Genomic DNA, 56,621 nt, shown 5'->3' on the forward strand with positions numbered 1-56,621 from the left:
GTGTCGTATCGGGATTGTTAAAGGGAATGCCAAAGGTGCGACTCGACGCCACTGGCGACTGTCCGCTCTGCACACGCCACTCAATGAACCTACGCACGCTCTCATTGACGAGCCCCGGTGGTCCACGGTGCTCGAGCGCTGCTACCTTGACTTCAGGGAAATCTACAATTCGTACTTGCATGGTGATCGTCCTGGAAAAGTGAGGGATTGCAAATACCGCATTCCAGACTTGCCAGTTAGGTTCCTTCCTGAACGCACTCGGCGTGGTACCGAACGCCCGCCTGAACGCCCTGCAAAATGCCTCGGGGCTTTCAAAACCGGCATCGAAGGCGGCGCCCAGCACCGAGTGATCAGCGAGGGCGACCAAGCGATGTGCTGCACGCCGTAGTCGCATCAGTTGCACATAACGTGAAACCGGCACGCCTACGAACGCACTGAATTGTCGATGGAAGTGAAACGTCGAAAAGTTCGCCACCTGGCTTAACGTCCTTACCGACAGGTCGCCTTCGAGATTGGCATCAATGTAGGCGAGTACGGCGTTGAAACGTTTTGTGTAAGCAAAATGGGTCGGCATGTCAGACACTGGAAAAGACTCCTGGAAGTACGGCCGTCAATAGAGTCGACTATAGCGGCGTGAGCACGCCTAGCCGCATTTGCTCAAGACACGCTTTGGGTTTGCCGATGCGTCCCTCTTCCAAGGCGATTTAAAGGGCGGGCAGTTCAATAATGCAACGGATCGAGCGGACGTACCGACGCAGTGATGCCGTACGCCGAGGCTCAGTTAAAGCTGCCCAGGTAGGTCATGCTTGCCGTGTTCTGCGGCAAGAGTTCTACGAAATCCGAGTCCATGTAGAACTCAAGTTCCTCCGCCAGCCGCCAGGTTGGATTGCGCTGTTCGCCTGTTGTAGATACGAGACTGCCTGTTGATAGCGCGCCTCACCGCGAGGGTCTATTTGAAACGTGTCGGCCATGCACAATTGAGGCAGCAGACACGACTACTTCCTGCCCCTGACGCTGTAGAGAATACTACGAACAAATCGCTGTCTGGATGCCCACATTGGCTGTTATGTTTCGAACCTCACGAGCAAAGGGACGTGTCATGGAACCGCCAGCAACCAACGCTGCACTGCTGATCATCGATATGCAGCAAGGCATGAACCAGCCGAAGCTGGGGCGTCGCAATAACCTCGACGCCGAAGTGCAGATACAGCGTTTGTTGAGCGCGTGGCGGCAATCCAACCGTCCCGTCGTCCACATCCGGCACATTTCCCGCTCACCCGACTCGGTATTCTGGCCGGGCCAGCCGGGCTGTGAGTTCCAGCCCGCGCTGCAACCGCTGGCGCATGAGCATGTGGTGGAGAAGAACGTTCCGGATGCCTTCACGGCTACGGGGCTGGAGCGCTGGCTGCATGCACGCTCGATCCGGCAGTTGGTGATCGTCGGCGTGATCACCAACAATTCCGTCGAAGCCACGGCGCGCTCCGGCGGCAACCTGGGTTTTGCTGTGAGCGTGGTGGCGGATGCTTGTTATACGTTTGATCAGACTGATTTATCCGGACGGCTGTGGCCGGCGGAGGATGTGCATGCGTTGTCGCTGAGTAACCTGGCGATGGACTATGCCAAGGTTGTGGACGCCTCCGTAATCCTGGGCGGGCTATGAATAGGGATAACGCTACCGGCAAGCGAGTGGTGGTGATAGGCGCGGGTATCGTTGGCGCCTCGTTGGCTTATCATTTGGCGAGCAAAGGCGCCAATGTCACCCTCGTTGAAGCGCAAGACATTGCGTCGGGCGTGACGGCGACTTCATTCGCCTGGCTCAACACTTCACGCGCGGCACCTGACCCGATCGCCCTCCTGCGCGGCGCAGCCATCGGCGATTACCACCGTTTGGAAAAGGAACTGCCCGAGCTGAAGATCCAATGGACAGGTGCGCTGTGTTACGGCGCAGGCACCGATGAAGCGCTGCATAGTTCGAGTCATGCGTCCACGGCAACGCAGGTGACAGGTTCGCAGATACTCGAACTCGAGCCGCAGTTGAAAAATCCCCCTGCCCAGGCTTTGTTCAAAGCCGAGGAAGGCGCGTTGGACGCAGTACAAGCAACCCACGCGCTGGTGGCAGCAGCCAAGGACCGTGGCGCGACGGTGCTGACGCAGACTCGGGTAGTCGCCTTCAGAACCGTCAGCGACCAAGTGACCGGTGTTGAAACCCCATTGGGAACCTTGGACGCCGACGTGGTCGTGCTTGCCGCGGGAACCGGCATAAAGGCACTGACTGGCATGTTGGGCACACCCCTTCCGGTGGAAGCCTCGCCGTCTATTTTTATTCGCTATGTGGCGCAACCTGGCGCCGTACGTACCCTGATTGCCAACGCCGACATGGAGGTGCGGCAAACTGCCGATGGCACGCTATTGGCGGCGGAAGACTATCGGGACGACGCGGCGCAGAACCACCCGTCAGTGATCGCACGGCAAACGGCCAGAGTCATCGAAAACCAACTCAGCGGGCTCGGTTCGCTGGCGCCACAACTAGCCTGCGTGGGGCTTCGTCCTGTCCCATTGGATGGCATCCCGATCATCGGCTACCTGCCAAGCGTCGGCGGTGTCTACGTGTGTGCCATGCACCCCGGTGTGGTGCTGGCGGCCGTAGTGGGTCGGCTGGCCAGTGAGGAGATCATCGACGGCAGGCCTTGCACTGCACTTGATCCTTGCCGTCCCGAGCGTTTTTTTCACACCCAGTAGGCGCAGGTCTGGGGACTCACGCGTCCTGAAGCATTTCAAGCCGCGACTCCGGGCATAGCGTTTCTTGTGTTGAGCGCAACTCATCGGCAGACCACCAGTGGTGGTCTGCCATTACCTGAGCCTTATGTGCAGTCGATTCGGCTTTTACAGTGCCTCGTTTGGCGCTGAGCCATCCAATAATCGCGCAATCGCTTTACGCAGCGCTCCATGCTGGTCCTCGGCATAGGGCACCGCGTTTTTCCAGTCATAAAACCAAGCCGGCATCCTGCGCTTGTTATCCGGCTCCGTGGCGTAGCGCGGGAAAATATGGCAGTGCAGCTCAGGCTCCGAGTTACCCAGAATCTCGTAATTCATGCGCAATGCCCCGGTAGCTTTCAGCACTGCGTCGCCGAGGCGGGCCATGTCCAGCAGGTAGGTGGTGCGGGCCTCGATATCCAGCTCGTTCAGGCTGGCAACCACCGGATCAGGCAATAAAAGGCAGTAACCGGGTAGAAACTGCACGTCGCCCATCACCGCCCAGCCCGAGGCCATACGGCAGATGACCTTGTCGTTGGCGCCGTTGCGGGCCTGTGCTACGCGTTCCGTGATGAGCGGCATATCGAGTCCTTTATGAGGGTGAAAGCAGGCGGCATATTAACCGTGAAACGTAGCGCGATGACCGTCATGGGGTTCAGCCTGGAAACGCCACCTTCAGAGCGATGCAAGTCGAAGGTGGGAGCTTTGAGCGCGCAGAAGAAACCTGTAGTGAGCGGGCTTGCCCCGCGCTGGGCTGCGAAGCGGCCCCAAAAAAGCCGCCGAGTTTCTTCAAGTAAAGCGCGATGCCAGGACTTAGGGTCGCTTCGCGGCCCAGCGCGGGGCAAGCCCGCTCACTACAAGGAGATTTTTCAGCCTTTGAAAGTTGTGTAGGTACCCTTGGCCGTCACAGGTCAGACCGTCTGGCTTGTGCGACCATTACCGCCGGATAAAACCGTAAGCCCAGTTATGAACAGGATGCACCGCCCCATGCCCTCGCACTATTCAATCAAGATCACACCGGCATGCCTGCTACCCGATTTCCATAGCATCGCCGAACATCTGTGGGGAGCCGGCTGTAACATCGACTCTGACGGTGATTGCAGTACCCCCGAGGATCGACACTGGACAGAGTTGACGCTAATACTGCGCAGTTACCCAAACGAGCGGATTGATATTGACCCGGTCTCGACTGCCCCTCTGACGCTGGATATCCGCTCCTCAAACGCAGACCTCTGTCAGCGCGCCGCCGATTTCATCCTGTCTGTTTCTGGAGGCTTTGTGACTCACCTCGGTAGGGCAACGATCGCCAAGGCAAACCTTTTTCGAATAGCCTGCCTTCACACCGCCGCCAGCAATATCGACGTGTTTGACACGGCCGCGAAGGCGTTGGGTATCGAGCCTGGCGTGATCCACCATGAGGTGCGTGCAGATCTGCTGGCTGACGCGGAACTCGCGGGTCGCCTGACCGAGGACATTGCCGAGTCAACTGCACTCGCACTGATTGCCCTCGCCCGGCATGCTGATGCTGTGGTGCTCACCTGCTCGACCTTGGGTCCATCCATTGACAGAACCGCACCCGATATTCAGGTGCCGATTTTGAGAGCAGATGAAGCCTTGGCCGGTACGGCGCTTCGCCACGGCGGCAAGATCGTCGTGCTTTGCGCTATCGAGACAACCCTCGAACCCACCACGCGGCTATTTCACAAGGCCGCTCAGCAATCAAACGCAGTGGTTGATGTACAGCTGGTTCCGGGTGCATGGCTTCTATTCAAGGCGGGGGACATTGACGCTTACCTCAAGACCGTCGCCAACGCCGCCGAACGCGCCTACGAAGCTGGTGCGTCGGTGGTTGCGTTGGCCCAGGCGTCCATGAGCGCAGCGGCCGACATTGTCAGGTCCGGCCCGCAGCCTCTCACCAGTGCAACAGCCGGGCTGACAGCAGCCGTGCAAGCCATCGCGTCTAGCGAGGCTGCGCGACCATTGCTCGCCACGCCTGAACGCTAGCCCGCTCATTCACCTTGGCGTGCCAAGCGAGCAACGCTTCACATTCGGCCGGCACTGGCAGGTCAACCAGCGCGGCAAAGATCATGCCGCCCAGTACGGCAATGTCCGCCATGGAAAACTCATCGCCCGCGACATAGGGCTGGGATTTGAGAATGCCATCGAAGTAGCGCATCCCTCGTACAGCCTTGTCGCGCATGCGCAGGCCCCACTCTGCATTTTGATAAAGTTCAACCTCCGGCCCAAGCCCTGGCGTCGCATGATGGAAGTACACGCTGACCGCATCCATCAGCTCGATTTCTGCGCGTTTGGTCATCATGTGGATCAGGCCTTGCTCGACCGGCGTCCTGCCGGACAATGTCGGCGTGCCATCCAGTACATCCAGGTACTGAGTAATTGCAGTGCATTCAGCGATGAGCGTGCCATCGTCAAGCTGCAACACCGGTAACGTCCCGGAGTAGTTGAGGGCAAGAAACGCGGGCTGCTTGTGTTCCCCTTTCCAAAGGTTGACCGACACGAACTCTACCCTGGGCAGCAGGCCTTTCTCGGCTAATGCAATTCGCACGCGCGCCGGATAGGGACCGTTGTACCAGTCATAAATTTTCATCATTGGAGGGTGGGACACAGCGGAATGTTGCTGTTGCGTGGTCATGAGTCAGTCGCCTACCTGTCAAGTGGTAGGTAAAGATTGAACGCCACAATTCGAGCTGTCAATAGCTACCTGCCAGTTGGCAGGTAAAAATGTTTAAGCGTAGAATGCGTCCACTCCCCCTACAGCCCGAGGACCTAAACGTGAGCGAAAACGCCCGAGAAGCCATCCTGGAAGCTGCCAAAATCGCCGCCCAGCATTTCGGCTACAGCGGCATCAATTTCCGCAGCATCGGCGAAACGGTGGGGATCAAGAACGCAAGTATCTATTACCACTTCCCCAGTAAGGCCGACCTCGGCGCAGCCGTTGCCAAGCGTTACTGGCAAGACACTGCCAGCGCCCTTGAGGCCATTCGAGCGGAAAACCCCGATCCGCTGCAATGCATGCGGATCTACCCGAGCATCTTTCGAAAATCGCTCGAAGACGGCAACCGGTTGTGCTTGTCCAGCTTCATGGCGGCCGAGTACCAGGACTTGCCCGAAGACGTGAAGAAAGAGGTGCTCGCGTTTGCCGATACCAACGTGGCGTGGCTCGCAGCAGTTCTCACGGACATCGGCAACGGCAGTGCCGCTGACAACGAGCGGCGCGCCCGCGCCATCTACACCGCCATCGCGGGCGCGCAGTTGATTGCTCGTACGCGCATCGATATCGGCCTGTACGACGAACTCGTCCAGAGCTATCAGGACGCAGGGCTTATTCCGGCATGATGGGCTGGGGGCTCACCTGCGACAGGTAGGCCACCAGTTTCTCCAGATGCTCTGACGCAACGATCGCACCAATGTACCCATCAGGGCGTACCAGCAGCCAATCACCGATCGCCAAGTCGTAGGCACGCTGGAAATGCCCTTGGTCGTCGATCACGTCGCCCTCTGATCCGAATACATGGACATGCACACCGGGCCGCGCCTGTACCAGCCCACGTCTTACGCCATAGCCCAGCAACGTCCACTGCACGCCCCGAAAAAGATCGAACAGCCGCAAGGGCTGGCCAGCCGCGCCACGTATCGGCGCATCCGGCGCCCGGTCGCCCGCTGAAACGCCGCAGCGTTCGGGGTGTTCCAACGCCAGCGAGGACTGCGGGTAGCCGATATCCAACTGGTGCACTTCCCTGCCCCGGCGCAGGTCGCCCTTCTTCATCTCTGCGAGCAATTGGGTCGACAGCCCAAGTACGGATGCAGCAATCGGTCGGCGCTCCTCCTCGTAGGTGTCGAGCAACCCTTCAGCCGCGCCCTGCACCACCGCCGCCAGCTTCCAGCCGAGGTTGTAGGCGTCCTGCACACTGGTATTGAGGCCCTGGCCACCGGTAGGCGGATGGATGTGGGCGGCGTCACCCACCAGCAACACCCGACCTGTGCGGTATCGGTCGGCCAAGCGCGCATTCATGGTGTAGGCCGATGCCCAGGACACGGAATGCACGTGGATATCGTCGCGCCCGGTGCGTTCGGCAATGATGGCCGTAAGCCCTTCGGCGCTGAAGTCGATGTCGACATCGACGGGGATCGGCCCCTGGATCTGGAACAGGTCGGTGCCGGCCAATGGGCATATGGCAATCTGGCGCTGCTGATCACCGTCGCCAAAGCGGTGCCATGCATCACGCGTAAGGCCGGTCAGCACCACATCCGCTACCAGGGCGCGTACGCCAAGGGTCTTGCCGGGGAAGCCAATCTCCAGCGCATGCCGCACAAAGCTGCGACCGCCATCCGCCCCCACCAGCCAACGCGCACGAACGCTGTCGCCGCCCGACTTGCTCACAAGCTGTGCGGTAACGCCCTCGGCATCCTGCTCAAACCCGACCAACTCACACCCAAACTCAGGCTGGTGGCCCAACTCCAGCAAGCGCTCGCGCATCACACGCTCGGTCAAAAACTGCGGCACCATCAACGGCTGTTGATAGGGCTCGGCCGGTGTCGGGGCTTTATGCGCCACTAAATCAGCTTCGCTGTAGCTGCCATCGTCGCGGTAGCGCCGGTCAGTCGGATAGACTCCCCCCACGGCCACCAGGCGATTGAGAATCCCCAGGTCTTCGAAGACTTCCAGGGACCTTGGCTGGATACCCTTACCGCGCGAGCCATGGAACGCTTGGCTGCTTTTTTCGATCAGGCGGAAGGTGATGCCCCTTCTTGCCAGGTCAATCGCCAGGGTCAGGCCGGCGGCACCGGCACCGCAAATCAGTACATCGACAGCGAATTGCGCTTTCATATGGAACACCTATATGTGCAATACGCACATATTAAGAGAGGCCAACACCGTGTCAATTAAAAACGTGCAAAACGCACATATATCCGCCCAACTGCGCGACCTGCATGGTTCACTCGTGGAAATCATGGGCGTGATGAACCGCCCGCAACGCGACGAAGCCATGGTGCGCGAGGCCGGGATTTCCCTGGACCGCGCACTGTTTCCGCTGCTGGTGCTGGTGGAGCGGCTGGGCCCGATTGGCGTGGTCGAACTGGCCGACCGCGTAGGCCGTGACTACACCACCGTGAGCCGGCAGGTGGCGAAACTGGAAAGCCTCGGCCTGATCCTGCGCCAAGAGAGCACGCTTGATCGACGCGTGCGCGAGTCGGTGATCACTGAGAAAGGCAAGGTCATGACCGACCGCGTGGACGAAGCGCGCGAGAAGATCGGCGTGTCGATCTTCTCCACGTGGGACGAAGGCGACTTCGACAACTTGGTGCGGCTGATGCGCAAGTTTGCCGAGGACATCAAGGATGATTCGGTGCGTGCAACGAAGGATATCTCCTGAGGCCACACATTGCTTTGATCGGGTTCAGTCAAGGAATGCTGTCTTCAAAACAGAGCAGGACGATGTGGGAGTTGTCGAGCCCTGGCGAGGCTGCGATGCAGACGCTGCGGTTCAGCAGGTACACCGAGGTGACCCCATCGCAGCCTCGCGGGAGCTCGACAGCTCCCACCGTTGCTCAACCTACCCCCACCTCCACCACCCCACCGTTGAGCCGCACCGGCCACACGCGCAGGCGCTGGTTTGGCTCTTCCAGGCATTGCCCATCCTGCAGGCGGTAATGCTGCTTGTAGATCGGCGCGGCCACCACCAAGTCGCCCTTGATACTGCCGATCAAACCACGACCGATCACATTCGCGCCCGATTCCGGGTCGTGGTTGTCAATGGCATACAGCGTCTGGTCTTGCGCACCCGGCAGGTAGAACAACGCCACTTGCGCGCCGTCCAGCCACACCACCACGCCGGAGTTGGTCACCAGGTCTTGTTCGTTGCACACAGTTTTCCAGATGGACTGGCTCATCAGGCAATCTCCTCAATGACGGGAATCAGGTTGAGTTCAGCGGCCATAATCGGCCGGCGCTGGCCGCGTTCCTGAACAAAGTGAATGTCCGGGTCCGGGCGTTTGTCGTTGACGAAGGTGCGGAAGCGCTTGAGTTTCTCCGGGTCCGCGAGCGCGTTGGCCCACTCGCATTCGTAGTGGTCGACCACCAGTTGCATCTGCGCTTCGAGCTCAGCGCCCAGGCCCAGGCTGTCTTCAAGGATCACATCCTTGAGGAAATCCAGGCCGCCTTCAAGGCTTTCGCGCCATACCGAGGTGCGCTGCAATTTGTCGGCGGTGCGGATGTAGAACATCAGGAAACGGTCGATGTAGCGGATCAGCGTGGCATCGTCCAAGTCAGTGGCGAACAGCTCTGCATGGCGTGGACGCATACCACCGTTGCCCGCGATGTAGAGGTTCCAGCCCTTCTCGGTGGCGATCACGCCGACGTCCTTGCTCTGTGCTTCGGCGCATTCTCGCGTGCAGCCGGATACCGCGAACTTAAGCTTGTGAGGCGAGCGCAGGCCTTTGTAGCGATCCTCGATCAGCAGCGCCATTTTCACGCTGTCCTGCACGCCGTAGCGGCACCAGGTGCTGCCCACGCAGGACTTCACCGTACGCGTGGACTTGCCATAGGCATGCCCGGTTTCAAAGCCGGCGGCAATCAGTTCACCCCAAATGTCCGGCAGTTCGTGCAGCTGCGCGCCAAACAGGTCGATGCGCTGGCCGCCGGTGATCTTGGTGTAGAGGTCGTATTTCTTCGCCACTTCGCCGATCACAATGAGTTTTTCTGCAGTGATCTCACCCCCCGGGATGCGTGGTACCACCGAGTAGGTGCCGTTCTTCTGCATGTTGGCCATGAATGTATCGTTGGTGTCCTGCAACGGCACCAGGGACGCGTCCATGATTGGCTGGTTCCAGCACGACGCCAGGATCGAGCCGACTGCCGGCTTGCACACATCGCAACCGGTGTGGCCACGGCCGTGTTTGGCGAGCAGTTCGTCAAACGTGATGATGCCTTCCACACGCACCAAGGCGTACAGCTCCTGGCGGGTGTAGGCGAAGTGTTCGCACAGGCTTTTGTCGACGCTGACGCCACGGGCGATCAGCTCATGCTCGAACACCTGCTTGAGCAACCCGGCGCAGCCGCCGCAACCGGTGCAGGCCTTGGTCTGGGCTTTAAGCAGGCCGAGGTCGCTGCAGCCGCCGTCGATGGCTGAGCAGATCGAACCTTTGGTCACGTTGTGGCAGGAGCACACGGTGGCCGATTCCGGCAATGCGCCAGGACCGAGAGTCGGTGCGCCACTGGACGAGGGCAGGATCAGGCTGGCTGGCTCGGACGGCAACGTGATGCTGTTCTGCATGTATTGCAGCAGGGTGTCGTAGTAGCTGTTATCGCCCACCAGTACAGCACCAATCACATGCTTGCCCGAAGCATCCACCACCAGGCGCTGGTAACTGGCGCTGGCTTCGTCGATAAACTGGTAGCTGCGTGCGCCGGGCGTGTGGGCATGGGCATCGCCGATGGAACCCACGTCCACACCGAGCAACTTGAGTTTGGTCGACATGTCGGCGCCCACAAACGGCTCGGCGGTTTGCTCGCAGAGCAGCGCAGCAACGCCTCGGGCCATCTGATAGCCCGGCGCGACGAGGCCGAACAGGCTGCCGTTCCAGGACGCGCACTCGCCAATCGCGTAGATATTCGGGTCGATGCTCAGGCATTCATCGTTGATCACCACACCGCCGCGCGGGCCGATTTCCAGGCCGGCCTGGCGCGCCAGCGCGTCCTGGGCGCGGATGCCAGCGGAGAACACGATCAGGTCGGTTTCCAGGAATTCGTCGTTGGCAAAGTTCATGCGGTAGCGATACTCCGCGCCCGCGCTGATCGACTGGGTAGCACGGGACAGGTGCACACCGACGCCCAGCCGCTCGATCTGCGCCTTGAGCGCGAGTCCGCCAAAATCGTCGAGTTGCACCGGCATCAAGCGCGGCGCGAACTCCACTACGTGCGCTTCAAGCCCCAGGCTTTTCAGCGCGTTGGCGGCTTCCAGACCGAGCAGGCCGCCACCCACCACCACACCGCGTCGCGCATTGGCGGCGGCCTTGCGAATCCCATCCAGATCCTCAAGCGTGCGATACACCAGCCGCGAATCGCCTTCAGCGCCTTCGATGGGCGGCACAAATGGATAGGAACCGGTGGCCAACACCAGCTTGTCATAGGCCACGCAGCCGTCGGCGGTGATCACCTCGCAGCGGGCGCGGTCGATCTCCAGCACTGGCACGCCCAGGTGCAAGGTCACGCCTGGGGTCTGGTACAACGAAGCTTCGGACAGTGCCAGCGACTCGGCATCGCGGCCGGTGAAATATTCGGACAGATGCACCCGGTCATAGGCGCGCATCGGCTCCTCGCTGAACACATGCAAACGGTAGTGATCCAGCGCGCCGCGTTCGATCAGTTGCGCCACACAATGGTGACCGACCATGCCATTGCCGACGACGATCAGGGTTTTGAGACTGTTCATATAAATCACCCGACAAAGCTCATCACGGTTTAAAAAAGCAAAAAAAAACGCCTGAAACCTTGCGGTTCCAGGCGTCTTTGCCTGTTCTTATGCGGGTTCGGATCGGGCGACTGCGCCGGATTTACCGCTATTGCCCAAGGGTGTCGATCGTCGTTGACCGAGGTGGGTTGAGGGGGAGCTTGCAGGGTCTGTGCCAAATAGTCGGACAGCCTAATGCACTGGCCCCTGGCATCAGCTAACTGCGCCGAACACCTCGCTCAGCGCCTCTCACTGGTGCGCCACGCTTCATAAATGTGCACTCCGACCGCTTTTGTAGTGAGCGGGCTTGCCCCGCGCTGGGTGGTAAAGCCGCCCCCAGTAGAGACACCGCCGATATCCAGCTAGAACTAGGTCGCCTGGTTTGGGGCGGCTGCGCCACCCAGCGCGGGGCAAGCCCGCTCACTACAGCCAGATGAAAAACCTGGCGCGTGACTTGCTAGGAACACTTCAACCAGGCAATCAACGCTGATTGCCCTCTCACGACAAAGGCGCCGTGTAATCCCCGTTTTCAACGGAGGGTTACAAGGCGCCTTTTTTGTTTACGGGGTTACGGATGGCAAACCAAAACGTGCGCAGCGTGTGCCCTTATTGTGGCGTGGGCTGCGGCATCGTCATGCAGGTCGAGCACAACAAAGTGGTCAAGGTGATCGGCGACAAGGCCCACCCCACCAACTTCGGCCGCCTGTGCACCAAGGGCACCACCTGCGGCCAAGCCATCGCCGACTCCGGCCGCATGGAAAATGCCTACGTGCGCCAGGCACGCGATCACGACCCGGTGCGCATTGCCATGGATAAGGCCATCAGCGAAACCGCTGCCCGCTTGCGCCACACCCTCGATACCCACGGGCCGGATGCGCTGGCCTTCTACGTGTCGGGCCAGATGTCGCTGGAATCCCAATACCTGATCAACAAATTGGCCAAGGGCTTCGTGCGTACCCCCAACATCGAATCCAACTCGCGCCTGTGCATGGCCAGCGCGGGCAGCGGCTACAAACTGTCGCTTGGCTCCGACGGGCCACCGGGTTCCTATGAGGACTTCGACCGTGCCGAGCTGTTCTTCGTGATCGGCGCGAACATGGCCGACTGTCACCCGATTCTGTTCCTGCGCATGATGGACCGGGTCAAGGCCGGCGCGAAGCTGATCGTGGTCGACCCCCGACGCAGTGCCACGGCGGACAAGGCCCACCTGTTCCTGCCGATAGCGCCCGGCACCGACCTCGCCTTGCTCAATGGCCTGTTGCACCTGCTGGTCAAGAACGGCCACACCGACCCTGCCTTTATCGCGGCCTTCACCGAGGGCTGGGAGGCGATGCCCGCGTTTCTGGAGGATTACTCGCCAGACCGGGTCGCAGCCATAACCGGCCTTGCCGAAGCCGATATCCGCCAAGCCGCCGACTGGATCGGCCAGGCTGCCGAGTGGATGAGTTGCTGGACCATGGGCCTCAACCAGAGCACCCACGGCACCTGGAACACCAATGCCCTGTGCAACCTGCACCTGGCCACGGGTGCCATCTGCCGCCCGGGCAGCGGACCGTTTTCCCTGACCGGGCAACCCAACGCCATGGGCGGGCGCGAAATGGGCTACATGGGCCCCGGCCTGCCAGGGCAACGTTCGGTGCTGGTCGAGGCCGACCGCGCCTTTATCGAGGACCTGTGGCAAATCCCCCACGACAGCCTGCCACGCCAGGCCGGCGGCGGCACCGTGGCGATGTTCGAGCAGATGGCGGCTGGACAGATCAAAGCCTGCTGGATTATCTGCACCAACCCGGTGGCCAGCGTGCCTAACCGGCAAACCGTCATCAAAGGCCTGCAAACCGCCGAGCTGGTGATCACCCAGGACGCTTTCCTCGACACCGAGACCAACCGCTACGCCGACATCCTTTTGCCTGGCGCGCTGTGGGCCGAGGCCGAAGGGGTGATGATCAACTCCGAGCGCAACCTGACCCTGATGCAAAAAGCCGTCGCCCCCCCCGGCGAGGCCCTGCCCGACTGGCAGATCATCGCCAGGGTCGCGTGTGAGATGGGCTTCGCCGAGGCCTTCACCTATGCGTCCGCCGCCGACGTCTTTGAAGAGATCAAACGCGCCTGGAACCCCAAGACCGGCTATGACATTCGTGGCGCGAGCTACCCGCGCCTGCGTGACAAGCCGCTGCAATGGCCCTGCGCATCAGACGATGCGGCAGACCGTAACCCGATCCGCTACGTGAAGGGCGGCACGCTCACTTTCGCCACTGAAAACGGCAAAGCCCAGTTCCTCGCCCGTCCCCATATGCCGCCAGCGGAAATGCCAGATGACGCGTTTCCCTTCGTGCTGAACACCGGCCGCGTGCAGCACCAATGGCACACGCTGACCAAGACCGGCAAGGTCGCCACGTTGAACAAACTCAACCCCGGGCCCTTCGTGGAACTACATCCCGAAGACGCCGCCCGCCTGGGTATCAAGGACAAGGACCGGGTTGAAATACGCTCACAACGTGGCCGCGCCGTACTGCCTGCCGTGGTCACCGACCGTGTGCGGCCGGGCAACTGCTTTGCGCCGTTTCATTGGAACGATGTGTTTGGCGAAAACTTGGCGATCAACGCCGTGACCCATGACGCCGTGGACCCGATTTCGCTTCAGCCGGCGTTCAAGTTCTGCGCCGTCGCCCTGGCCCGGGTCGAACTGATCGATCACCAGTTTCTGGACCTCCACGCTCCCGAACCAGAGGACAGCACCTTGTCGCGCCTTAACGCCTTCGCCGACATCGTCGGCATCCGTCATCTATTGCCGCCGCCATTGAGCGACAGTGAGCGCACCTATCTCGCCGGGTTCCTCAGTGGCCTGCAATCCGCCGCGCGCCAGGCTGGCGGTGTACCGACGATGCCGGCGAATGCGCCATTGGCAAGGGAATCCAGGCTGTGGCTGGACGGCCTGCTTGGCGGTTTGTTCAGTCGTGCAGACGCCATCGCAGCGCCCTCCCCGGCAGTCACCCTGCTGTGGGCGTCGCAAACCGGCAACGCCGAAGCCTTGGCCGAGCGTTTTGCCAAACGCCTGCGGGACGCTGGAATCACGGTGGAACTGAGCGCGATGGCGGACTTCCCCGCGAGCAAACTGGCGAGCACTCACACCCTCGCGCTGATCAGCAGCACTTTTGGCGACGGCGACCCACCGGACAACGGCGAAGGTTTCTGGCACAGCCTCAGCACCGCTGAAATGCGCCTGGAATCCCTGCGCTTTGCGGTGCTGGCCCTGGGCGACCCCAATTACGACCAGTTCTGCAACCACGGCAAGCGACTCGACCAGCGCTTGCTGGAATTGGGCGCCACCCGCCTGCTGGAGCGTGTCGACTGCGACACCGAATTCGAGGAGCGCGCCGATGCCTGGCTGGTGCGGTTCCAACACACCCTCAATCCGGCAAAGCCCGTAGCGCCGGCCACGCCAGCCGGTAAAACCAAGCTGTATGGGTCACGGCTGCTGCTCAACCGGCACCTGAACCCCCACAGTGCCCACAAGGAAACCCGCCAGTTAGCCTTGGACCTGGCTGACTCCGGGCTCACCTATGAAGCCGGTGATGCCCTCGGGGTACGGCCGCGCAACTGCCCTGAACTGGTCAGCGAACTGCTCGACCTCACCCGCCTGAGTGCGAGCACTTGCGTGAACATCGACACCTTCGGTGATGTGCCGCTGCAACAGGCGCTCACCCAGCACTTCGAAATCGCCCGGCCGAGCAGCGACACCTTGGCCTTCATCGCCGAGCGCAGCGCCAACCCAGGCCTCAAACACTTGCTCAACCCCGAGCATAAGGCCGAACTGAATGACTGGCTGTGGGGCCGGCAACTGGCGGACGTGCTGCAGGCATACCCGATCGATTGCTCCGCGGACGAACTGCTGGGCACCCTCAAGCGCCTGCAGCCACGCTTGTATTCGATTGCCTCGAGTGCCAAGGCTTACCCACAGGAAGTGCACCTCACGGTGGCCGCCGTGCGCTATGGAAAGCGTAAAGGCGTGTCCTCGACCTTCCTCGCCGACCGCGCGGGCGACGCTGAAGTGCCGTTGTTCGTGCAGCCGTCCAAACACTTTCGCACACCCAGCGATGGCGACGTGCCGATGATCATGATCGGGCCAGGCACCGGCGTCGCGCCGTTCCGCGCGTTTTTGCAGGAACGCCGCGCCTTGGGGCATCAGGGCCGTAATTGGCTGTTTTTTGGCGAACAGCACGCGGCCAGCGATTTCTACTACCAGGACGAACTGCAAGGCATGCAACGCGACGGCTTGCTCACTCACTTGAGCCTGGCGTTCTCCCGCGACCAGCCGCAGAAGGTCTACGTGCAGGACCGCATCCGCGAACAGGGCGCCGAGCTCTGGCGATGGCTGCAGGACGGCGCCAAGCTGTACATCTGCGGCGAGGCCAGCCATATGGCCAAAGACGTCGACCAGGCGCTGCGTCAGGTCGCGCAAACCCACGGAGGACTTGGCGTGGAAGCCGCCGTGGATTACTGGCGGCAGTTGAGTGAACAGAAGCGTTATCTGCGTGATGTGTATTGATTGGATACAGAACAATAAGCAATTTGTATTGTGTACAAAAAACCCTAAAGTTTTATCGCAGCCGGGCCGAAACATCAGTGATAGCAAATCGCCGCGCTTCTTTGATGGAGACGACGATTTGGCCGCCCTCTACGCTGATGGTCGTCTCGATGAAAATAAAAAATAAGCTGGTACTGGCATTCGTCTCTGTTGCGTTTATACCGGTAAGCCTGGTGGCTGTGATCTCGGTCATGAACACGCGGACCCAGGCGGTGGATCAGTTTATCGATGGCAGCACCCGGGAGATCCGTCAGATTGATGGCAATATCCGCCAGTTCTTCGACGGCACCCTGCAGAACGTCGATCAAATGGCCACCGATCCTGTATACACATCAGTTAACACGCTGAAAAACTACCAGCCCGCCGACGCGGCCAGCCAGCCCATGCCGGCCGAGGCGCAAGCCGTCATCGACCGATTCGCGCGCTTTGGCGCCACGCACCCAGCGGCGGCGATCCTGTCCATCGGCCTGGAAGATGGCACCTATGCCAAATGGCCGGATGACCCGCAACTGTCCAAGTACGACCCGCGCACGCGCCCCTGGTACAAAGCGGCCATGGCCAGCCCCGGCAAGACCGTCCGTACGCCCGCCTACTATTACGACAAAGACGATGTGGCATTGGTCGGCACCGCGCGGGCGCTGTTGGATAACGGCAAAGCCAAGGGCGTGTTTGTAGTCAGCGTCTCATTGAAAAACCTCACCGAGCTGGTCAAGAGCATCAAGCTGGGTGAAAGCGGCTACGTGATGCTGATCGAAGACGGCGTGGTGCTGGTTGACCCGCGCGACGCCGCCCACAGTTTCAAACCGCTCAAAGACCTGGGCGCCGCCTATGCGCAACTCGCCAACACACCGCAAGGCTCCACCGAAGTGGTCATCGACGGCGTGCGCTACATGGCCAACGTGTGGACCTCCTCCAGCCTTGGCTGGCGCTACATCGGGTTGATCGAGAAGCGTGAAGTCATGGCTGAAGCCACGCGCATGACCTACCTCACCGCGATCATCGTCGGCGTGCTGGTACTGATCTTCGGATTGATTGCCGCAGCGTTTTCCAAGGTCATCGTCAAGCCCATCGGCCAGGTCAGCACGGGCTTGCAGTCCATCGCCGAGGGTGAAGGTGACTTGCGCCACGAACTGCAGGTGCAGGGCAAGGATGAAACCGCCGAACTGGCCGGTTGGTTCAACAAGTTTCTCGCGGCGATTCGCCAACTGATCCAGCATATCGGCGCCGCTTCCGCCAATCTGCAGAACGCCTCCAAGGTCAACAGCGAAGTCGCGCACAACATGAACGAAGCTGCGGGCCGGCAACGTGAGGCGGTTGAATTGGTGTCCACCGCGTTCAACGAAATGGTCGCCACCGCCAACGAAGTCGCGCGCTCATGCAGCGGCGCAGCGGAGTCCGCCGAAAACGGGCACCGTCGCGTGGCAGAGGGCAAGCAGCAGATCGAGGTCACGACCGATAACGTCAACCGCTTGGGCCGCCGTCTCACCGAGTCGTCCCAAGCCATGGTTGAACTGGAGGCCGGCAGCCGCAGCATCAACCAGATCCTCGGCACCATTCGCGCGATTGCCGAACAAACCAACCTCTTGGCGCTCAACGCTGCCATCGAAGCCGCCCGCGCCGGTGATCAAGGCCGAGGTTTTGCCGTGGTGGCCGATGAAGTGCGCGCACTGGCCAAGCGCACGTCAGACTCCACCGGCGAAATCGAGCAACTGCTCGGCACCCTGGAAAACAAGACCCAGGAGGTCACGCAAAAGATGGGCAGTTGCCTGGACCTGTCGCGGGCCAGCGTGTCGTCCATCGAAAGCGCACGGGACAGCTTCGAAGGCATTCAACTGTCAGTGAACGAAATCCGCGACCAGAACCTGCAGATCTCCGCCGCCGCCGAGGAACAACACAGCGTGGCCGAAGAGATCAACCGGCATATCCAGCAGATCTACGACGAGGCCCGACTGGTAGAAAGCCTGGCCAACTCGGCGCAGGACGATTCGGGGCGGTTGTCCAACCTTTCGGATGAGTTGAATGGGTTGGTGGGACGGTTCAAGTCGTAGGATCCGTGGGCCTCGGTTGTACCTGCGAACGCAGCTTTCAGCGGTGACCAAGATAACCGGTGGGAGCTGCTGTTTTAGTTGGATTTCGGTCTTGGCTACGGGCTTGATTTCAGCGGCGATAAAGCTCAAATGTGGGAGCTGCTGTGGTGGTTGGATTTCACCTATACCGGCGAACGCCAGTAGAACTACGCTTGCTGTGAAACCATCCAGCTCAGAAAGGCCTGGAGTCGGGCTGAGAATTTTTCGCCGGCGGCACTCGGGTTTCGGGCTTCAAACAGGAAGAACGCCACCTGAATCATCATTGTCGGATGCCCCTGGACGAACAGCGCAACGTGCTCTTCGAGTGTCTGCGGCCACGTAGCCGCATCCCGCGAACGGAATACATGGGTCGCCCTGATCAGCTTGCGTGACGCCTCACGCTGCCAGCGAAGCCGTTCCAGCTCGGAGTCGGCGCCTGCGATGCGCGTGAGGTAGGCGGTCAATGCCGTTTCGAAGTCACCGTTCATGGCCAAGGCAATGTCCACCGAAGGCCGAAACCGCTCAATGTGCAGCGCAAGGTCCTCACCCCACACGCATCGGCAATGGTGCTTGAGCCAGAAGCCCCAGCTGTTCCGGTTTTCCGCCGCCACTACTTCCCCACGGCTGCCAATATCGAAATCCACCTTGGTGACTTGAGAATGCCGCCGCTCCAGGTCGCACCGGATCACTTCCAACCCCGCCAGAACCTGTGAAGTCGGCGACTCGCGCAGCACCAGCGTGAGATCAAGATCGGAAACACCCGGGATGGCATCACCGCGCGCCACACTGCCATAGAGGTAGATACCCTCCACTCCCAGTGCTTTCTGCGACAGAGCGGTGCAGGCCTCCTCCAGCAATGGCTGAAACTCACTCTGCACGGACGTTTCGGGGACAGTAAGGATGAAACCTTCCGCGTCGACCCCTTTAAAATGCGCTGCACTCACGAGCGATGCACCTCAATCACCAACCCCTCCTCCTCACTTGGCACACAGAAGTGGCGTGTGATCAGGTCAAACTCGGCATCCGTCGCCGCAAAATCGTGCTCACCGTGCGCATTACGCGCATGCAGTCGGGCGCGGCAGGTGTCGTCGTCCAGTTCCAGATAGTGCAAGCAGTGTGGCACCCCGGCGGCCTGCGCCAGTCCCAGCAGCCACTGGCGGTTAGCCAAGGTGTTGGCCGGAAAATCCAGCACCACGTTGACGCCCGACTCCAGCAAACCTACCACCAGCGGCCCCAACACCCCGCGGATGCGTTGGGCGCAGCGCAGGTAATCCGCCACCGACAAAATTTCACCGGGGTACAACTGAGCGAGCCACTGATCCTCGCTTAACCGCATCGCCGCGTGTTCAGCGCTGAGGGTGCTGGCGAGCGTTGACTTGCCCGACGCTATCTTGCCGCATAGCAGATGCAGAGTTGGCATGAGTAAAGGTTTCCTTTTTTAAACTGAACGTCGCTTGAAATGCTCATAAAACGCCCAAGCTGCCACATTCTTGTCCTTGGACTCCAACATGATGTCGAAGCGATCGAAAAACTGCAGCGCATAGTCGTTGGTCCAGCGGTTCCACATTTGTGCGCTGTGGGCATACAGGTCGCGCTTGGAAACCACCTTCAACAGCGCGTCCATTTCCAGCTTGTGCTCGGCGTCGAAACCGAGCTCCTGCAAGACTTCCTGGGGCTGGGAGTAATGCAGGGTAGGCCGCACGCCACGCCAGCTTTCAATCACGCGGGTGACCCTCTCTGAGTGGGGGTCGATGTACTCGTTTTCATTGATCCAGCAATGGTGGATATCCAGCACCACCGGCGCCAGGTCGGCGACTTGCAGGCAATGATCGAGGCCGTAGGTTTTTTCGTCGTTCTCGAAGGTGATGCAGTTGCGCGCCACTTCCGACAGCCGCGCCCACACCGCACGGGTGCCTTCCACGCCCAGGCGACCGGCGATATGCACGTTGCACTTGAGGTCCTGGAAGCGCCGGCCGTAGCCCATCATGCGGATCATGTCGGCGTGGTATTCAAATTCGGCCAGGCTGTTTTCCACCACGCCGGGGTTTTCCGAACCGAGTACACAGTACTGGCCTGGGTGGAACGACAAGCGGATATCCGAAGCACGCGCCAGTTCGCCGATGGTGGCGAAGCCTTCCACGCATTGACGCTCGATGGCCGGATCCTTGTAAACCGCAGCGACCTTCGGGTGGCTGTAGAACGGCAGCAGATCGCTGCTCAAGCGCAGCATGCGCAAGGTCGGCGGCAGTTCGGCGACATAGGCCAGCAAGCGCAATTGGGCGGCCAGGTTGTGGGTCACCACTTCAACCAGCTTGTCGCGGGCCACGTTAGGCGCTACCCCGTCCATCCAGCGCAGGGTGGTGGTACGCGGGTTGAACGGGCCTTCGATCAGCTTGAGGGCGCTGGCCGACAGCAGGCGTTCGGGATGCTTGTACTGGCATGCGAAGCCGATGCGAGGATGGGGCATGGAAAGGCCTGATGGTAAGCAAGTGTGGGGATTATAGGTGCTTAGGTGGGTAACCCTGCCAGGGGTTCAGTCAGGAAATTAAGTTGAATCCTGGTTTTTGACCGGGGTCATTTATAAAGACGACCACACACTGGAGGTGCTTATGAACCTTGCAATGACCCTCTTCAGCCTGTTTGCCGGCTGGATCGCGATTGTGATTTCGATGATGTGGGGCGTGTTGCGGGTACTGCGCTGGCACCATGCTTAGCACGCCGGACAAACACTACTTCATAGTCAATGGCCAACTGTGGCGCTGCACTGACCCGACGTTGGACGAAGACACCCGTCAGCGCCTGGTGCACGAGCTGATGGACGCTCGCCGTGCGGTCAAAGCGGCCAAGGCGCACGACGACCCGCAAGCGCTGAAGCTGGCCCGTCAGCACGTGCAGCGCGCCAAAGTCGCACTGGGCGAACGCGGTCCGGTGTGGTGGAGCGACGGCAGTCCGGACTTCAATCGCCATCAGGTCGTCAACACACCCTATGCCGAGTGGTACGAAAAACATCTCGACACCAATCCCCAGTGAACTTTCTGATAAACGAAAAGCTCCTCTCCTATGCGAAGTCACCGCGCCCTGACTCCAGGAGCGCTGAACGATAAGGAGCCGCTACCCCCATGACTACCCTCCCCGCCTACTACGCGACAAGACCTGGCCCGCTGCACTCAATAATGCTCGCCGGCAGCGTGCCGCTGTTTCTGGGTGCACTGCTCAGCGATATTGCCTACGGCCAGACCTACCAGATTCAGTGGGCCAACTTCGCGTCCTGGCTGATTGCCAGCGCGTTGGTGTTCAGTGGATTTGCGCTGTTGTTTTCGCTGGTCAATCTATTGCGCGCCGAGCGTAAATCCGGGCGACCCGCAGTGTATTTCCTGGTGTTGTTAGCCGCCTGGGTATTGGGCCTGGTCAATGCCTTTCAGCATGCCAAGGATGCATACGCCATGATGCCCACGGGCTTGGTGCTGTCGGCGATTGTCACGCTGCTGGCATTCGTCGCAACGTGGATCGGCCTGACTAACCTGCGCTCGGGAGCTGCCCAATGAAAACGTCCAGCACGCTGACCCTATTAAGCGCTGCGCTGTTGCTGACCGCATGCGGTGGCGAAGGCGACAAGACCCAGGCCCGCGGCCCGGACCCCAAGTTGCCGGAACAGCAAAGCAGCCTGCTACCCAGCATGAAGATTGCCGAGCCCGTGCCGTGGGGCGAGCAGAAACCCAAGGTGCCGGACGGCTACAGCATCTCCGCTATCGCCACTGACCTGGCCATTCCACGCCAGACCCTGGTGCTGCCCAACGGCGACATCCTGGTCGCCGAAGGCCGTGGCGGCAGCGCGGCCAAGCTCAAGCCCAAGGATGTGATCGCCAGCCTGATCAAGGCCGAAGGCAACACCAAGGTCAAGGGCGGCAACCGCCTGACCCTGCTGCGCGACGCCGACGGTGACGGCACCTACGAACTCAAGACCGTGTTCGCCGATAACCTGAACGCGCCCTACGGCTTGGCCTTCGCCGACGGCAAGCTGTATGTGGCCAACCAGGATGCGCTGGTGCGCTTCGACTACACCGACGGCCAGACCAAAGCCAGCGGCGCGCCCATCAAAGTCACCGACCTGCCGGCGCAGATCAACCACCACTGGACCAAATCCCTGGCCGTGAGTGCTGACGGTCGCCAGCTCTACGTGGGTATCGGCTCCAACAGCAACGTTACCGAACGCGGCATGGAAGTGGAGATCGACCGCGCGATGGTCTGGCAGATCGATGCCGCAACCGGCGCGCACAAACCTTACGCGACAGGCCTGCGCAACCCGACGGCGCTGACTATTCAGCCGGACACCGGCCAACTGTGGACGGTGGTTAACGAACGCGACGAACTCGGCCCGGACCTGGTCCCGGACTACCTCACCTCAGTGCGTGAAGGCGCGTTCTACGGCTGGCCCTACAGCTACTGGGGCCAGAACGTCGACCCACGCGCACAGCCACAGAACCCGGCCAAAGTGGCCGCCGCGATCAAGCCGGATTACAGCCTCGGCTCCCATGTGGCGGCACTGGGCGTGGACTTTTCCATCGCGCAAATGGGTGAGAAGTTTGCCGACGGCGTATTTGTTGGCGAACACGGCAGTTGGAACCGTGACAACCCGGTGGGCTACAAGGTGATCTTCGTGCCCTTCAGCAACGGCAAGCCCTCTGGCGAACCCATCGACTTTGCCACCGGTTTCCGCGGTGACGACGGCAAAACCCGCGGCCGGCCGGTGGGTGTGACGGTGGACCCGAAAGGCGCGCTGATCATTGCCGATGATTTGGCCAATACCGTGTGGCGAGTAACACGCAACCCCTAGCCGTACACGACAGGGGCGGACAGCGCCCCTGTCATCCTTAATCCTGCAACTGCGCCTCGAGCCAGGCGAGCAGCGCCGCCACTCCATCCCGCCTCCCAGCCGCTTGATGCCGATAAACCGAAATAGCGTCGGGCAAGTGCACGCTCTCGGCGCACGGCCTCACCAGCGCGCCACTTTCAATCAAGCGGCTCGCGGTGCGACGCCAGCCCATGGCAATCCCGTACCCCTCAACAGCGGCCTGCAACATCAGTGGGTAGCTGTCGAACGTGGCACTTCGCGCGTCCCCGGCCAGCCTATGGCCAAACACCTGCAGCCACTCCTCCCACTCCATCAGATGCGGCGGCGGTGCGCTGTGGTGCAAGAACGTATGACGCTGCAATGCATTTAGTGACAGCGGTTGCTCTACGGCCAGGTAGAGCGGACTGCACACCGGAAAGACTTCGTCCGAGGCTGTAAATATCAGCGGATGAGCCCCGCTGGCGCGCCGCGTGCTTTGCAGCGCAACGTCAAAGGGGTCGTTGAATTCAATCAAGGGTCGGGTGGTAGTCACCACCTGGATTTCGATCTGCGGGTATTGCTGGTGAAACGTCGATAAGCGCGGCATCAGCCAGTAAAACGCTTCACACAACTGGCAGAGCAGCACCACACGATTGCTGGGGTGCGCCGCGCGCAGGCGGGCGGCGCCGTCACCGATGCTGCGCAGCGCCTCGCTGATCACCCGCCCCAGCTCGCGGCCCTCTGGCGTGAGGAACACGGCACGATTGCGCCGCTGAAACAGCTTGATCCCGAGGTTATCCTCGAGCCCACGGATCTGCCGGCTGATCGCGGCCTGGGTGATGTGCAGCTCATCGGCTGCCTTGGAGAAACTCTCCAGGCGTGCCGCCGCTTCGAAGGGCAGCAAGCTGGCAAGGGGCGGTAAGGTTTTGCCGAGCGCATTCATAATCTTGGGTTATGCATCCAGGGCCGAGAACTCGTTTGTAGCACGGCCGCGCGGCTGGGCACCATGTGTATCCATTACTTGATGGATAACTCGGATGAATTCTGCACCTGCTTCAATACTGGTCGGACTGTTCCTAGCGGTGATTGCAACCCTCGGCTGGGCGCTGAACTTCATCACCCCCTACGTGACCGGCGCCTACAGCCTCTACGACCTGATGCTCGTGCGATTCCTGTTCGTCGGCGGGCTGGGCGTCGGTTGGATACTCCTGAGTCGCGCTCATTTGCACCTGATCACGCCTGGCCAGCGATTGCTGGCAGGCGGGCTGGGCGCGTTGGGTTGCCTGGGTTATGGCGTGTGCATCGCCGCCGGCGTGCACTTTGCCGGGCCGGTGCTCACGCCGGCGGTCGTCGGGACGGTGCCGGTGCTGCTCGCGTTGCTGGGCAATGCGCGGCACAAGACCGTCGAATGGCGTCGACTGATCACCCCCTTGTCGTGCCTGATGACAGGGCTGGCACTGTCGAACGTCGGCAGCCTTCATCAACCGTCGTTGAGTGCCGGTTCGTGGTTGTCGGGGTTGTTTTGGTCGCTGGGTGCCGTGGCCTTATGGCTACTGTTCAGCGTGCTCAACCAACAGCACCTGATGCAGTTACCGGCTCAGGCGACCGGGCTTTGGACCGCGCTGATGCTGGCCGGGGCCGGCATCGCTGCGCTGTGCCTGTGGCCGTTCATGCAGGCCCTGGGGTTGCTGAGGCTGCCAGTCCTCGGCGCTGGGCTTGAACAGGCGGCGCCGTTGTATGCCTGGGGCTTGGTGATTGCCGTGATGTCCACCGTGGTCGGCGCCTGGGCCTGGAACGCCGCAACACGTCGCTTACCCATGGTCCTGAGCGGCCAGTTGATCGCCCTTGAATCACTGTTCGCCACCCTGCTCGGCCTGGGGTTCGCAGGCCGGGGCCCGACGCTCATGGAAGCTGCAGGCCTGGCGGCGGTGCTGATCGGCGTGGTGATGGCGGTGCGCATCATCCTGATAGCCAAGCGAGACACCGCCTTGCCCGTGCCAATTACAGGTCAGTGATTTCCTTGTGACGCGGCACCAGTGTCTTCATCACGCTCCAGGCCACCAGGTAGGCCAGTGCGCAAATGGCGAACATGATCATGTAGCCGGTGTGGATGTCGTTGATGGACTTGTAGTAATCGAACACCCAGCCGCCGATCTTGGTCATCACCACGCCGCCCAGGCCGCCGGCCATGCCGCCGATGCCGACCACCGAGGCTACGGTCTTCTGCGGGAACATATCAGACACGGTGGTGAAGATGTTGCACGACCACGCCTGGTGCGCCGACGCGCCCACGCCGATCAGTAATACCGGGACCCAGAAGCTGATGTAACCCAACGGCTGCGCCAGCAGTACCACGAGCGGGAACAGCGCAATCACCAGCATGGCTTTCATGCGGCCGTCATACGGCGCATCGCCGCGCGCCATGAAGTAGCTGGGGAACCAGCCGCCGCCGATACTGCCAACCATGGTCATGCTGTACAGCACCGCCAGCGGCAGCACGATGTCGGGGCCTTTCATACCATATTGCGCCGACAGATAGGTGGGCAGCCAGAACAGGAAGAACCACCACACGCCGTCAGTCATGAACTTGCCGAAAGCAAAGGCCCAGGTCTGGCGGTAAGTGAGCAACTTGAACCACGAGACTTTTTTCGCCACTGCGCCAGCGGGTTCAGGCGTGAAGGGCTGCACGGTCTGGTCGCTGCGGATGTAGGCCAGCTCTTCGGGCGACAGACGCTTTTGCTCGTCCGGCTTCTTATAGAGTGCGATCCACACCGCCACCCACACGAAACCCAACCCACCGATCACAATAAACGCCGCTTCCCAGCCCCATAAACCGGCAATCAACGGCACGCAGATAGGCGCCAGGATGGCACCGACGTTGGCCCCGGAATTGAAGATACCGGTGGCCAGCGAGCGTTCTTTCTTGGGGAAGTATTCGGCAGTCGCCTTGATCGCAATTGGGAAGTTGCCCGCCTCGCCAATCGCCAACACTGCACGGGACAGCATGAACCCTGCAATCGACACAGGAATCACTGCCAGCCCAATCGCGCCGCTGATCGCTGCGATGCCCTCGCCCATCGGCACCGAGAACGCATGCATGATGGCACCCGTGGACCAGATGCCAATCGCCACCACGTAGGCTGCCTTGGTGCCGATCTTGTCGACAAAGCGCCCGGCGAACAGCATGGAGATCGCGTAGACAAACTGGAAAACTGCAGCAATGTTGGCGTAGTCGGTGTTGCTCCAGCCAAATTGCGTCGACAACTGCGGCGCCAAGAGACTGAGCACCTGGCGGTCGAGGTAGTTGACGGTGGTCGCGAAGAACAGCATCGCGCAGATGGTCCAGCGATAGTTGCCTACAGCTTGGCCAACGCGATGGGCGTTGATGGGCTCGTTCAAGTTCATGGCATCACTTTTTATTTTTGTTAGGTAGGACATATGTAACGTCATATGTCGTCGTACAACTGCGACTTTTATATCGGGACACCTACACGGTGTCAATCTGAAAGATTGCCCTTTATCGAGGTATTGCGCGGCTATGTGAAAGGTCAGGCAAAAGCAGTTGTAGGATGACAAATGCGAAACACCCGGCTTGGCGACTTGCCCGGCACATCGTCAAGAACGCCGAAAGGCTGCATACCGATCTTTTCCAGAACGCGGATCGAGGCTGCGTGGTCCGGTCGTACCAGGCCGAACACTTCGGGCACGCCCAGGGTTTCAAATGCCAGCGCCAGCGCATCGCGGCCAAGCTCGGTCGCGTAGCCCTGCCCCCAGGCTTCCACTGCAAACCGGTAACCCAGGTTGATGCGCTGTTCGGCCAAGTAGTGGAGTGGCGCGATCCCACCGAAGCCGATGATGTGTTCCGGCGCCTCATTTCGCGCAATCGCCCACCAGCCATACCCCTGAGCGGCCCACTGCCCCAGCCAACGATCCAGCAGGCGTTGCGCATCGCCGAGGGTGACCATGGGGCCGGCGGGATTAAACAGGTTGGTCTGCGGGTCGCCGAAGATCGCGAACAATCGCTGCACGTCTGCGGGCTGCGGTGGACGGTAGATGAGGCGGGAAAAAGTCGCGGGCATTCAGATCGCTCCGTTGTGAATCGACGAAGTTCAATGCATCTGCAAAAAAAAGCAAATAACGGTGAATTATTTCATGTCCGCTTGTATCTGAACTGACAGAGCGGTGCCATCGCTGCGATGGCACCTCCCCTGTTCTGCTTTAGAGTGCCCCGCATGAAATTACGTAAGAAAAGCGTCAAACCGATCGGATTGAAAGACATCACCATTGTCGACGACACCAAGGTGCGCAAGGCAATCACCGCCGCCGCACTGGGTAACGCCATGGAATGGTTCGACTTTGGCGTCTACGGATTTGTCGCCTATGTGCTCGGCAAGGTGTTCTTCCCCGACGCCTCGCCCAGCGTACAAATGATCGCTGCACTCGGCACCTTCTCCGTGCCCTTCCTGATCCGTCCCCTGGGCGGCCTGTTCTTTGGTGCACTGGGCGATAAGTACGGACGGCAAAAAGTGCTCGCCGCGACCATCGTGATCATGTCCCTGAGCACCTTTGCCATTGGCCTCATCCCCGGTTATGCCTCGATTGGCATCTGGGCGCCGATCCTGCTGTTGCTGTGCAAAATGGCCCAGGGCTTCTCGGTGGGCGGTGAATACACCGGCGCGTCGATCTTCGTCGCCGAGTACGCCCCGGACCGCAAGCGCGGCTTCCTGGGCAGTTGGCTGGACTTTGGTTCCATCGCTGGTTTCGTCCTGGGCGCAGGCGTAGTGGTACTGATTTCCAGCGTCCTGGGCGAAGCCGAATTCGAAGCATGGGGCTGGCGCCTGCCGTTCTTCCTCGCCTTGCCCCTGGGCATCATCGGCCTGTATCTGCGCCATGCACTGGAAGAAACACCAGCATTCCAACAGCACATGGACAAACTCGAGCAAGGCGACCGCGAAGGCCTGACCCACGGCCCCAAAGTCTCGTTCAAGGAAGTCGCGACCAAGCACTGGCGCAGCCTGCTGACCTGCATCGGTATAGTCGCGGCGACCAACGTGACGTACTACATGTTGCTCACCTACATGCCGAGCTACCTGTCACATAACCTGCACTACAAAGAAAACAGCGGCGTGCTGATCATCATCGCGATCATGGTCGGCATGCTGTTCGTGCAGCCGTTCATTGGCTTTATCAGCGACAAGATCGGCCGCAAGCCTTTCATCATCGCTGGCAGCATCGGTTTGCTGTTCCTGTCCATCCCGGCGTTTATGCTGATCACCAGCGGCAAGATCGGGTTGATCTTCGCCGGCTTGCTGATCCTGGCCGTGATCCTCAACTTCTTCATCGGCGTGATGGCCTCGACACTGCCCGCGATGTTCCCCACCCACCTGCGCTACAGCGCCTTGGCCGCTGCGTTCAACGTTTCAGTACTGATCGCCGGCCTCACGCCAACCGCCGTGGCCTGGCTGGTAGAAAGCACCAACGACCTGTTCATGCCCGCCTACTACCTGATGGTGTTTGCCGTAGTCGGCCTGATCACCGGCCTGACCATGAAGGAAACCGCCAACAAGCCATTGCGCGGCGCAGCGCCGGCCGCTTCGGACATGGAAGAAGCCAAGGAGTTGCTGCAGGAACATCACGACAATATCGAGCAGAAAATCGAAGACATCGATGCAGAAATTGCCGCTCTGGAAGCCAAGCGCCAGAACCTGGTGCAGCAGCATCCGCGGATCAATTAAAGCCTGAACGTGCGAGGTGGCCCCGGCCACCACGCCAATCGAGGGTCACCGCCTCAAATTCTTGCTCAGCGCCGATGAGCGCACCGTGATCGCCGACCTGGAATGGGTTCCGCTAATTTGACGCCCGATCAGCCACCCCGACCTTGCCACGCAGCGCTGCAATATCGCGCTTGGGCGGCACGCCGAACAAGCGGCCGTATTCGCGGCTGAACTGCGACGGGCTTTCATAGCCCACCTTGAACGCCGCGCTGGACACGTCATGGTGCTCGTTCAACATCAAGCGCCGCGCCTCGTTCAGGCGCAACCACTTCTGGTACTGCAGCGGGCTCATCGCCGTCAACTGGCGAAAGTGATGATGAAAGGTCGCTGCGCTCATTTGCACGCGCGCGGCCAGCTCTTCCACGCGCAGCGCCGCGTCGTAGTTGAGCTTGAGCCAGTCGATCGCCCGGGCGATGCGATAGCCCTGCCCGTCGACTGAACATATCTGCCGCAGGCGGCCAGCCTGGTCGCTTTTCAAGAGCCGGTAATGGATCTCGCGCTGGATCAACGGCGCCAGCACCGGAATGGCTTCGGGCTCATCCAGCAACGCGACGAGTCGTGCGAACGACGCGAGCATGCCTTCAGTGACGGTGCCAATCCCCACCCCTTTCAGCACTGCCCGTTCACGGGTCGGTGGCAGCTCGCTCTGGGCAATCAGCTCAGCCAGGATGCGCAGGTCCAGCTTGAACGTCAGCCCCAGGCACGGTTGCTCGGGGCTGGCGGCGATCACTTCGGAGTTGGCCGGGATGTCCAATGAGGTCACCAGAAACCGCGAGGTGTCATACGGATACCCCTCCCCGCCGACCCACAACTGCTTTTCACCCTGGGCCACCAGCACGATGCACGGCTCGACCATGCACACCACCGGTTGCGCGGGTTGCTCCCGTCGATAAAAGCCCAGGCCGGGAATCGGCATGGAGTAGTCGCCGGGCGCGTGCACCCGCGAACCGATGGCCTGGATCAGTACATCCAACGCTGTTTGATTGATCGTCATAACACGCTCGTTCCTCTCTTGACTGGACTTTACCCCGGCCAGCCCGTGGGCGTCCCCGGCAAACCGCAAGACTCAGAGGATCAGGCAAGTAATCCAGTGAAACGCACTACAGAACCCCGCCCTGCCTAGGGAAAATGTGCGGACCGACCTTCTCAAGGATCATCCGATGAAAAGCCTCTTGCTCGCCCTGGGTTTGCTGGTGACTTCTTTTTCTTCACTGGGAGCCGATATGTCCAACGGAGCCAACAACTTCTACCAAAGCGAACAGGTGACCGTCGAAAAAGTCACCTTCAACAATCAATACGGCATGGCGATCGCAGGCAATCTGTTCGTGCCCAAGCACCTTGCTCCGGCCTCCAAAAATGCCGCCATCATCGTCGGCCACCCGATGGGTGCCGTCAAAGAACAAAGCGCAAACCTCTACGCCACCAAAATGGCTGAACAGGGTTTTGTCACCCTGTCGCTGGACCTGTCGTTCTGGGGCGCCAGTGCAGGCGAGCCGCGCAACGCCGTGTTGCCCGAACTCTACAGCGAAGCCTTCAGCGCCGCCGTGGATTACCTCGGCACCCGCCCAATCGTCGACCGCGAGCGCATTGGCGTGATCGGCGTCTGCGGCAGTGGCAGTTTCGCTATCGCTGCGGCGAAGATCGACCCACGCCTCAAGGCGATTGCTACCGTGAGCATGTACGACATGGGCGCCGCCAACCGCAATGGCCTCAAACATGGCGTGACCCTGGCGCAGCGCCAACAGGTCATGCTGCAAGCCGCCAACCAGCGCTACGTGGAGTTCCAGGGTGGCGAGACCGTCTACACCGGCGGCACGCCCCTTACCCTGACCGGCGATGCGATTGGCGATGAGTTCTACGATTTCTACCGCACACCGCGTGGTGAGTTCACCCCGACCGGTGCCTCGCCGCAAACCACTACGCGGCCGACTCTGAGCAGCAACGTGAAGTTCATGAACTTCTACCCGTTCAACGACATTGAGACGATTTCCCCACGCCCGCTGTTGCTGATCGCCGGCGCCAACGCCCATTCCCGTGAATTCAGCGAGGACGCCTATCAGCGTGCCGCCGAACCCAAAGAGCTGGTCATCATCCCTAACGCGGGCCATGTGGATTTGTACGACCGGGTCGACCTGATCCCGTTCGCCAAGCTCACCACCTTCTTCAAGAGCCATTTGAAGTGATGACCCACACCACAAAAAACTGGGGCGCCGTACTCGCTATGTCGCTGGCGGCATTTGCCCTGGTCGCGTCCGAATTCATGCCCGTGAGCCTGCTGACGCCGCTGGCGGCCGACCTGCACATCACCGAAGGCCAGGCCGGCCAGGGCATTTCGGTGTCCGGGTTGTTTGCCTTGCTCACGAGCCTGATGATCGCGGCCGTGGCGGCGCGGGTCGATCGCAAGCGCCTGCTGCTGTCCTTGACCCTGCTGATGATCATCTCTGGCACGGTGGTGGCGTTCGCGCCAAATTACCTGGTGTTCATGGTTGGCCGTGCCTTGATCGGCGTGGCCATCGGCGGTTTCTGGTCGCTGTCGGCGGCCACCGCCATGCGCCTGGTGCCACAGCCACAGGTGCCGCGCGCATTGGCCATCGTCAATGGCGGCAACGCGCTGGCCACCGTCATCGCCGCGCCGCTGGGCAGCTTTGTCGGCGGTTTGATCGGTTGGCGCGGGGCGTTTTTTTGCGTCGTCCCGGTTGCGGTGTTGGCGGCGGCTTGGTTGATGGTGAGCATGCCGTCGATCACATCAGACGTCAGCGCGAAGAAAAGCAGCCTGCTGCACGTGTTGAAACGCACGCCGGTGGCATTGGGCATGCTGGCGGTAAGCGCATTTTTCATGGGCCAATTCATGCTGTTCACCTACCTGCGACCGTTTCTGGAGACCGTCACCCAGGTCAGCGTTTCCCGGCTGTCGTTGATGCTGCTGGTGTTGGGGCTGGCAGGGTTTGCGGGGACGTTCCTGATTGAGCGGTTCCTGAAAAAAGGCCTTTTCCTGACAGTGGCGATCATCCCGTTATTGATGGCAGGGATTGCGCTGGCACTGGTCATGGTAGGCAGTTCCACCGTGCTGACCACCGTGTTACTCGGGCTTTGGGGCCTGGTCGCGACTGCCGCACCGGTGGGCTGGTGGACCTGGCTGTCGAGAACCCTGCCCGACGATGCCGAAGCAGGGGGCGGCTTGATGGTTGCGATCATTCAACTGGCGATCGCCTCAGGCGCTATCGTGGGAGGCCTGGTGTTTGACCTGAGCGGGTATCAGGCGACATTCGAGTTGAGCGCGGCAGTGCTGGGCGCCGCTGCCTTACTGGCTTGGCTGGCAGCACGCGCCAGCGGTAATCACCTGTGGCGGTCTAAATATTTCGCCGGGCTCGCCGATAACAAGGGATAACTTCTGACTTGCAGTGACGCCCTGCCGGAAACAATGCCGAATACCCTCGCCCCTATTGTCCGCTCGCTTTCCGATCGCACCAGCCTTTCGCTGGCACGTACCTCACTGTTCAAGTTCATGGCGTTGCTGGCTGTCGTCTTTGCGGCGGCAGCCTATTCGCTGGTTTACCTCGCCTATGAGTTGGACCGTGCCGAACAGGCAGAAAGCGCCTTCTATACCCGTAAAGCCGTGCAATCCCTGGAAAAAACCCTGCGGGTGACGGTCAAGGACTACGCGTTCTGGAGCGATGCCTACAAACACCTGCACGTTAAAGTGGACAGTGATTGGGCGTATGTCCGCGGCAATATCGGCGCCACGCTGTTCGAAGATTTCGGTTTTCAAGGCCTGTTTGTGGTCAATGATGCCAACCGCACGGTCTACGCGGTCGTCGATGGAAAGCTGCAAGATGTCGAACTCGCGCAATGGCTCGACCAGCCCTTTGCCGGGATTGTGGAGCAAGCACGTGCAGGCGCCGACAGCGAAACACCCGCCACAGCCTTCATCAACGTTAAGGGCAGCCCCGCGCTGGTGGCCGCAGCCGCCATCACCCCCGGCACAGACCCTACGGTGAAACCGGATGGCCGGCCTGCCTCGGTACTGATCTTCGTCGACATCCTCAACAGTGCCAAGCTGGCCGTGATCGGCGATGAATTCGGCGTGAGCAAGCTGCACATCGCTACCCCTGATGAAATCGGCAAGACGTTGCTGTTCCCCCTCGGCGACAACGGCGCTGCCGGCAGCCTGCATTGGGAGCCGGCCCGACCCGGTTTGCGCTTGATGGGCGTAGGCCTGCCCCTGCTTGGCCTGGCCGCGTTATTGGTATGCGTAATGAGCTGGGTCATTTCACGCCGCACCACGGCGGCCGCGCTCGCCCTGGACGCTAGCCATTCGTCGCTGCAGAACAGCCAGAACGCCTTGGCGACCAGCGAAGCACGCTTTCGCGATGTGGTGGAGGCGAGTTCAGATTGGGTGTGGGAAATCGACGCCGGTTGGCGCTTTACCTACCTGTCGGAGCGCTTCGAAGGCGTCACCGGGTTGGCGCGGCATGCGTGGATCGGTGCCACGATGAACGACTTGCTCGAGACCGAGACCGGCCTGCTCTCGCAATGGCTCAGCACCCCCGGACGCCGCCCGGATATCAGTGTGCAGTGCCGCTACGTCGATGCACTGGGGCTGGAACGCAGCACACGGCTGTCAGCGCGGCAGATGCCGTGTGGCGGCTTTCGCGGGACAGCCACCGACGTGACGGAAGAAGTCGAGTCCCGTCGACGCATCGAGTTCTTGTCTCAGCACGACGCCCTCACCGGGCTGCCCAATCGCACGCGGCTGCAAGCGTTCCTGGAGGGCAAGTTCAAGGCGCTGTCGAGCGCGGAGCTGTCAACAGCTGAGGTGTCCACTTCAACGCAGCCGCTGGTAATGCTCAGCCTGGACCTTGATCGGTTCAAACCGGTCAACGATCTGCTCGGGCACGCTGCCGGCGACCGGGTGCTCAACGAGGTGTCGGCCCGCCTGGCCGCCTGCGTGCGCCATGGTGATCTGGTCGCCCGTGTCGGCGGTGATGAATTTGTGCTGATCCTGAGCGATGCAGGCACTCAAGACGAGGTCGAAGCCCTGTGCAAGCGCTTGATCGAATCGATCGAGCGCACGATCAGAATCGACGAGCAAGAGGTGTTCATCAGCGCCAGTATTGGCATTGCCATCGCCCCCAACGATGCGCGCGAAGCCACGGAGCTGCTGCGTTACGCCGATATTGCGCTGTACGAGGCAAAGGCTGCGGGCCGTAATACCTGGCGGTTCTACTCCGGCGATATGAACGCGCGGATCATCGAACGCCGACGCCTGGAGAGCGACCTGCGCTTTGCAATCAAACATGCCGAGCTGCGCCTGCACTTCCAGCCGCGCTATCGCATCGCCGACGGCCAGATGGTCGGCGCTGAAGCCCTGGTGCGCTGGCAACATCCGGTGCGCGGCCTGATCACGCCGGACACCTTTATTCCGATTGCCGAAGAGTCCGGGCTGATCCTGGCCCTGAGCGACTGGGTACTTGAAACCGCTTGTAAAAGCGCAGCCCAGTGGCCAGAGCATCTTTTTGTGTCGGTGAACCTGTCCCCTATGGAATTCAAGCGTGGCAACCTGGTAGAGCGCGTACGCCAGGCCCTGAAAACCTCGGGTATCGAACCCGCACGCGTGGAACTGGAAATCACCGAAAGCGTCATGCTCGAAGATGCCACCGGGGCGCTGGAGGTCATGCGCACGCTCAAACAATTGGGCATACGCATCGCCATGGATGACTTCGGCACCGGTTACTCATCCCTGAGCTACCTGCGCACGTTCCCGTTCGACGGTTTGAAGATAGACCGCAGCTTCCTGACCCGGCTGGAAGAAAGCGACGATGACAAGGCGATTATCCAGGCCATTGTCGGCCTGGGCCGCGCCCTGGCACTGACGGTAACGGCCGAAGGCGTCGAAACGGCTGAACACGTGGCACTGCTCAAGGCCGTGGCCTGTGAAGAGGGCCAAGGCTATTTCCTCAGTCGCCCCCTGGACATCGAAACCTTCACTCGCCTGTTGGACGTGCAAGCCGGCATCGTCCATTGATAACGCCGGGCGCTACCTGAAAAAATGGCTGGGCGTCTTGCCGAACTGCTTCTTGAACATGCTGGTGAACGCGCTCGGGCTTTCATACCCCAGCTCCAGGGCGATATCGATCACCTTTTCGCCCACCGCAATGCGCTCCAGCGCCAGCAGCAGCCTTGCTTGTTGGCGCCACTGGCCGAACGTCATGCCGGTTTCCTTGCGGAACAGGCGCTGGATGGTTTTCTGGTCAAGGTTCAAGCGCTCGCTCCAGTCCGCCACCGTCGAGGCATCGCCCGGTTCATCCTGCAACGCCTGGCAGATCCGGTGGACGCGCGGGTCGGCGGGTTGCGGCAGCGAGAGTGGCAAAGCCGGCAGCAGTGCCAGCTCGTCCAGAATCAGGTGCATGATGCGCGCGTCCCGTGAGTCCTCGGCATACGGTGGTTTCAAGCTCACCGACGCCTTGATCAGCTCACTCAGCAGGGGCGAAATGCTCACGGCCTTGGTTTCGGTGGGCAAATTGGGAAAGCTGTCGGGACGGACAAAGACGCTGCGCATCTTCAACGGGCCTACACAACGCAAGGAGTGGACGTGCCCACTGGGCATCCAGAAGCCGCGATTGGGCGGCACCGTCCACTGGTTCTGCGCCGAGTGCACCACCATCACGCCTTCGGTGGCGTACAGCAGTTGATGCTTCTCATGGCTGTGGTCGGGGATCACCCAGTTTTCCGGATAATCGGTGGCCGAACTGATGACAGCCCAATCGCCCTCGTCGATCTCCTGTAAAAATAGATCCAGTGATTTGATCATTTCGCCCTTTTTGCGCTAGTTGCCTCCCGAATTTCGCGAGACAGGCATTTGCAGCGAATCTAGCATAACTCCCGAATCATTTTGTAATGGATGGCCACCTAAGAAGTTGCCACCTGTGTTCGCCGCCTTGAATGGAATGCCTGCATGTCGACCCTCACTGCGTCACCCGCCGCTGCAACCACTGCGCCCCAGGCCAGCCCCTTGGTCATGCGCGTCCTTGGCGCCTGCGCCCTGGCGCATTTGATCAATGACCTGATCCAGGCCGTGCTGCCGTCGATCTACCCGATGCTCAAGGCCAACTACGGCCTGTCGTTTACCCAAGTGGGCCTGATCACCCTGACCTTCCAGCTGACTGCCTCGTTGCTGCAGCCGTGGATCGGCTACCACACCGACCGTCACCCTAAACCGTGGCTGCTGCCAGCGGGCATGGTGTGCACCCTGATCGGCATCCTGATGCTGGCGTTTGTCGGCAGCTTCCCGGCCATCCTGCTCGCAGCCGGTTTAGTCGGTGTCGGCTCGTCGACCTTCCACCCGGAAACCTCGCGCGTCGCACGCCTGGCCTCCGGCGGGCGCTACGGCCTGGCGCAGTCGACGTTCCAGGTCGGCGGCAACACCGGCAGCGCCTTGGGCCCGTTGCTCGCGGCGGCAATCATCATTCCCTACGGCCAGGGCCATATCGCCTGGTTCGGGCTGTTTGCGGTGTTCGCGATCCTGGTGCTCTACGGTTTAAGCCGCTGGTACCGTAACCACCTCAACCTGTTCAAGCTCAAGCAAGGCGGCCAAGCCACCCATGGTTTGTCCAAAGGCCGCGTGACCTTTGCCTTGGTGGTGCTGGCTGCGCTGGTGTTTTCCAAGTACTTCTACATGACCAGCCTGACCAGCTACTTCACCTTTTACCTGATTGAAAAATTCCAGCTGTCCGTCGCCAGCTCGCAGATGTACCTGTTCCTGTTCCTCGGTGCGGTTGCCGTCGGTACCTTCGCGGGCGGCCCGATTGGCGACAAGATCGGCCGCAAGAAGGTCATCTGGTTCTCCATCCTCGGCGCCGCGCCGTTCACCCTCGCGCTGCCCTACGTCGACCTGTACTGGACGGCGGTGCTGAGCGTGGTGATCGGTTTTGTGCTCGCCTCGGCGTTCTCGGCCATCGTGGTGTTTGCCCAGGAACTGGTGCCGGGCAATGTGGGCATGATCGCCGGGATATTCTTCGGCCTGATGTTCGGCTTCAGCGGGATTGGTGCAGCGTTGCTGGGGTTGCTTGCCGATAGCCACGGCATCGAATACGTCTACAAAATCTGCTCGTTCCTGCCGTTAGTCGGCATCCTGACGATATTGTTACCGTCAACCAAAGGCGTTTGACGTCTACGGCATGCGCAGGCACGAACGCCTGCGCAAGCTGAACAGGCCAATCCATGTTTAAATCCTTGTTTGGCGGCTTCCTGTGCGTTCACGCTTGCCTCCCTACCAAGGAAACACCCGTATGCGTCTGGCAGATTTCATTATTGAGAACCTCGAGCCGATCCTTCAGGCCTGGGAGGACTTTGCCCGCACTATCCAGACGCCTGGGGCTGATCTCGACCGTGTAGACCTGCGTGATCATGCCGAGCAGATGCTGCGAGCCATTGCCATGGACCTGCGCAACACGCAGACCGCGCAGGAGCAAATCGACAAGGCCCAGGGCCTCGCACCGCAGGACGAAGACGAAACCCCCGCCGAAACCCATGCCGTGACACGCTTGATGGCGGGTTTCTCGATTGATCAGATGGTGTCTGAATACCGCGCGCTGCGCACCAGCGTGCTCAGCCAGTGGCTCCAGCAGGTCAAACACGGCACGCCGCTGGATATCGATGACATGAACCGCTTTCATGAAGCCATCGATCAAGCCCTCACGGAGTCCATTGCCAGTTACTCACGGGCGGTAGAAGCCTCGCGCAATGTGTTCCTGGGTATCCTCGGCCATGATTTGCGCACGCCCTTGGGCGCCATTCTGCTAGGCGCCGACATACTTCGGCGTTCGGAAGAGCTCGGGGAACGCGGCAACAAAGTCGCCGGGCAGATTTACACCAGTGTTCAACGGGCGAGCCAGATTGTCGGCGACCTGCTGGATTTGACCCGGTGCCAGATGGGCCCCGGCATCCCCGTGAAACGGGTGGACGTTGACTTGGCCCCCATTTGCGAACGCATCGTCGAAGAAATGCGCTCGTTTCACCCCCACGCGCAACTCAAATATGAAACCACAGCGCCCGCGCTTGGGGCGTTCGACGGCGCGCGCATGGAGCAGGTGTTCTCCAATATCATCAGTAATGCGGTGCAGCACGGCGATGCTCGCCTGCCGATCACGGTACGGCTCGCGGTTTCAGAGGGCAGCCTGGTGTTCACCGTTCACAATCAAGGCGCGCCGATTCCAGAGGATGTGTTGCCGTTCATTTTCAATCCCATGGGGCGTTTTTCGCAGCGCTCGGTGATTGAGCATGGCCCTGCAGAAGGCCTCGGGCTGGGGCTTTTCATCGCGTCCGAGATCGTGGCGGCCCATGACGGTTCGATCGAGGTCACGTCAACGTCGCAGTGGGGTACGGAGTTTCGGGTGACGGTGCCGCTGGTTGCAGCTTGACACACTGATAGCTACTCGCCAGCAAGGCTCCGAAAACGCGTCGGAAACGCTTACAATCGCGCTTTCAAACGCACCCCAGGCGGCCCGGCAACATGACGCTCGACCCTCCTACGATTTTGGCACTTTCCGTTGCCCTGGCAGCCGCTGCCGCCCTGTACCTGGCCGTTGAATGGCGCAGCGTGCGCGAACCGTCGCTGCTGTGCTGGAGCGCCGGTTTCGCCACTATCGGCCTTGGCTCCACGCTCGCCCTGCTGCGCATCAATGGCTTTATGATAATCGGCATCTGGTTCGCCAATGGCTTGCTGGTGACCGCACACTTCCTGTTTTTACTTGGGGTGGCGCGATTTACTCAAACCCGCCTGTCGCCGCTGTGGCTGCTGATGTTGTTGACCTGGCTGGGCATGCTGATGCTGCCGGTGGACCCGTCATGGTCCAAAGCCATGCTGGCGGTGCAGTCACTGTTGGTGGCGTTGCCGACGCTGCGCGCCAGCTTTTTGCTGCGGCCCCATGGCAAATCCTTGAGCATCGGCGCGGTGCAATTGCGCTACGTGCTGCTGATCCATGGCGCGTTCTATGTGGCCAAGGCGTTATCGGTGCTGATCCCGGGCACCTTGATCGACCTCGCCGCATTCAAGGGCGAGATCATCCAGATTTCCCTGGTGGAAGGCGCCATGGCGATCATGTTGATTGCATTGTCGATGACCGGCTCCGAGCGATACCGCCGCGAACAACAGATCGCCCGCCTCGCCGCCCGTGACCCACTGACCGCCCTGTACAACCGCCGCGCCCTCGACCTGCGCGCGCCGCGCTTGCTGGCCCAGGTATCGCCCGCACAACCCGGCGCCTTACTGCTGATCGATATCGACAATTTCAAATTGGTCAACGACCTTCATGGCCACACCGCCGGCGACCGCTTGTTGATCGCCTTGAGCGAATTGATTCGTGGCGCGATGCCTCAGGGCGCGCTGGCTGCGCGTTTGGGTGGGGATGAGTTCGTGATCCTGTTGAATCCGGCCTCGACTGAGCAGATTGTCGAACTGGGCAGCAGCCTGCGCGAACAGTTTCATCACCTGGCCTCGCAGACCTTCATGACGCCTGCACCCGTGACCCTGAGCATCGGCGCCAACCTGTTCGACCAGCCACCCCCCAGCCTCGCGGTGCTGATTGAGCAAGGTGACAGCATCTTGTATGAATCCAAGCGTGGCGGGCGGGATAGCATCCGGTTGGTGGATAGAACGGGAGCTGCATCCTAAACGTGAATGGGAAAGTCCATCAATCTGGCGCTCAGCGTGATGCCCAGCCCGAACAAGCAAATGCAGCCCAGTCCATACGCGAGTGTGCGCCAAGGCTGGCAGCCAGCCAGATACATCAGCGTGTGTGCGACCCGGGCAAGGGTAAAACACACAAACAGCCCTGCAGTCAGAGTGCCGGTAGCTCCCAGCCCGATGCAAAGTCCCCCCAACACGAAAAATATTGGAATGTTCTCCAAGTCATTCGCCCAGGCCTTGGCCGCCCTGGCGACTTGCGGCACCTCCTCTGAATGCACGGCCCGATTGAAGAACGCCGCATCCTCACGATTGGTAAATGCGAAACCCCGTATCCGAAAAAAGCCCTGATAGCAGGAAATCGCAAACATCTTCAGGCACAGCACCAGCACACACAGCGCGTAGACCTGCAAAAGCTCATTCATCTCGGTACCCGTTCACCACGAGATACAGCAACGGCCCCACCGACACAAACACCGCCGTGAGCACCCAGTACGGCACCACCGAAGCCATCGACCGTCCTCGCCGCCGCGCATCCCGGTACATCCATACGCACGCCAGCACCGCCATCAAGTACAGGTCTATCACCACCTGCGCCGTGTCCGGCCGCGACATCAGTTCCAGCCCAAATGCCAGCAGCGACTGCTCCGCCGTCAGCATCGTCGCCAGGGTGTACAACGAAAATCCCAGCAAGCTCGCCAGGGCAATAGAGGGTCGTCTCATGGTCGCATCCTTGGAATGATGAAGGCCTAAGTTAGTGATAAGGTTCAGCCCTTCGCAATGACCTCGGAGGTCATGACCACGCCATGGACGCCCCTTCAACTGCCGGCGAACAACTGCGCCAATTACGCCGACAGGCCAAGCTGAGCCAACTCGACCTGGCGCTCATCACCGGCTTTTCCCAGCGCCACCTCAGTTGCCTCGAAACCGGCCGCGCCAAGCCGAGCCCCGTCACCTTGCATAACCTGCTGACGGCGCTGGAGGCACCGTTGGACCAGTGCAACCGCGTCTTCCTTGCGGCCGGATTCGCCCCGCGCTATACCGCCACTCCGCTCGCCTCGCCCGCCATGGCCGCGATTCGCGAAGCGGTCAGCCATGTACTGCACGCCAACAACCCAGCGCCTGCGATCCTGTTGGACAGCCAGTGGCAAGTACTCGCAGCGAATGCCAGTACCGGCGTGTTGTTGGCATTGGTGGGTATCCCGCCCGATGCGGCTGAAGGTTTGAACCTGCTGACCACCCTGCTCCAAGCCGGCGGCCTCGGCGATCATCTGCTCAATGCCGATGAGATCCGCACCCTGGCCTGGCAGCGTGCCACTCGCGAGGCGCTGGGCAATCCGGAACTGGCCGCGCTACTGGCGAGCCTGCCAACCCCGACCAACGCTGAACTGCCCGCGCACCTGCCACCGCTGGTGCTGACCCGCCTGCGCTCAACCCAGGGCGAGCTGAGCTTTTTGTCCACCTTCACCACCTTCGGCATGCCCCAGGACATCACCCTCACCTCCCTGCGCATCGAACACCTGATTCCCGCTGACGAGGCGACGTGGCAGGTGATGCGCGGCGCCTATGCGGATTATGCGGCGCTGGTTTTGTGAAATATCTGTACGTAGACTGCCGCCATCCCCCCATTTGAAGGCGGCGAAAAAAACGTGATGCAAGTTACTGAAGTCTCCATTGCCCAATTGCGCGCGGCGCTTGAGTCCGGCCAGACCACGGCCGTTGAACTGGTCCAGGCATACCTGGCGCGAATCGATGCCTATGACGGTCCGCAGACCGCCACCGCCTTGAACGCCGTGGTGGTGCGCAACCCCGAAGCGCTGAAAGAAGCCGAGGCGTCCGATGCACGCCGGGCCAAAGGCGAAACCTTGGGGCCCTTGGACGGCATTCCTTACACCGCCAAAGACAGCTACCTGGTCAAGGGCCTGACTGCGGCATCCGGCAGCCCGGCGTTTGCCAAGCTGGTCGCGCAACGTGATGCGTTCACCATCGAGCGTCTGCGCGCCGGCGGTGCCATCTGCCTGGGCAAGACCAATATGCCGCCGATGGCCAATGGCGGGATGCAACGTGGCGTGTATGGCCGCGCAGAAAGCCCGTATAACGCCGATTACCTGACCGCGCCGTTCGCCTCCGGCTCGTCCAACGGCGCTGGCACCGCGACGGCGGCGAGCTTTGCGGCCTTTGGCCTGGCAGAAGAAACCTGGTCGAGCGGGCGCGGCCCGGCGTCCAACAATGGCCTGTGCGCCTACACCCCGTCCCGCGGGGTGATTTCGGTGCGCGGCAACTGGCCGCTCACGCCGACCATGGACGTGGTGGTGCCCTACGCCCGCACCATGGCCGACCTGCTGGAAGTGCTCGACGTGGTGGTCGCCGAAGACCTGGACACCCGTGGCGACCTGTGGCGCCTGCAGCCGTGGGTGCCGATCCCGAGCGTCACCTCGGTACGCCCTGCTTCCTACGCTGAATTGGCGGCGCCTGCCGAATCCCTGGCGGGCAAACGCTTTGGCGTGCCGCGCATGTACATCAACGCCGACCCCGACGCCGGCACCAGCGAAAAACCCGGGATCGGTGGCCCGACCGGGCAGAAAATCAACACCCGCGCCAGCGTGATCGACCTGTGGCAAGACGCGCGCCAGGCGCTGACAGCGGCCGGCGCGGAAGTGATTGATGTGGATTTCCCGCTCGTGTCCAACTGCGAAGGCGACCGCCCTGGCGCACCCACCGTGTTCACCCGGGGGCTGGTGTCCAAGGAATTCCTCCACGATGAACTGTGGGAACTGTCAGCCTGGGCGTTTGACGACTTCCTGCGCGCCAACAACGACCCGGCGCTCAACCGCTTGGCGGATGTGGACGGGCCAAAGATCTTCCCCCACGACCCAGGCACCTTGCCCAACCGTGAGGACGACTTGGCCGCCGGCATGGACGAATACGTGCGCATGGCCGAGCGCGGCATCACCCCGTGGGACCAGATTAGTACCGTCCCCGACGGCCTGCGCGGATTGGAGCAAACCCGGAGGATCGACTTGGAAGCCTGGATGGACAAGCTCGGCCTCGACGCCGTGCTGTTCCCCACCGTGGCCGACGTGGGCCCGGCGGATGCCGACGTGAACGAAGCCTCAGCCGATATCGCCTGGAGCAACGGCGTCTGGGTGGCTAACGGCAACCTCGCCATCCGCCACCTGGGCGTACCGACCGTTACCGTGCCGATGGGCGTAATGGCGGATATTGGCATGCCGATAGGGCTGACATTCGCCGGGCGCGCCTATGATGATTCGGCGCTGCTGCGGTTTGCCTCGGCGTATGAAGCGACGGGCAGCAAGCGCCAGATTCCACCGCGCACACCGCCGTTGGCGCCGATGTAACTGACTCAACGCAATCAAAATGTGGGAGCGGGCTTGCCCGCGAATGCGGTCTTTCAGTGACAGATATGCCGACTGATCCACCGCTTTCGCAGGCAAGCCAGCTCCCACATTTTCGCCTGCATTTCACATCAAGCCATCTGAGGCACGGCAACCAGCAGGATTGCCGTGCCATGGGTCAGCGTCGCCGCCAACACCCCGTAGCGCATGCGCACCAGCGCACAGGCCAACCCTTCGACCAGCGTGAACAACAACACCGGCCAGCCCAACTGGGTGACGCTCAGTGCCAGGAACGCATGGCAAGCCGCAAACGCCACTCCGCTGGCCAGTGCGGCGCGTAAGGGCGCGACATGCTGTTCCAGATAACCCTGCAAATAACCGCGAAACAACACTTCTTCCAATGCATTTGGCGCCGTAGGCCCGGCGCCAGATACGTGCCGTAGTTAATCAGTACCGCCATTCCCTGGGTAATCATCGGTCGCTCAACCGTGTGCCACCGCAATCATATCGACCTCCACCGCCGCCGACTTCGGCAACTGCATCACCCCCACCGACGTACGCGTGTGCGCCCCGGCGGCACCCAGAATTTCGTGCAACAAATCCGACGCGCCGTTGGCCACTTCACTCTGCTGATCAAAATCCTCGGCACTGCGCACGTACACGGTGATGCGCGGGATCGCCCTGACCTGGTCCAGCGAACCCAACGCCTGCTTGAGCAACCCCAAGCAACGCAAGGCACTGATACCGGCGGCGATTTGCGCCTGGGCCACGGTCAGGCTTGCCCCAACCTTGCCCGGCAGCACGATCGCATCGCCGACGCGGGGGATCTGGCCACTGATGTAGAGGTGGTTGCCGTCGCGAACCAACGGCGTGTAGTTGCCGCCGATTTTGAATTCGTCCAGCTGATAGCCAAGGCGTTGCTGGGCGGCCTGGTATTTCTCATCGGGTGTCATGGGCGTGAATCCTCGTTTCGGCGCAGCCACTCATCCACCACGTCGCCCAGGGTCTTGGGCTGGTCGTTGCGAATCCAGGCCATAAAGGGACGATCGAATTTGAACCCCGGACCGCAGTGCTCAAGCATGAAGCGGCGTACGTTTTGAGTATTTTTGTAGTGTGGGGTCACGGGGGTGCTGCGGGTGATGGAGTCGCTGTGCCAATTGAAGTCCATTTGCTTGACGCTCTGATGCCTCAGGAGCCAGCAGCATAGCGCCAAATGCCACGATGAACGCCTGCCAACCGACGCCCATCGTGTTTTTTTTACACGTTAGCTGCCGAAGCCGGCGTCCCGCGTATTGACGAACAACGCGTAGATCGAATGGCTGCCGGCCATGAACAGGCGGTTGCCTTCGCGACCGCCAAAACACAGGTTGGGGCAGCGCTCGGGCAACGAGATATGCCCGATGGCCTTGCCTTGTGGATTGAACACACGCACACCATCGAGTTTTTCCAGGTCGGCCTTGGGGTCACCATTGCCGCCCCAACCGCACCACAGGTTGCCGCTCTCGTCACACTTGATGCCGTCCAGCGCTGCGTAGTCGAAACCTTCGATGTGCTTGCGACGGGCGCCGAGCGTGCCGTCGTCCTTGACATCGATGGCCCAGATCAACCGGTTGGGTTTGGCCCGACCTTCCACTACGTACAAGACTTGTTCATCAGGTGAAAAACACAGGCCATTGGGCCCGTTGAGGTCGTCGATCACTCGCGTGACCGTGCCGCTTTCGCCATCGATGCGATAGACGCCATGGGGTTGGGTGGGCGTGATCTTGTGCCCTTCGTAGTTGTTGCCGGTTTGGAACGGCGGGTCACTGAACCACACTGAGCCATCTCGCTTGCACACGATATCGTTGGGCGAATTGAAAGGTTTGCCGTCAAAGCTGTCGGCCAGCACGGTGATGCTGCCGTTGTGTTCGGTGCGGGTAATTCGCCGGCCCTCGCGGGTGGTCGTCGAACCTTCGCACACCAACAAGCGGCCCTGGCGATCGCGGCACATGCCGTTGGAGAAATTAGCGTTTTCGCGGTAGACCGACAGGCTGTCGGTCACTTCGTCCCAGCGCACGATACGGTTATTGGGAATATCGCTGACCAGCAAGTAGCGGCCATCGCCGACCCACACCGGCCCCTCGGCCCAGCGCAAACCTGTCGCCAGCCGTTCGACACTGGCGTTGAACAGACGCAACTCCAGGAAACTGTCATCGAGCACTTTGATCAGTGGGTCTGGATAACGCTGGCTCAACGGCTCGACGGCTTCTGCCAGGTGAGGCAGGTTGCCCAGCACCGCGACCGATGCGGAAACCGCCAAGGAACGCTTGAGGAAGACGCGGCGACTGTGGTCAGTCCGCGCAGGCAGAGGGGGAAGATTCATTGTGTGTCTCCGTTATTTTATTGTTAGACGGGACAACATTCTTAATCAGTGATGGGACATCGTACAAGAACAATGAAACCTCAAGCCCCATGCAATGCAGGAACTCTGTAAATAATCAAAAATTTAGTTTTCAAAATAAGCGTGGATAGAGCAATGTTGTACGACGACACAAACAGTAACGTGTTGTCCGCTACCCCAACAACAATAAGGAACCCCACATGCAAAAAATCAAAGTACTGATCGGTTTTCTCTGCCTGTTTACCGGCTATGTCGCCGCAGCGCCTGCCCCTGCGGAAAAGGAGGTGGCCCAAGCGGTCGACCAACTGACCCAAGCCATGCTGCACCTGGACCTCAAGCAGCTTGATGCGCTGACGTCCGACAAACTCACCTACGGCCATTCCAGCGGCAAGGTGCAGAACAAAGCGCAATTCATCGCCGACCTGGAAACCCACACCAGCGCCTTCAAGACCCTGGAAATGCAGAACCAGACCGTCACCCTGCAAGGCGACACCGCCCTGGTGCGCAACCACTTCCACGCGCTGGCCGTGAACAGTGGCGTTGAAGTGCCCACCGACATCGACAATTTCCAGGTTTGGCAGAAGCAGAAAGGCAAGTGGCTGCTAATCGGGCGCCAGGCTTACAAGTACTGATGGCCAGCGGTGAGCCGCGTGCGCCGGCTCACCACTCCACCACCTTGCGCACTGTCAGCAATGCCTCGCGCAGCGCCGACATGTCCACCGAACCCAGCGCCAGGCGCAGCGCGTGCGGCACATAAGCCGTGACGGCAAACGGCTCGGCGGTGGACACCGAGATATTCTCGCACTGCAAGGCCATGGCGATCTGGTCGGCGCGCGCGTCCTCCGGCAGGGGTAACCACAAGAAATACGATGAGGGATGGCTGGTGTAGGCCAGCCCTTTCAACACCTGCGCCGCCAGGGCTTGCCGCGCCTGGGCATCCCGGCGCTTTTGCGCTTCCAGTTGCGCCACCGTGCCATCTTCGATCCACGCCACGGCAATGGCGCTCATGACACCGGGCACGTTCCAGGTGGTGGCCATGATGGTGCGCTCAAGTGCTTTAACCCAGTCACTCGGCGCCGCGACAAACCCCACGCGCAAACCGGTCGCGACACTTTTTGAGAGCCCGCCCACATACACCGTGCGTTCCGGCGCCAGGGTCGCCACGGGTGGCGGTGCGTTTTCGACCAGGAACGCGTAGGCCGCGTCCTCAATGATCATCAGATTGTGCTGCCGGGCGATGGAGACCAACTGCTCGCGCTGGTCCCTGTCCATCACCCAGCCAAGGGGATTGTGCAGGGTCGGCATGCTGTACACGGCGCGCACCGGGCGTTTGCGACACAGGTTTTGCAAGGCGTTCAGGTCGGTGCCGGTGGGCGTAACCGGGATCGCGACAACTTCCAAGTGCAGGGTTTCGGCCAGCACCTTGAACCCGGAATAGGTCAACGCATCGACCGCGACTACATCCCCCGGCTTGAGCAACGCCATCATCGTCACCGCCAAGCCGTGCTGGGCGCCGCTGACCAGCAGCACCTGGTCGGCCTCTACGGTTAGCCCTCGGCTCAGTAAATGCCGTGCGACGGCAGCCCGCTCATGCAAACGCCCTGCGTGAGGCTGGTAACGCAACAGGGCCTCGAGGTCGCCGGACAGCGCCAACTGGCGTAACGCCGTGCGCAACAGGTCAGCCTGGCCCGGCAATGAGGGATAGTTGAAATTGAGGTCGAGCATGCCCGCCGCAACCGTCATCTGCCCACTGCCCTGCCCTGGCGGCAGCGAGATCTCGCGCACAAAGGTGCCGCGTCCGGTTTCACCGCTGACCAGCCCCATGGCCTCCAGCTCGGTATAAACCCGGCTCGCGGTCACCAGCGCCAGGCCATGATCGGCGGCCAGTTGCCGGTGCGTCGGCAGGCGCGTACCCGGCGGCATTTTCCCCGAACGGATGCCCTCGGCAAAAGTGTCGACCAGCGACTTGTAGCGGGCGCGTGGCATAAGGATGTATCCATGACAATTTTTTGATTGTCCTAATGCTCGCCCCTAGGATGGCTTCGATGCAACCCCTCATTCTTCGGGCGCCTCCTCATGGAACGTACATCCCCCTTCAGCACCCTGGATACCCGCACCCAAGGCTGGATCAATGGCTTTATCGGCGTGGTGATTTTCAGCGGCTCGTTGCCCGCCACGCGCCTGGCCGTGATGGAGTTCGACCCGGTGTTCCTCACCATGATCCGTGCCGCCATCGCCGCCAGCCTGGGGTTGTGCCTGCTGGGGCTGTTCAAGGAAAAACGCCCCGCGCGCGACCAATGGATGCCCCTGGCGATCGTTGCCCTTGGCGTGGTGATCGGCTTTCCCCTGCTGACCGCACTGGCGCTGCAGTACGTGACCTCGGCCCACTCCATCGTGTTTATCGGCCTGCTCCCCCTCGCGACCGCGGTGTTTGGCGTACTGCGCGGTGGTGAGCGCCCGCGTCCAGTGTTCTGGTTGTTCTCGATCCTGGGCAGCGTATTGGTGATGGGTTATGCCGTCGCCCAGGGTTTGACCGCCGCACCCGCCGGCGATTTGCTGATGTTGCTGGCAGTGTTGGTCTGCGGCCTGGGTTACGCCGAGGGCGCCACCTTGTCGCGCAGCCTGGGCGGCTGGCAGGTGATCTGCTGGGCGTTGGTGGTGGCGATGCCGGTGGTGCTGCCCTTGAGCCTGCTCCTGGCACCGCCAAGCTTGCGCGGCATTAGCCTGTCGGCCTGGCTGAGCCTGGGTTATGTGGCGTTGTTCAGTATGTTGATCGGCTTTGTGTTTTGGTACCGCGGCCTGGCTCAGGGGGGCATTGCCGCCGTCGGCCAGTTGCAGTTGCTGCAACCGTTTTTCGGCCTGGCATTGGCGGCGGGCTTGCTGCATGAGCAGGTCAGCCTGGGCATGGTGCTGGTGACGGTCGCGGTGATCGGCTGCGTGGCGGGCGCGAAGAAGTTCGCCCGTTAACGCTGCGGCGCGACCATCTTGAACTTGATGTTGATGTCATTCGACACCACGCTGTTGCCGGCCCACTCGCCCTCGCCGATCTTGAAATCGCCGCGCTTGAGGATGAATTCGCCGTCGAACACGCCGATACCGCTTTGCTCCTTGAGCACCACGTCGACGTCCACCGGGCGTGTGGTGCCTTTGATGGTCAGGTTGCCGCTGATCTTGAAGCGGTTATCCCCCAGGACCGCGACGCCGGTGGATTCGTAAACGCCCACTGGATAGGTCGCGGTGTCAAACCACGACGCACGCTGCAGCTCGTCATTCGCGTCCGGGCTACCGGCGTCGATGCTGGCAAGCTGGATCTTGAGCAATGCATGCCCGGCTTCCGGCTTTTGCGTATCGAACGTCAAGGTGCCTTCGAACTCACTGAAGGTGCCGTACACCCGCTGCCCCAACTGTTTATAGGTAAAACTGATCTGGCTGGCGGTGCGGTTGACGTCGTTGTACTCCACCGCCTGGGCGCTGGAATAGAAAGCTAGGATCAGGACCAATATGGCGACCGGGGACATTCGACGTTTCATGCAACGCTCCGCAGAGGAAAAGACACAGGTACCGAGCTAACACTCTGTAACAGGGATTTGTTCCCATCAGGCGTTTGTCCTGCTAAACAGAGTAGTCGCCCCAGAATAATAAGGACGCTCCATGCACGCCCCTTCGCTTCAGGACCTCACCGCGCCGGACGGCATCTGCTACGGCTGCGGCGGCAGCAACCCCCACGGCCTGCATATCAAGAGCCGTTGGGACACGGACGGCATCCACCTGATCGCCGAGCATATGCCCGAAGCAAAATACAGCGGCTGGCCCGACCTGGTCTATGGCGGCCTGATCGCCATGTTGGTCGACTGCCATTCCAACTGGACCGCCATGGCCTACCACTACCGCGCCGAAGGGCGCGAACCCGGCAGCCTGCCCCGCATCGACTGCGTGACCGGCAACCTGGGCATCAAATTCATCAAGCCAACGCCCATGGGCGTCACCCTCACCCTGCGCGCACGGGTCGAGGGCGACGTGGGGCGCAAGACCCGCGTGATCTGCGAGGTGTACGCGGGTGACGTGCTCACCGCCATGGGCGACTCGGTTTTCGTGCGCGTCGATACCGGCCAATTGGCAGCCGCCGCCCATGGGCGTGAGGGCTGATCCTGATCTACATTGACTGCCACCGCTAATCGAGGATGCACCGATGACTCGTCTCACCGCGAAAGACTTTGCCCCCGAACTGCTGGAACTCTACGACGGCTACGCCCACGGCAAGATCAACCGCCGCGAATTTCTCGACCGCGCCGCGCTGTTCACCTTGGGTGGCCTCACCGCCTCGGCTCTGCTCGCAGCCCTCAGCCCCAACTACGCGCTGGCCGAACAGGTAAAATTCACCGACCCGGACATCGTTGCCGACTACATCACCTACCCCTCGCCCAAAGGCAACGGCACCGTGCGCGGCTACCTGGTGCGCCCGGCCAAGGCCGCGGGCAAGTTGCCCGCCGTGGTGGTCGTGCATGAAAACCGTGGCCTCAACCCCTATATCGAAGACGTCGCCCGGCGCCTGGCCAAAGCTGGCTTCATCGCCCTGGCGCCGGATGGCCTGACCTCGGTGGGCGGCTACCCCGGTAACGACGAAAAAGGCGTGGCGCTGCAACAGACGGTTGACCCGACCAAGCTGATGAACGATTTTTTCGCCGCTATCGAATGGCTGATGCACCACGACAGCAGCACCGGCAAAGTCGGCATCACCGGGTTCTGCTACGGCGGCGGCGTGACCAATGCGGCAGCCGTGGCCTATCCGGAATTGGGCGCGGCGGTGTCGTTCTATGGGCGCCAGCCGGAGGCCAACGACGTGCCACGGATCAAGGCGCCGATCATGCTGCATTTCGGTGAGCTGGATACACGGATCAATGAGGGGTGGCCGGCGTATGAAACGGCACTCAAGGCTGCAGGCACGAACTATGAGGCGTACATCTACAAGGGCGCCAACCATGGTTTTCACAACGACTCGACGCCGCGATATGACGAGGCGGCGGCGAATCTGGCATGGGAACGAACGTTGGGATGGTTTCGCAAGTACTTGGCTTAACCACGGACCCGCTCTTGCAACCACCCCTTGAAGACGAGCATCGCCGACGTCTCGGCCCGCGACTGCAATCGCGTGAGCCAATAGCTGCCGGTGGTGATGCCGACGTCGAACGGCTGGCGAATCACATCACGCTCCAGCTGCCGCGAAAACATCATCGCTGGCGCCAATGCCACCCCCGTTCCTTGCAAGGCCGCTTCCATCATTGCCAACGAGGAATCAAACACGATACTGCGCGGCACCAGGGTGTCGGCGGGCAGACCGACGGCCTGGAACCACAGGCTCCACTCATCAGCGCGGTAGGAGCGCAGTAACGTGTGGTTCAACAGGTCAGTGGGGGTGTGCAGTTGCTCGGCCAGTTGCGGCACGCAAAGCACGGTGAGGGGCGCTTCCAGCAGTTCGCAGGCATCGGTGCCGTGCCAGGCTCCCGCGCCAAAGCGGATCGCGTAGTCGAGGCCTTCGGCGGCCACGTCGACACGGTTGTTGTGGGTGGACAACCGCAGGTCGATAAAGGGGTAACGCGCGTGAAAATCCGCCAGGCGTGGCAGCAACCAGCCCACCGCAAAGGTGCCGACTGCGCCCACGGTGAGCACTTCGCGGTAGTGCCCGCTTTCGAACTGGCTGAGCGTCTGGGCGATGCGGTCGAACGACTCACGCACCACCGGCAGCAAGGTTTCGCCTTCACGGGTGAGCATCAAGCCTCGAGGCAGACGCTTGAATAATGTGACATTAAGTTGTGCTTCCAGGCTCTTGACCTGATGGCTGACCGCTGCCTGAGTCACGCATAACTCAATGGCCGCGCGGGTGAAGCTCAAGTGGCGAGCCGACGCTTCGAAGGCACGCAGTGCGTTGAGGGGCAGATGGGAGCGCAACATGCTTGACCCTAAAATTTCTAATGACTGGCCTGAGATATCATCGTTTGCCGAGGGAACAAAATCCACCTAGATTTGCGGCGCCTGCGCAGGCCTTGATCATCAGTGCATCATCGAAATGGAAGCAAATTGCCATGAACCATCACGTACAAAAAATTGTGCTATCAACCTTGCTGTTGGGCTCCGGCACCTGTATGGCCGCCACCGACCTGCGCACGCTCGTGGACAGCCGTGTTGCACCGCTGATGCAGCAACAGAACATTCCTGGCCTGTCGGTTGCCGTGGTGGATAAAGGCCAGGTGCAATACTTTAACTATGGCGTTGCCGCCAAAGACACCCAGCAGCCGGTTACCGAAGACACCCTGTTTGAAATCGGCTCATTGAGCAAAACCTTCAACGCCACTCTGGGCGGCTACGCCCAGGCCATCGGCACGCTCAAGCTTTCGGACAAGGCCAGCGCACACGTGGCCAGCCTGCGCGGCAGCGCTTTTGACAGCATCAGCCTGCTGCAATTGGCCACCTACACACCCGGTGGGCTGCCGCTGCAGTTTCCCGACGCGGCCGACAGCGCCGAGACCATGCTCGATTACTTCCAGCGCTGGAAACCCAAATACGCGCCCGGCGAACAGCGCCTCTACTCCAACCCGAGCATTGGCTTGTTTGGCTACATCGCCGCGCAAAGCCTCGGTCAGCCCTTCAACGACGCGATGGAAAAAACCCTGCTGCCCAAGCTGGGCTTGAAGAACACTTACGTGAGTGTGCCTGCCGACAAGGCAGGCCTCTATGCCCAGGGCTACGACAAGGATCAAAAACCGGTTCGCGTAAGCCCCGGCGCGCTGGACAGCGAAGCCTATGGCGTCAAGACCAGCACCCAGGACCTCGCGCGTTACGTCATCGCGAACATGCACCCGGACACCCTGGAAAAAGCGCTGCAGCAAGCCATCGCCACCACTCATACCGGCTACTACACCGTGAAGGGCATGACCCAGGGCCTGGGCTGGGAGTCCTACCCTTACCCGATCACGCTGCAAGCGTTGCTTGACGGCAACTCCACCCCAATGGCGATGAACCCGCACAAGGTCAACTGGCTGAAACCTGCTCAGACGCATCGTGCTCAGGTCCTGTTCAACAAGACTGGCTCTACCGCCGGGTTCGGTGCCTACGTGGCGTATGTGCCAGCCAAGGATATAGGCGTGGTGATCCTGGCGAACAAGAACTACCCGAACGCCGAACGCGTGAAGGTGGCGCATGCGATTCTGAGCGCTATGGATAACTGAAGTTTGCTTCCACCGCGCTTACGGTTCCGTCGATGCCAGCCTCAACAGCCATTTTGGCGACCGTAACGACCTGCAGACCGGGTACGACGTCACCACCGGCCAGGGCAGGAGCAACTGTAGTGTTGTTAATCGGCGTACGCCCACGTCATCCGGAACGACGCCCCGCCCCATTCCGAATCCAGCACTTGCACCTGGCCGCCGTGCCACTGCGACACCCGTTGTACCAGCGCCAGTCCAAGGCCGAAGCCGCCGGTGCGACGGTCGCGGCTGGCGTCGAGGCGCATGAAGGGTTGGAAGATCTTCGAGCGGCCCTCCTCCGGCACACCGGGGCCGTCATCACACACCCGCACTTCATAGCCGCTGCCGAACTTGACCAGCGACACCTCCACACGGCGCTCGGCGTATCGGATCGCGTTGCGCAGCAGGTTGATCACCGCTCGCGCCATAAAGCGCGGCTCGATCTGAATAAAGTCCACTTCGCACGTACGCAGCGACAGTTGAATGCCGGCCGCTTCGGCTTCGAGGGCCACGCTGCCGATCACACTGTCGAGCCAGCTGTGGGCTTCGATGCGCTCGCGGGTGACCTGGGTGGCACCGCGTTCCAGGCTAGCGTAGGTGAGCAGCTCGGAGACCATGTCTTCCAGCTCGCCGAGGTCAGCGTACATGTCCGCGATCAATTCGCCGCGCTGGCGCGGGTCGGTCTGTTGCTTGAGCTGGTCGAGTTCGAACGACAGGCGCGCAATCGGCGTGCGCAACTCGTGGGACACGGCGTTGGTCAGCTCGCGCTGGTTAGCGATCAAGCTTTCAATGCGCTCGGCCATCTGGTTGAAGTGCCCCGCCAGCTCGCGCACGGTGGAGCGGCGTGGCAGCAGGATGCGGGAACTGAGGTCGTTGTCACCGAAACGCTGTGCAGCCAGGCGAATATGCTCCAGGTCGCGCCAGTGCGGACGAACCCAGAAATACAGCACGATTGCCAAGCTCAATCCCAGTAGGCCGTAGGCCCACAGGTACAACCATTTAGGCTCTTCAGGCAGCTTGATATTGAGCAGTTGGGGGCCGCCATCGATATTGGCGATGAACTCCATGAAGTCGCCACGTACCACTAATTGCCCGGCCGCGAGCAATTGCTGCTCGCGTTGGCTCAGCGCCAACTCATCGCGCTGCACCAAGTCCAGACGCAGACCGTAATGCTGCTGCAATTCGCTCAGGCGCACCTCGCGCGCCTCGGCCGGCACAGGACGCAATTGCTCGACCAGGCCATAGGCGGGGCCGCGCAGGGCTTCGCGGTTATAGGTTTCGTTGGCCTCGGGGAGCAACTCATCGAAGGTGTAGTTAACCAGCCAGATTGCCCCCGCCAGGCCCAGCGCCAGGATGATGTACAGGCGGATATAGAGCCGCAGCATCTAGACCTCCCACGCAAACGGATTGAACAGGTAGCCCTTGCCCCAGATGGTCTTGATGCACACCGGTTCGCGCGGGTTGTCGTTGAGTTTGCCGCGCAGTTTGCTGATGTACACATCGACACTGCGGTTGAGGCCGTCGAACGCGATACCGCGCATGCGGTTGAGGATGTCATCACGGGACAGGATCGTCCCCGAGTTGCTCGCCAGCAGCCACAACAGCTCGAATTCCATGGTGGTGAGGTCGATCTTGTCATCCCCCAGGCTGACCACCCGGCAACTGCGGTCGATGGCCAACCGCCCGAAAGCGAGGGCCCCGCGCACCGTCGGCTCTGGCGCCTGCCGCCGCTGCAGGGCGCGCAGGCGTGCGAGCAGCACCGGGGGCTTGATCGGCTTGATCACGTAGTCGTCGGCACCAGACTCCAGGCCGAGGATGTGGTCCAGGTCATCTTCCTTGGCGGTCAGGATCACGATAGGCGTGTCGGACACCGTGCGGATCCCGCGACACACATGCAGGCCGCTCTGGCCGGGCAGCATCAGGTCAAGCACGACAATCTTCGGTTTGAAGTCCAGGAACGCCGCCAGAGCCTCATCGCCTCGATGCACCACGCGCACCTCGAAACCATGCTGTGACAGAAAGTGCGCGATCAGCCCTGCCAGCTTTTCGTCGTCCTCAACGAGCAAGACCTTGCCCAACCCCAGGTTTTCCATAAGTTCTCAGTGTGCGGAAGCGGATTGAAGATCGAGCATTATAGGTGGCAAGCTGGGCCGAAGAGGCCACCGAGCCTGACAGAAACCGGCTTTCACCGAAGTTTTCAGAGAAACTTCATGTTTTTAAGAGTTTTTAACATTTCGCGTGTATTTTTTAACGCGTCAATCACCGGCCACCGTCGTCGTTTTTACGAGTGACCGTGGTTTTTTCTGACAGCCGTTGCTCACGTCTAATCAGGAAATTTCACCTCTAACATTTATCAGGCTCGCCCCCTATATTGTCACCACGCCGTGACAAAAAACCAACCGTGCTACCGTTGACAGCCTTACAACTCAAATGAAACTATCCGTGTACTTTCAGCAAGTCCTCTTCGCGAAAGTTCATGGATGACAATTAAAATAAATATCAAAGGAACTGATATCGTGCCACTTCTCGATTTTATCTATCGCAATAACTTTGTCGACCACCCTTTATTCAACAGACCAATAATCTAGCTCAGAGATTCGCGCTAACGGCGCTGACCTTCTTTATATTATTTGTATTATTGAATGCAGGTAGCCTTTCATGTTCTTGTATCACGACGTCATCGAGAAGATCGCGGCAAAACACCCCGAAAAGTGCGCTGTCGTTGTTGATGGAATCCGTTACACCTATGAAATGCTTCGCACACGGACGCTACAAATAGCCCATGTATTAGTCGCCAACGGCGTTCATCCGGGAGATCGCGTCGCCCTGTATTCCCCGATTTGCTTCGACCTGATCGCGGCCTATCTCGCCGTCCTGCGTACCGGTGCTATTACCGCCGCCACACACCCGACTTACAGCCGCGAAAAACTGGTGTATCAGCTCAAGCATACTGGCGCGAAAGTTCTGATCACCCAAGGCTGCAATGCCCTGGAAACGCTGCACCTGGAAACCGATGTCGATCGCATCATTCTGATCGGCAACGATGAAACACTGCACCCGGAAATAGTCTCTCTGGACCGTGCAGTATCGACACCGGACACTCAGGCGGCCGCACTTCCCGACCTGCAGGACGATACTCGCATCACGTCGATTTTCTATACGTCCGGCTCCACCTTCAACCCGAAGGGCGTGGTGGTCAACCATCGCATCATGGCCGCGGCGACAAGCGCCGTTACCGCTTATCTGAACAACACGCCGGACGATGTGATCCTCAGCTATTCCACATTGGCCTCTGACTACGGCGTGTACAACATCTTGATGCCCTTGTACTTCGGCGGCACATCGGTCATTGAGAGCTTGCCACCGACAGATGCGGACGATGTTCTTGAAGTGGTGAAACGTGAAGGCGTAACCGGCATGCACGTCTTCCCGCCCATATTTTTCCTGCTTGCCGCGACCAAAGAGCACTGGCGACAGCAACTGCCCACGCTGCGCTATATTTCCAGCAGCGGTCAGCCGTTGTATTCCCGTCATATAGAACGTATTCGCGCTGCACTTCCCGACGTTCAAATCTTCTCCAATTATGGTCTGACTGAATGCAAACGCGTCAGTTATTTGCCACCTGAAGAAATTGATAGACGCCCTACTTCTGTTGGCAAGGCTTTGCCCGGTGTTCGCGTATTCATTGTCAATGATGACGGCGAACAAATAACACAGCCGAACACTATCGGTGAACTTTGGGTGACCAGTGATTACTTGATGCTTGAATATTGGCAAATGCCTGAAGCCACTCACTCAGCCATAAAAACACACGTATTCGGTGAAGCGAGACTTTATCGCACAGGCGACCTTTTCAAGAAAGACGACCGAGGCTTTCTCTATTATATAGCGCGCAAGGATGATGTATTTGCTCGCAACATATGGAATGTGAACCCACGCGAGATAGAGCAGTGCCTGGCCTCCCACCCCGCCGTCGCCCAAGTGGTTGTAATGCCGGTAGCCGACGAGTCTGCGGGTTTTTTGCCCAAGGCATTTGTAGTACTGGAACGAGACCACGATTCAACTTGCGAAGCCGCATTAAAGGAGCATTGCAAACGGCTGATGGACTGGCACATGGTCCCGGCGCAATGGGCATTCATGGATGCGTTGCCTCAAACCGATTCCGGAAAGACCACCGGTAAAGGCTTGGCTTGAAATCAAGGAGCGATACGATGAACCCGCCGTACGACGCAGCATTAGAAAACAGTTCAATGTTCAAGTTGGCCGAGCACTTTCACAGCCTGGCCACCGGCTCGACCCAGGTTCCTTCCCAGCCACTCACCAGCCATCTTCGCGATACCATCGCGGACGTCGATGTCATTGCCTACCACGATCAATTGGTGGCTGATGCCGGCCCGTTGTTTTCGCACTTCCTGGCCAGCGTCCCGTACATTCTCGAGGAGATGGCGCGAATTGGTGTGGCGCTGACCCGACTTTCCA

General features: G+C 60.6%; 51 protein-coding genes and 3 pseudogenes (2 of these 54 only partly in view). 29 read left to right on the plus strand and 25 right to left on the minus strand.

Translation table 11 applies throughout. The features are described from left to right. Positions 1-583, minus strand: partial view of an AraC family transcriptional regulator gene (locus HU722_RS16220; protein WP_065872909.1) — the 5' portion only. The gene continues 287 nt to the left of window position 1, outside the view; 583 of the gene's 870 nt are visible here — the first part of the coding sequence; its start codon is at positions 581-583; its stop codon lies off the left edge, out of view. Between the two features lie 516 nt (positions 584-1,099). On the opposite strand from HU722_RS16220, the gene HU722_RS16225 reads away from it, so the two are divergent. Together HU722_RS16225 and HU722_RS16230 are read left to right on the plus strand one after the other, a co-directional pair. Next, positions 1,100-1,660 (plus strand): cysteine hydrolase family protein, encoded by a 561-nt coding sequence (locus HU722_RS16225; RefSeq protein ID WP_065872908.1) that lies wholly within the window; start codon positions 1,100-1,102, stop codon positions 1,658-1,660. Beyond that, positions 1,657-2,739, plus strand: a complete 1,083-nt coding sequence (locus tag HU722_RS16230; RefSeq protein WP_065880620.1) for an NAD(P)/FAD-dependent oxidoreductase — start codon at positions 1,657-1,659, stop codon at positions 2,737-2,739. Before HU722_RS16225 ends, HU722_RS16230 begins: the two co-directional genes overlap by 4 nt. A 144-nt stretch (positions 2,740-2,883) precedes the next feature. On the opposite strand, the gene HU722_RS16235 is transcribed toward HU722_RS16230, so the two are convergent. After that, on the minus strand, positions 2,884-3,336 hold the full coding sequence (locus HU722_RS16235) for an HIT family protein (protein WP_186754190.1): 453 nt from the start codon (positions 3,334-3,336) through the stop codon (positions 2,884-2,886). A gap of 405 nt (positions 3,337-3,741) precedes the next feature. Between HU722_RS16235 and HU722_RS16240 the strand changes: the two genes are divergently transcribed. Then, positions 3,742-4,758 (plus strand): aspartate/glutamate racemase family protein, encoded by a 1,017-nt coding sequence (locus tag HU722_RS16240; protein WP_225930633.1) that lies wholly within the window; start codon positions 3,742-3,744, stop codon positions 4,756-4,758. Here HU722_RS16240 and HU722_RS16245 read toward each other — a convergent pair. Beyond that, positions 4,715-5,407: a glutathione S-transferase gene (locus HU722_RS16245; protein ID WP_065890903.1), complete on the minus strand. Its 693-nt coding sequence runs from the start codon at positions 5,405-5,407 to the stop codon at positions 4,715-4,717. The genes HU722_RS16240 and HU722_RS16245 overlap by 44 nt on opposite strands. 140 nt (positions 5,408-5,547) lie before the next feature. On the opposite strand from HU722_RS16245, the gene HU722_RS16250 reads away from it, so the two are divergent. Next, the gene (locus HU722_RS16250) at positions 5,548-6,111 is read left to right on the plus strand and encodes a TetR/AcrR family transcriptional regulator (protein ID WP_065880623.1); all 564 of its coding nucleotides are present in this window, start codon (positions 5,548-5,550) and stop codon (positions 6,109-6,111) included. On the opposite strand, the gene HU722_RS16255 is transcribed toward HU722_RS16250, so the two are convergent. Continuing rightward, positions 6,098-7,603 (minus strand): FAD-dependent oxidoreductase, encoded by a 1,506-nt coding sequence (locus tag HU722_RS16255; protein WP_065890902.1) that lies wholly within the window; start codon positions 7,601-7,603, stop codon positions 6,098-6,100. The genes HU722_RS16250 and HU722_RS16255 overlap by 14 nt on opposite strands. Before the next feature lie 49 nt (positions 7,604-7,652). Between HU722_RS16255 and HU722_RS16260 the strand changes: the two genes are divergently transcribed. Next, complete coding sequence (locus tag HU722_RS16260; RefSeq protein ID WP_225930634.1) at positions 7,653-8,150, plus strand: MarR family winged helix-turn-helix transcriptional regulator; 498 nt, start codon at positions 7,653-7,655, stop codon at positions 8,148-8,150. A gap of 175 nt (positions 8,151-8,325) precedes the next feature. Here the strand turns inward: HU722_RS16260 and nirD are convergent, their stop codons facing one another. Together nirD and nirB are read right to left on the minus strand one after the other, a co-directional pair. Continuing rightward, a complete protein-coding gene (nirD, locus tag HU722_RS16265; RefSeq protein WP_065890901.1) occupies positions 8,326-8,667 on the minus strand; it encodes a nitrite reductase small subunit NirD in 342 nt (113 codons plus the stop codon). Then, on the minus strand, positions 8,667-11,207 hold the full coding sequence (gene nirB, locus HU722_RS16270; RefSeq protein ID WP_186754192.1) for a nitrite reductase large subunit NirB: 2,541 nt from the start codon (positions 11,205-11,207) through the stop codon (positions 8,667-8,669). Before nirB ends, nirD begins: the two co-directional genes overlap by 1 nt. A gap of 592 nt (positions 11,208-11,799) precedes the next feature. Between nirB and HU722_RS16275 the strand changes: the two genes are divergently transcribed. The 3 genes and pseudogenes from HU722_RS16275 (at position 11,800) to HU722_RS29300 (ending at position 17,858) form a co-directional block, all read left to right on the plus strand. Continuing rightward, entirely contained in the window at positions 11,800-15,771 is a 3,972-nt protein-coding gene (locus HU722_RS16275; RefSeq protein ID WP_065880627.1) for a bifunctional nitrate reductase/sulfite reductase flavoprotein subunit alpha, read from the plus strand. A 230-nt stretch (positions 15,772-16,001) separates the two neighbouring features. Then, a pseudogene (locus HU722_RS29295) lies at positions 16,002-16,955 on the plus strand (cache domain-containing protein); the annotation flags it as partial. Positions 16,956-17,153: 198 nt separating this feature from the next. Then, positions 17,154-17,858 (plus strand): methyl-accepting chemotaxis protein, encoded by a 705-nt coding sequence (locus HU722_RS29300; RefSeq protein WP_437182539.1) that lies wholly within the window; start codon positions 17,154-17,156, stop codon positions 17,856-17,858. Positions 17,859-18,043: 185 nt separating this feature from the next. Here HU722_RS29300 and HU722_RS16285 read toward each other — a convergent pair whose 3' ends face one another. From HU722_RS16285 to HU722_RS16295, 3 genes are read right to left on the minus strand one after another with little or no spacing between them, the layout of a single operon-like run. Continuing rightward, positions 18,044-18,820, minus strand: coding sequence for a nucleotidyltransferase domain-containing protein (locus tag HU722_RS16285; RefSeq protein WP_065890900.1), 777 nt, complete (start codon positions 18,818-18,820; stop codon positions 18,044-18,046). Further along, complete coding sequence (locus HU722_RS16290; RefSeq protein WP_065872900.1) at positions 18,817-19,296, minus strand: P-loop nucleotide/nucleoside kinase family protein; 480 nt, start codon at positions 19,294-19,296, stop codon at positions 18,817-18,819. Before HU722_RS16290 ends, HU722_RS16285 begins: the two co-directional genes overlap by 4 nt. 18 nt (positions 19,297-19,314) lie before the next feature. Next, complete coding sequence (locus HU722_RS16295; RefSeq protein WP_065872899.1) at positions 19,315-20,343, minus strand: apurinic/apyrimidinic endonuclease family protein; 1,029 nt, start codon at positions 20,341-20,343, stop codon at positions 19,315-19,317. A gap of 239 nt (positions 20,344-20,582) precedes the next feature. On the opposite strand from HU722_RS16295, the gene HU722_RS16300 reads away from it, so the two are divergent. The 3 genes from HU722_RS16300 to HU722_RS16310 all read left to right on the plus strand — a co-directional run bounded on the left by HU722_RS16300 (position 20,583) and on the right by HU722_RS16310 (position 22,710). Beyond that, on the plus strand, positions 20,583-20,906 hold the full coding sequence (locus HU722_RS16300; protein ID WP_065872898.1) for a hypothetical protein: 324 nt from the start codon (positions 20,583-20,585) through the stop codon (positions 20,904-20,906). 89 nt (positions 20,907-20,995) lie between these two features. Next, entirely contained in the window at positions 20,996-21,421 is a 426-nt protein-coding gene (locus HU722_RS16305; RefSeq protein ID WP_065872897.1) for a DUF2231 domain-containing protein, read from the plus strand. Then, entirely contained in the window at positions 21,418-22,710 is a 1,293-nt protein-coding gene (locus HU722_RS16310; protein ID WP_065880629.1) for a PQQ-dependent sugar dehydrogenase, read from the plus strand. The genes HU722_RS16305 and HU722_RS16310 overlap by 4 nt, the downstream gene beginning before the upstream one ends. Before the next feature lie 37 nt (positions 22,711-22,747). On the opposite strand, the gene HU722_RS16315 is transcribed toward HU722_RS16310, so the two are convergent. Next, on the minus strand, positions 22,748-23,650 hold the full coding sequence (locus tag HU722_RS16315) for a LysR substrate-binding domain-containing protein (RefSeq protein ID WP_065880630.1): 903 nt from the start codon (positions 23,648-23,650) through the stop codon (positions 22,748-22,750). Between the two features lie 94 nt (positions 23,651-23,744). On the opposite strand from HU722_RS16315, the gene HU722_RS16320 reads away from it, so the two are divergent. Beyond that, positions 23,745-24,722: a DMT family transporter gene (locus HU722_RS16320; RefSeq protein ID WP_065872894.1), complete on the plus strand. Its 978-nt coding sequence runs from the start codon at positions 23,745-23,747 to the stop codon at positions 24,720-24,722. Here the strand turns inward: HU722_RS16320 and HU722_RS16325 are convergent. After that, a complete protein-coding gene (locus tag HU722_RS16325) occupies positions 24,709-26,112 on the minus strand; it encodes an MFS transporter (protein ID WP_065872893.1) in 1,404 nt (467 codons plus the stop codon). The two genes, HU722_RS16320 and HU722_RS16325, sit on opposite strands and share 14 nt — an antisense overlap. A gap of 143 nt (positions 26,113-26,255) precedes the next feature. Beyond that, positions 26,256-26,786, minus strand: a complete 531-nt coding sequence (locus HU722_RS16330; protein ID WP_065872892.1) for a GNAT family N-acetyltransferase — start codon at positions 26,784-26,786, stop codon at positions 26,256-26,258. A gap of 153 nt (positions 26,787-26,939) precedes the next feature. Between HU722_RS16330 and proP the strand changes: the two genes are divergently transcribed. Further along, the gene (gene proP, locus HU722_RS16335; protein WP_065872891.1) at positions 26,940-28,442 is read left to right on the plus strand and encodes a glycine betaine/L-proline transporter ProP; all 1,503 of its coding nucleotides are present in this window, start codon (positions 26,940-26,942) and stop codon (positions 28,440-28,442) included. 112 nt (positions 28,443-28,554) lie between these two features. Here proP and HU722_RS16340 read toward each other — a convergent pair whose 3' ends face one another. Then, positions 28,555-29,475 (minus strand): AraC family transcriptional regulator, encoded by a 921-nt coding sequence (locus HU722_RS16340; protein ID WP_065890899.1) that lies wholly within the window; start codon positions 29,473-29,475, stop codon positions 28,555-28,557. A gap of 166 nt (positions 29,476-29,641) precedes the next feature. Here HU722_RS16340 and HU722_RS16345 point away from each other — a divergent pair, with 166 nt between their 5' ends. From HU722_RS16345 to HU722_RS16355, 3 genes are read left to right on the plus strand one after another with little or no spacing between them, the layout of a single operon-like run. Continuing rightward, complete coding sequence (locus tag HU722_RS16345) at positions 29,642-30,664, plus strand: alpha/beta hydrolase (RefSeq protein WP_065880632.1); 1,023 nt, start codon at positions 29,642-29,644, stop codon at positions 30,662-30,664. Then, on the plus strand, positions 30,664-31,869 hold the full coding sequence (locus HU722_RS16350) for an MFS transporter (protein WP_065890898.1): 1,206 nt from the start codon (positions 30,664-30,666) through the stop codon (positions 31,867-31,869). The genes HU722_RS16345 and HU722_RS16350 overlap by 1 nt, the downstream gene beginning before the upstream one ends. A 33-nt stretch (positions 31,870-31,902) precedes the next feature. Further along, the gene (locus HU722_RS16355) at positions 31,903-34,506 is read left to right on the plus strand and encodes a bifunctional diguanylate cyclase/phosphodiesterase (RefSeq protein ID WP_065890897.1); all 2,604 of its coding nucleotides are present in this window, start codon (positions 31,903-31,905) and stop codon (positions 34,504-34,506) included. Between the two features lie 12 nt (positions 34,507-34,518). On the opposite strand, the gene HU722_RS16360 is transcribed toward HU722_RS16355, so the two are convergent. Then, on the minus strand, positions 34,519-35,292 hold the full coding sequence (locus tag HU722_RS16360; protein WP_065890896.1) for an AraC family transcriptional regulator: 774 nt from the start codon (positions 35,290-35,292) through the stop codon (positions 34,519-34,521). A 144-nt stretch (positions 35,293-35,436) separates the two neighbouring features. Between HU722_RS16360 and HU722_RS16365 the strand changes: the two genes are divergently transcribed. From HU722_RS16365 to HU722_RS16375, 3 genes are all read left to right on the plus strand, one after another. Beyond that, positions 35,437-36,648, plus strand: a complete 1,212-nt coding sequence (locus HU722_RS16365; protein WP_065880636.1) for an MFS transporter — start codon at positions 35,437-35,439, stop codon at positions 36,646-36,648. 121 nt (positions 36,649-36,769) lie between these two features. Then, positions 36,770-37,900 carry a sensor histidine kinase gene (locus HU722_RS16370; protein WP_065872884.1) on the plus strand — a complete coding sequence of 377 codons (1,131 nt, stop codon included), beginning with the start codon at positions 36,770-36,772 and terminating at the stop codon, positions 37,898-37,900. Positions 37,901-37,992: 92 nt separating this feature from the next. Beyond that, positions 37,993-39,153, plus strand: a complete 1,161-nt coding sequence (locus HU722_RS16375; RefSeq protein ID WP_065872883.1) for a GGDEF domain-containing protein — start codon at positions 37,993-37,995, stop codon at positions 39,151-39,153. Here HU722_RS16375 and HU722_RS16380 read toward each other — a convergent pair. Then, positions 39,150-39,590 (minus strand): MAPEG family protein, encoded by a 441-nt coding sequence (locus HU722_RS16380; protein ID WP_065890895.1) that lies wholly within the window; start codon positions 39,588-39,590, stop codon positions 39,150-39,152. The genes HU722_RS16375 and HU722_RS16380 overlap by 4 nt on opposite strands. Next, positions 39,583-39,888 (minus strand): DUF2834 domain-containing protein, encoded by a 306-nt coding sequence (locus HU722_RS16385; protein WP_065872881.1) that lies wholly within the window; start codon positions 39,886-39,888, stop codon positions 39,583-39,585. The genes HU722_RS16380 and HU722_RS16385 overlap by 8 nt, the downstream gene beginning before the upstream one ends. 83 nt (positions 39,889-39,971) lie before the next feature. Here HU722_RS16385 and HU722_RS16390 point away from each other — a divergent pair, with 83 nt between their 5' ends. Both HU722_RS16390 and HU722_RS16395 read left to right on the plus strand, forming a co-directional pair. Next, positions 39,972-40,760, plus strand: coding sequence for a helix-turn-helix domain-containing protein (locus tag HU722_RS16390; RefSeq protein ID WP_065890894.1), 789 nt, complete (start codon positions 39,972-39,974; stop codon positions 40,758-40,760). Positions 40,761-40,814: 54 nt separating this feature from the next. Continuing rightward, positions 40,815-42,524 carry an amidase gene (locus tag HU722_RS16395; RefSeq protein ID WP_083213978.1) on the plus strand — a complete coding sequence of 570 codons (1,710 nt, stop codon included), beginning with the start codon at positions 40,815-40,817 and terminating at the stop codon, positions 42,522-42,524. 128 nt (positions 42,525-42,652) lie between these two features. Here the strand turns inward: HU722_RS16395 and HU722_RS16400 are convergent. The 4 genes and pseudogenes from HU722_RS16400 to HU722_RS16415 all read right to left on the minus strand — a co-directional run. Then, positions 42,653-42,928: pseudogene (locus HU722_RS16400) on the minus strand (CPBP family intramembrane glutamic endopeptidase); the annotation flags it as partial. A 75-nt stretch (positions 42,929-43,003) separates the two neighbouring features. Then, the gene (locus HU722_RS16405) at positions 43,004-43,474 is read right to left on the minus strand and encodes a RidA family protein (protein WP_010210112.1); all 471 of its coding nucleotides are present in this window, start codon (positions 43,472-43,474) and stop codon (positions 43,004-43,006) included. Continuing rightward, positions 43,471-43,689, minus strand: a complete 219-nt coding sequence (locus HU722_RS16410) for a DUF6434 domain-containing protein (protein WP_065872878.1) — start codon at positions 43,687-43,689, stop codon at positions 43,471-43,473. Before HU722_RS16410 ends, HU722_RS16405 begins: the two co-directional genes overlap by 4 nt. A gap of 96 nt (positions 43,690-43,785) precedes the next feature. Beyond that, positions 43,786-44,883 carry an SMP-30/gluconolactonase/LRE family protein gene (locus HU722_RS16415; RefSeq protein ID WP_065890892.1) on the minus strand — a complete coding sequence of 366 codons (1,098 nt, stop codon included), beginning with the start codon at positions 44,881-44,883 and terminating at the stop codon, positions 43,786-43,788. Between the two features lie 218 nt (positions 44,884-45,101). Here HU722_RS16415 and HU722_RS16420 point away from each other — a divergent pair, with 218 nt between their 5' ends. After that, complete coding sequence (locus tag HU722_RS16420) at positions 45,102-45,533, plus strand: nuclear transport factor 2 family protein (RefSeq protein ID WP_065880644.1); 432 nt, start codon at positions 45,102-45,104, stop codon at positions 45,531-45,533. A gap of 28 nt (positions 45,534-45,561) precedes the next feature. Here HU722_RS16420 and HU722_RS16425 read toward each other — a convergent pair whose 3' ends face one another. Further along, a complete protein-coding gene (locus HU722_RS16425; protein ID WP_065890891.1) occupies positions 45,562-46,887 on the minus strand; it encodes an aminotransferase-like domain-containing protein in 1,326 nt (441 codons plus the stop codon). 90 nt (positions 46,888-46,977) lie between these two features. Between HU722_RS16425 and HU722_RS16430 the strand changes: the two genes are divergently transcribed. Next, positions 46,978-47,868: a DMT family transporter gene (locus HU722_RS16430; protein ID WP_065890890.1), complete on the plus strand. Its 891-nt coding sequence runs from the start codon at positions 46,978-46,980 to the stop codon at positions 47,866-47,868. Here HU722_RS16430 and HU722_RS16435 read toward each other — a convergent pair. After that, positions 47,865-48,419 (minus strand): YceI family protein, encoded by a 555-nt coding sequence (locus tag HU722_RS16435; RefSeq protein ID WP_065890889.1) that lies wholly within the window; start codon positions 48,417-48,419, stop codon positions 47,865-47,867. The genes HU722_RS16430 and HU722_RS16435 overlap by 4 nt on opposite strands. Before the next feature lie 133 nt (positions 48,420-48,552). On the opposite strand from HU722_RS16435, the gene HU722_RS16440 reads away from it, so the two are divergent. Both HU722_RS16440 and yghX read left to right on the plus strand, forming a co-directional pair. Then, positions 48,553-49,047: a PaaI family thioesterase gene (locus tag HU722_RS16440; protein ID WP_049713028.1), complete on the plus strand. Its 495-nt coding sequence runs from the start codon at positions 48,553-48,555 to the stop codon at positions 49,045-49,047. A gap of 43 nt (positions 49,048-49,090) precedes the next feature. Further along, positions 49,091-49,978, plus strand: coding sequence for a YghX family hydrolase (yghX, locus tag HU722_RS16445; protein WP_065880647.1), 888 nt, complete (start codon positions 49,091-49,093; stop codon positions 49,976-49,978). Here the strand turns inward: yghX and HU722_RS16450 are convergent. Continuing rightward, on the minus strand, positions 49,975-50,850 hold the full coding sequence (locus HU722_RS16450) for a LysR family transcriptional regulator (RefSeq protein WP_065872870.1): 876 nt from the start codon (positions 50,848-50,850) through the stop codon (positions 49,975-49,977). The genes yghX and HU722_RS16450 overlap by 4 nt on opposite strands. 131 nt (positions 50,851-50,981) lie before the next feature. On the opposite strand from HU722_RS16450, the gene ampC reads away from it, so the two are divergent. Continuing rightward, complete coding sequence (gene ampC, locus HU722_RS16455) at positions 50,982-52,124, plus strand: class C beta-lactamase (RefSeq protein ID WP_065890887.1); 1,143 nt, start codon at positions 50,982-50,984, stop codon at positions 52,122-52,124. Positions 52,125-52,143: 19 nt separating this feature from the next. Next, positions 52,144-52,227 (plus strand): annotated as a pseudogene (locus HU722_RS28890) (MipA/OmpV family protein); the annotation flags it as partial. A 22-nt stretch (positions 52,228-52,249) separates the two neighbouring features. On the opposite strand, the gene HU722_RS16460 reads toward HU722_RS28890, so the two are convergent. Both HU722_RS16460 and HU722_RS16465 read right to left on the minus strand, forming a co-directional pair. Beyond that, positions 52,250-53,527: an ATP-binding protein gene (locus HU722_RS16460; protein ID WP_065872868.1), complete on the minus strand. Its 1,278-nt coding sequence runs from the start codon at positions 53,525-53,527 to the stop codon at positions 52,250-52,252. After that, entirely contained in the window at positions 53,528-54,235 is a 708-nt protein-coding gene (locus HU722_RS16465) for a winged helix-turn-helix domain-containing protein (protein ID WP_049713020.1), read from the minus strand. Between the two features lie 565 nt (positions 54,236-54,800). Between HU722_RS16465 and HU722_RS16470 the strand changes: the two genes are divergently transcribed. Continuing rightward, positions 54,801-56,336, plus strand: coding sequence for a class I adenylate-forming enzyme family protein (locus HU722_RS16470; protein ID WP_083213977.1), 1,536 nt, complete (start codon positions 54,801-54,803; stop codon positions 56,334-56,336). Between the two features lie 17 nt (positions 56,337-56,353). Further along, positions 56,354-56,621 carry the start of a hypothetical protein gene (locus HU722_RS16475; RefSeq protein WP_065909524.1) on the plus strand. 725 nt of this gene lie beyond the right edge of the window, so only the first 268 of its 993 coding nucleotides appear in the window; the start codon lies at positions 56,354-56,356; its stop codon lies off the right edge, out of view.

Source organism: Pseudomonas tritici (genome assembly GCF_014268275.3).
GTDB lineage: Bacteria > Pseudomonadota > Gammaproteobacteria > Pseudomonadales > Pseudomonadaceae > Aquipseudomonas > Aquipseudomonas tritici.

Excerpts from the sequence above, each read along its gene's own strand:
- HU722_RS16340 (WP_065890899.1), bottom strand. The coding sequence starts at position 29,475 with ATGACGATCAATCAAACAGCGTTGGATGTACTGATCCAGGCCATCGGT.
- proP (WP_065872891.1), top strand. The coding sequence starts at position 26,940 with ATGAAATTACGTAAGAAAAGCGTCAAACCGATCGGATTGAAAGACATC.
- HU722_RS16410 (WP_065872878.1), bottom strand. The coding sequence starts at position 43,689 with ATGGACTTCAATTGGCACAGCGACTCCATCACCCGCAGCACCCCCGTG.
- HU722_RS16230 (WP_065880620.1), top strand. The coding sequence starts at position 1,657 with ATGAATAGGGATAACGCTACCGGCAAGCGAGTGGTGGTGATAGGCGCG.
- HU722_RS16415 (WP_065890892.1), bottom strand. The coding sequence starts at position 44,883 with ATGAATCTTCCCCCTCTGCCTGCGCGGACTGACCACAGTCGCCGCGTC.
- HU722_RS16470 (WP_083213977.1), top strand. The coding sequence starts at position 54,801 with ATGTTCTTGTATCACGACGTCATCGAGAAGATCGCGGCAAAACACCCC.
- HU722_RS16385 (WP_065872881.1), bottom strand. The coding sequence starts at position 39,888 with ATGAGACGACCCTCTATTGCCCTGGCGAGCTTGCTGGGATTTTCGTTG.
- HU722_RS16300 (WP_065872898.1), top strand. The coding sequence starts at position 20,583 with ATGCTTAGCACGCCGGACAAACACTACTTCATAGTCAATGGCCAACTG.
- HU722_RS16430 (WP_065890890.1), top strand. The coding sequence starts at position 46,978 with ATGGAACGTACATCCCCCTTCAGCACCCTGGATACCCGCACCCAAGGC.
- HU722_RS16360 (WP_065890896.1), bottom strand. The coding sequence starts at position 35,292 with ATGATCAAATCACTGGATCTATTTTTACAGGAGATCGACGAGGGCGAT.
- HU722_RS16305 (WP_065872897.1), top strand. The coding sequence starts at position 20,996 with ATGACTACCCTCCCCGCCTACTACGCGACAAGACCTGGCCCGCTGCAC.
- HU722_RS16225 (WP_065872908.1), top strand. The coding sequence starts at position 1,100 with ATGGAACCGCCAGCAACCAACGCTGCACTGCTGATCATCGATATGCAG.
- HU722_RS16255 (WP_065890902.1), bottom strand. The coding sequence starts at position 7,603 with ATGAAAGCGCAATTCGCTGTCGATGTACTGATTTGCGGTGCCGGTGCC.
- HU722_RS16295 (WP_065872899.1), bottom strand. The coding sequence starts at position 20,343 with ATGCCCCATCCTCGCATCGGCTTCGCATGCCAGTACAAGCATCCCGAA.
- HU722_RS16245 (WP_065890903.1), bottom strand. The coding sequence starts at position 5,407 with ATGACCACGCAACAGCAACATTCCGCTGTGTCCCACCCTCCAATGATG.
- HU722_RS16330 (WP_065872892.1), bottom strand. The coding sequence starts at position 26,786 with ATGCCCGCGACTTTTTCCCGCCTCATCTACCGTCCACCGCAGCCCGCA.
- nirD (WP_065890901.1), bottom strand. The coding sequence starts at position 8,667 with ATGAGCCAGTCCATCTGGAAAACTGTGTGCAACGAACAAGACCTGGTG.
- HU722_RS16460 (WP_065872868.1), bottom strand. The coding sequence starts at position 53,527 with ATGCTGCGGCTCTATATCCGCCTGTACATCATCCTGGCGCTGGGCCTG.
- HU722_RS16355 (WP_065890897.1), top strand. The coding sequence starts at position 31,903 with ATGCCGAATACCCTCGCCCCTATTGTCCGCTCGCTTTCCGATCGCACC.
- HU722_RS16325 (WP_065872893.1), bottom strand. The coding sequence starts at position 26,112 with ATGAACTTGAACGAGCCCATCAACGCCCATCGCGTTGGCCAAGCTGTA.
- HU722_RS16425 (WP_065890891.1), bottom strand. The coding sequence starts at position 46,887 with ATGCCACGCGCCCGCTACAAGTCGCTGGTCGACACTTTTGCCGAGGGC.
- HU722_RS16235 (WP_186754190.1), bottom strand. The coding sequence starts at position 3,336 with ATGCCGCTCATCACGGAACGCGTAGCACAGGCCCGCAACGGCGCCAAC.
- HU722_RS16435 (WP_065890889.1), bottom strand. The coding sequence starts at position 48,419 with ATGTCCCCGGTCGCCATATTGGTCCTGATCCTAGCTTTCTATTCCAGC.
- HU722_RS16345 (WP_065880632.1), top strand. The coding sequence starts at position 29,642 with ATGAAAAGCCTCTTGCTCGCCCTGGGTTTGCTGGTGACTTCTTTTTCT.
- HU722_RS16440 (WP_049713028.1), top strand. The coding sequence starts at position 48,553 with ATGCACGCCCCTTCGCTTCAGGACCTCACCGCGCCGGACGGCATCTGC.
- HU722_RS16370 (WP_065872884.1), top strand. The coding sequence starts at position 36,770 with ATGCGTCTGGCAGATTTCATTATTGAGAACCTCGAGCCGATCCTTCAG.
- HU722_RS16315 (WP_065880630.1), bottom strand. The coding sequence starts at position 23,650 with ATGAATGCGCTCGGCAAAACCTTACCGCCCCTTGCCAGCTTGCTGCCC.
- HU722_RS16320 (WP_065872894.1), top strand. The coding sequence starts at position 23,745 with ATGAATTCTGCACCTGCTTCAATACTGGTCGGACTGTTCCTAGCGGTG.
- HU722_RS16420 (WP_065880644.1), top strand. The coding sequence starts at position 45,102 with ATGCAAAAAATCAAAGTACTGATCGGTTTTCTCTGCCTGTTTACCGGC.
- ampC (WP_065890887.1), top strand. The coding sequence starts at position 50,982 with ATGAACCATCACGTACAAAAAATTGTGCTATCAACCTTGCTGTTGGGC.
- HU722_RS16275 (WP_065880627.1), top strand. The coding sequence starts at position 11,800 with ATGGCAAACCAAAACGTGCGCAGCGTGTGCCCTTATTGTGGCGTGGGC.
- HU722_RS16290 (WP_065872900.1), bottom strand. The coding sequence starts at position 19,296 with ATGCCAACTCTGCATCTGCTATGCGGCAAGATAGCGTCGGGCAAGTCA.
- HU722_RS16375 (WP_065872883.1), top strand. The coding sequence starts at position 37,993 with ATGACGCTCGACCCTCCTACGATTTTGGCACTTTCCGTTGCCCTGGCA.
- HU722_RS16240 (WP_225930633.1), top strand. The coding sequence starts at position 3,742 with ATGCCCTCGCACTATTCAATCAAGATCACACCGGCATGCCTGCTACCC.
- HU722_RS16405 (WP_010210112.1), bottom strand. The coding sequence starts at position 43,474 with ATGACACCCGATGAGAAATACCAGGCCGCCCAGCAACGCCTTGGCTAT.
- HU722_RS16365 (WP_065880636.1), top strand. The coding sequence starts at position 35,437 with ATGTCGACCCTCACTGCGTCACCCGCCGCTGCAACCACTGCGCCCCAG.
- HU722_RS16465 (WP_049713020.1), bottom strand. The coding sequence starts at position 54,235 with ATGGAAAACCTGGGGTTGGGCAAGGTCTTGCTCGTTGAGGACGACGAA.
- HU722_RS16390 (WP_065890894.1), top strand. The coding sequence starts at position 39,972 with ATGGACGCCCCTTCAACTGCCGGCGAACAACTGCGCCAATTACGCCGA.
- HU722_RS16350 (WP_065890898.1), top strand. The coding sequence starts at position 30,664 with ATGACCCACACCACAAAAAACTGGGGCGCCGTACTCGCTATGTCGCTG.
- HU722_RS16450 (WP_065872870.1), bottom strand. The coding sequence starts at position 50,850 with ATGTTGCGCTCCCATCTGCCCCTCAACGCACTGCGTGCCTTCGAAGCG.
- HU722_RS29300 (WP_437182539.1), top strand. The coding sequence starts at position 17,154 with ATGGTCGCCACCGCCAACGAAGTCGCGCGCTCATGCAGCGGCGCAGCG.
- yghX (WP_065880647.1), top strand. The coding sequence starts at position 49,091 with ATGACTCGTCTCACCGCGAAAGACTTTGCCCCCGAACTGCTGGAACTC.
- HU722_RS16310 (WP_065880629.1), top strand. The coding sequence starts at position 21,418 with ATGAAAACGTCCAGCACGCTGACCCTATTAAGCGCTGCGCTGTTGCTG.
- nirB (WP_186754192.1), bottom strand. The coding sequence starts at position 11,207 with ATGAACAGTCTCAAAACCCTGATCGTCGTCGGCAATGGCATGGTCGGT.
- HU722_RS16380 (WP_065890895.1), bottom strand. The coding sequence starts at position 39,590 with ATGAATGAGCTTTTGCAGGTCTACGCGCTGTGTGTGCTGGTGCTGTGC.